Origin of the sequence: uncultured Phascolarctobacterium sp. (genome assembly GCF_902463975.1) — a bacterium.
Lineage (GTDB): Bacteria > Bacillota > Negativicutes > Acidaminococcales > Acidaminococcaceae > Phascolarctobacterium_A.
The window spans coordinates 1-57,671 of record NZ_CABQHJ010000008.1 but is presented as its reverse complement, the minus strand read 5'-3'; the positions used below and the strand labels follow the sequence as shown (position 1 = coordinate 57,671).

Sequence of the window (57,671 nt, the reverse complement as noted above, 5' to 3'; positions counted from 1 at the left end):
ACCGTGATACTTGCCGGCACGCAAATCCTGGTCCAGCGCCACGGACGCTTTGTAACCGCTGTTGACATAACCGCTGTCATAAATATTGCTGACGCCGTATTTACCGCGCACGTACATGATATTACCCATATGATCACGATGATGGTGTGTCACAAAAACTGTCTTGATTTTGCTGACGCCAGCCTTATCCAGCGCCTTAATCAGCGCCTGCCTGCCGCCGCTGTCGCCAACCTTATCCTTAACGTCATTGCCAACATCAATCATGATATTACGCTTGCCGTCCTGCAGTAAAATCGCATCTGCCTGCCCCACATCCAGCACGCTGATGCGCAGCTTTCCTTGTGCTATGCCGCCATCCTGCTTCTGCTGCATGGTCTGCGGCAGATTATTCCGGACTGCTGCCCGCACACTTTCAGCGTTCGGCTGATACAAGCCGCTGTACGCTGCCAGCGCCACGATAAAGGCTACAATAATCTGAAAAACAAGCTTTAATTTACGCATGAATATCTTACTTCCCTCTTCTTTACCCAATTAATCAGCTTTTTGCTAATACATTTATTATATCACGCATACAAAAAGGCGTACATACTTTTAAATCGCATGTACGCCTAATTCTTAATCTGTTAGTTTAAAACGCCTGAAATTTTTCTTATTTCTTCGGTGTAATCGCCAACACGCGCGCCGGCAAGCCGGTCGCTCCTTCAATACGCGGCCAGGCCGCAACCAGCAATGCACCAGCAGGTGCCACGCGGTCCAGGTTCTGCAGCACTTCAATCTGCAGCTTGCCCTTGCCCAGCACATAGCGCTCGCACGCCAAATCGCCTGCTTTGGCAGCCTCTACCGAAGCATCTGTATCCAGTGTTTCGTGACCATTGGCTGCAGCATTGCGCTCTTCATAAATATATTGCAGCGCCGGCAAAGACCAGCCGGGGAAGTTTTCGCTGCCGTCGTCAGCAATACCGCTCAGCTTATCCATATCCGGCCAATTTTTATACCAGTCTGTGCGCAATGCCACAAAAGCGCCGTCGGGAATCGGTCCATATTCCGCCTCATAAGCCTTGATATCCTCCACCGTTACGGCGTAATGCACATCCTCCGCAACCTTGGCGGTGATATCAATCACGCACAAGGGAAACAGCATCTGCTGCGCGCCAAACGCTTCGGATAAAGGCATATCCTTGACAAAGTGACCGGGAAAGTCAATGTGTGTGCCGTATTGCCCGGGAAATTTAAAGGTCTGAATCAAACATTCCAGCATCGGGTTGCCCCAATCGAAAACCGTCTTGCTAACCTCTACGGAGCCTGCGGGAATCCCGCTCCACACCGGGCTGTCATTGTTCATGGAGTGGGAAAGCTCCACCCATTCATAAGCATCTGATTTCATTTCTGCTAACATGTTCCATAATTTGTACATAAGAAAACCCCCTCAATAAAAAATATTGGTCTTCACTATTATCATAGTACATTAATAGGAATTTGTAAAGCAGATATTTTAACAACGGAATTTTTGTACAAATGCAAAAGACCCGCCACCGCTAAACAGCGGCAGCGAGTCCTTTTATACGTAATAATTATATCTTAATTAATCTCTCAGCTTAGCCTTATATGCTTCGGCAACCTCAGCAATTACCTTCTTCATAGAAGCATCAACCTCAGCGTCGGTTAGGGTGCGGTCAGCAGCCTGATAGGTCAGGTTGAAGGCCATGGATTTGCAGCCTGCGGCAACCTGCTTGCCGGTGTAGATATCGAATACACGCACACCCTGCAGCAGCTCGCCTGCATGCGCACGGATAACCTGCTCCAGCTCGGCGTTGGTTACCTCTGCCGGAACAACAACGGCAATATCGCGGCTCATGCTCGGGAACTTGGGCAGATGCTTGTATTGCGGTACAGCGGTTGCGCTTGCTACCAAAGGCTCTACGGCCATTTCCAGCACGTAGGTAACCTGATCCAGCTCAAAGTTTTCCTGAACTACCGGGTGCACCTCGCCGAAGGAACCGATAACCTCGCCGTTGACAACGATGTCACAGCTCTTGCCCGGATGCAGATACGGCTGTTGGCTGCGAGTCATGGTGTAATCGCTCACCTGCATTGCTTCCAGCAGTCCTTCAACGATGCCCTTCATATCATAGAAGTCAACGCTGCCTTTATCATCGCACCAGTTGAGAGCCTTGCGGCTGCCACTCAGTACTGCGGTCAGCAGCTGGCGCTCCTCGGGATCCTCGGTCAGCGGCAGTGCCTTCGGCAGGAAGATACGGCCGATTTCAAACAGTGCAACACTGTTGTTGTGGTTGCGCAGGTTGAAGGAGGCAGTCTGCAGTGCGCTCGGAATCATGGTGGTGCGCATTACGGAGAAAGCGTCGGTAATCGGGTTCAGCAGCTCGATGCAGCTACGGCGTGCATCATCTGCTGCCAGCAGCATTTTATCATAAGCGTTAGCCTTGATGAAGCTGTAGGTCATCATTTCGCTCAGGCCAGCGCCTACCATGTAATCCTGTACATCGTCCTTAACATCGTCCAGCACAGACTGGCTGCCTTGAGTGATGGTCAGCTCCGGCTGATGGCTTTCGATGAAGTCATAGCCATGCATACGGGCAATTTCTTCGCTGATATCAGCATCGCAGTCGATATCGCGGCGCCAGGTAGGAGCGGTAATCAGCAGCTCGCCGTCCTTTGCTTCTACGCCGAAGCCCAATTTGGTAAGGATAGCAACCATTTCTTCCTCAGCAATATTTACGCCGATGCGGCCGTTAATCTTTGCTGCGGTAGTGGTAATTACTGCCGGTTTTAGCTCCTCAGGATAAGCCTCTACGATACCACTGAAGGTTTCGCAGGCACCCATTTCTTCCAACAAATGAGCAGCGCGGTTCAGTGCGTCATGGTCGCGGATGGTGTCTACACCGCGCTCAAAACGACCGCTGGCTTCACTGCGCAGGCCCAGCGCACGGGAGGTGCGGCGGATGGAAGGACCATGGAAGGAAGCAGCCTCCAGAATAACGTTCTTGGTTTCGTCGGTAACCTCGGTCAACAGACCGCCCATAACACCGCCAAGACCGGCAGCCTTTTCGGCATCACCGATGGTAATCATAGCGGAAGTCAGCTCACGCTCCTTGCCGTCGAGGGTAACAAGCTTTTCGCCCTCTTCTGCACGGCGCACAATCAGAGTGTGGCCTGCAACCTTGTCGGCATCATAAGCATGCATCGGCTGGCCCAGCTCCAGCATAACATAGTTGGTAACGTCAACTACGTTGCTGATGGGGCGCACGCCGCAGGCACGCAAACGGCGCTGCATCCATTCAGGAGAAGGCATGATTTTGATATCCTTCAGCACGCGGGTAGCAAAGCGGGAGCACAGCTCCGGTGCGTCAATTTTTACGTTTACATAATCGCTGGCCTTACCTGCGGCAGCTTCCTTAACGTCCATAGCGGGCATTTTCAGCGGGCAGCCGGTGATAGCGCTGATTTCACGCGCCAAGCCGATAATGCTGAAGCAGTCTGCACGGTTGCTGGTCAGGTCGATATCGATAACGGTATCATCCAAACCTAAAACTGTTTTGATGTCTACGCCAATCGGAGTATTTTCCGGCAGAATGAAAATGCCGTTTCTTTGCTCCGGCAGCAGCAGCTTGGATTCAATACCTAGCTCATCGGCACTGCACAGCATGCCGAAGGAATCAAGGCCGCGCATTTTAGCTTTTTTCAGCTTCAGGCCTTGCGGGTTGCGCTCGCTCGGAGGCAGTACGCTGCCAACTACGGCAACAGGCACAATGTCATATTGATGTACGTTTTGCGCGCCGGTAAGAATCTGCACCGGCTCGCCGCCTTGGCCGTAATCCAGCATGCAAACCCACAGGTGGTCGCTGTCGGGGTGACGGTGAATTTCCATAACCTTACCGGTGATAACACCCTCCAGGCCTTCGCCTAATTTTTCTACAGTGTCAACCTCCAGGCCGACACGGGTAATTTTATCGCACAGCTCCGCAACGGAGATGTTAATATCTACATATTGTTTTAACCATTCTAAAGATGCAAGCATGATGGATCCTCCTTATTTGAACTGACTGATGAAGCGTTGGTCATTTTCGAAGAACAGGCGCAAATCGTCAATGCCGTATTTCAGCATAGCGATACGTTCAACGCCCAGACCAAAGGCAAAACCGGTCATTTTCTCAGGATCATAACCGCTCATGCGCAATACGTTGGGATGTACAACACCGGCGCCAAGGATTTCCAGCCAGCCGCTGTCCTTGCAGACATGGCAGCCGCCGCCCTTAGCATGGCAAATTGGGCAGGACACGTCCACTTCTACGGAAGGCTCGGTGAAGGGGAAGTAGGAAGGACGCAGGCGAACCTTAACATCCTCGCCGAACATTTGCTTACAGAACAGCTCCAGAGTACCCTTCAAATCTGCCAGGCTGATGTTTTTATCTACAACAAGGCCTTCTACCTGATGGAACATCGGGGAGTGGGTTGCATCGTAGTCGCAGCGGTAAACGGTACCGGGGCAAATCATGCGAATCGGAGTGTTAGGCTCCTTGCTTTCCAGGGTACGTGCCTGCACGCCGGAGGTTTGGGTGCGCAGCAGATAGTTTTCGGTGATATAGAAGGAATCCTGCATATCCAGTGCCGGATGATCTGGCGGCAAATTCAGTGCGGTGAAGTTGTGGTATACGTCCTCGATTTCCGGACCGTCGCAAACGTCAAAGCCCATACGCATAAAGATTTTCTTAATCTCACGCATGGTCAGGGTTACGGGATGCAGATGACCTGCTTTCGGCTTGCGGCCCGGCAGAGTAATATCAACCTGCTCGTTAGCGAGCTTGTCAGCCAACGCCTTTTTCTCCAGCACCTCGGTTGCTTCGTTGATTTTGCCTTCCAGCTCAGCCTTGATTTCATTAACAATCTGGCCGATTTTCGGACGCTCTTCGGCAGGCAGCTTGCCCATGCCGCGCAGGATTTCGGTCATCGGGCCTTTTTTGCCCAGATATTTGACGCGCAGGTCCTTAAGCGCATCAAGAGAAGTTACGGCATCAAGCTCTTCTAAAGCCTGTGCTTTTAATGCTTCTAATTTTTCTTTCATTGATTTCATCCTTTCTTCATTGGACAGTTCTAAAAGTACCGGATACCGAGAAAAGCAACGCAGGCGCAGATAATACGCTGTGAAGCTGTTTCTGCAGTAGATGGTCTTTATAGACTGTCACCAAAAAATAAGAAAACGCCCCTGCAAAACTGATAAGTTTACAGGGGCGAAAAATATTCGCGGTACCACCCAAATTTGTTCCTTCATTTGCAAGCTTTAACGCAGCCTTACGCCCACCCTACACAGCCATGCAGCCTTCAGACAGGACACTCCCAAGGGAACTTCGGCATAATTTTGTGTGCGAAGCTTACAGCCGACGACTTCGCTCTCTTAAACACAGCCTTAAGCCTACTTGCTTGTTCATCGTGTTATCAGGGGTCGATTCAATTTGATGTTTATTATAGCACTTTTTGAGCAAAAGATAAAGAGGGGAAAAATGATTTATTATTTTCTTCTTTCATCCAGCCTGTTTGCTTTTCGTCCAAAACCATCATCTATTTGGATGAAACCAGCAAATATAATAACAACCGCCCCCTGAAATCAGCTTTTCAGAGGGCGGTTCAGATATAACCCTATTTAACTCTAAAATAGCAAGTGCTTTTCCCCTTGCCTTCTTTTTGCAATTCACCAGAAAGCACCAGCTTACGCAGAGCAGCTTCAATAGAGCTGTCGCTAAGCGTAGAACAAAGCTCACGAATATCCTGCTTATTAAAGCGTCCGATTTTATTTTCACTTGCTCTACGTACCATTTCCAGTGCAGAAAGCTTAGGCTCAATGATAGTCATACGTTCTTCAAAGTCTTTATAAGCAGCAAGAATCGTCCCCAGAATATATTTTACAAATGGTATAGCATCTTCCTTACCCTCATGCCAGCCTATTTGTGCAGCAGCCAACGCTTCATAATACAAATCCTTATTCTGCGCAACTTTAGCTTCCAAAGAAATATATTTTCCAACATAAAAACCACTTCTATACAAAAGTAAGGTTGTCAGCAAGCGGCTCATTCTTCCATTGCCATCATTAAAGGGATGAATGCATAAAAAATCATGAATAAAAATAGGTATAGCGATAAGAGGCTCTAGCTCCAAATTGCCTATAACCATATTATATTCTTCACATATGCGCTCAAGCGCTTCCGGTGTTTCGTAAGGAGCAAGCGGTGTAAATAAAATCTTAGTACTACCATCCGGGTAAGTAGCACTGATATAATTTTGCACGCTTTTTGTTCTTCCTGCAAGCGGGTTATTCATATGTCCATACAAAATTTTATGAAGCTGCAAAATATAGTTTTTGGAGATGGGGATAACATCGAAATTCTCATGTATTATATTTAATACATCACGATAGCCGGCAATTTCCTGCTCATCACGATTTCTCGGTGTTGTTTTCTCGTTTACAAGCTCACGTATTCTAGTTCTAGTCGTAACAATGCCCTCAATCGCATTAGACGCTTCCGTACTTTGAATTTTTGCTATTTCTACCAGCTTATTAAGCTCTTCCGGCCGTTGCTTTACAAAAAGCTCCTGTTTACCTGCCTCTTTATAAATTGCAGCTATCAAGCTCAAAATTTCTGAATCCCATTTTTGTTCTCTAATTATTGAGTAGTTAAAGCTTCTCATTCCCTTACTCCTCCTTCCATTCCCTTAAATTATACCATAAAATAAGGGAATCACCAATAGGATAAGGGAAAACCCGCCCCTATTCATCCAACTCCTTAACCTTTCGTCCAAAATTGGTATATAATTGGACGAAAGTAACAAATATTAAACAAAACCGCCCCCTGAAATCAGCTTTTCAGAGGGCGATTAATTTTTTCAGTATAAATTATTTTACGCAGGAGCAAGAGCTTTCTTAGCAGCAGTCCTAAGCTTACATCATCTTCAAAAACTTGTCATACATAGCCAAAAATCCCTGCATAAAGCTCTTGGCCTTCACCAGATCCTCTGCATCCGGATGGCTTGCAGCCGCAGCCCAACGAGCCTCGCTCTCGGGGCTGGGGCTATGCGGACTGCCTGCCGGCATCTTGCGCATCATGGCAATCAGCGCCGGGTCAATCGCACCGCGAATAGATAAAGTACCCAGTACCTTGCAGTCCTTGTTCATTAATACGCCTGCATTTACCAGTGAGCTTACAGCGTGGTCGCTCGCCGGGTCTGCGCCCAAGGTTTGGAACAGCACTACCTTTTTACCGTGCAAATTCTCCAAATATTTTTTCATCTTCGCATTCGGTGCTCCCTTATCAACCCAGTAGCCTGCTACAACAACAGCGAAGTCATCCGCAGCCGGAGCAGCGTCAACCTGCGCCAGCACGCAGCGTTCGCCTGCAGCCTCGGCCAAAGCCTTGGCAACCTTTTCCGTATTACCGGTTTTGCTGTCATAAACGATTAAAATGTCCTGCATCGTAGTACACTCCTTTTTATTTCATATTCTTCATAATACCCATCATCTTCTGGCCTGCCTGCTCCATCAGTCCCGGTTTGCCGTAAAGCGCGCATTCCGCAGCTGTCAGCAGCACTCTGTCCATCTGACGATAGTAATATTTGCCCTTCGCCGTAAAATAATACTTGCCGTCCACAACGTAAAGCAAACCTAAAAGCTCCCACTGCTCCAGCAGCGGCGCAAACAAGCTTTCCCAATCCGCATCGCTGTAGCGCTGCAGCAAAGCAAAATCAAGCCTGCCGGAATCACACTGTCCTGAAAGCTTTTCCAGCAGCAGATAGTTTTCGTTATGCTTGCCCATGCCCATGACAGCGTACTGTCCGGACATAGCCTTTTTTACATAGTCGCTTCGGTCCATAGTCTTCATATAATTGTACATTCCCATGTGACCGCCGCAGGCCGCACCGCAGGTAATGATGTTCGCACCGCTCTTCACCAGCGTATTGTAGCCGCTGCGTTCATCCTCGCGCATTGCCCAATGGCAGCAGCTCAGCGCCCTGGCCCCCTGCTCTGCGAGCAGCGCATCAGCCGCAACGAACATTTCCGCCAGCATTCTGTCGTTATATTCATACTTGATATTCCCCTTGGCAATCGCCTGACCTAAGGGAGATTTAGGCATAATCTGCAGCTTGTACAAATCCATGCCGCTCACGCCGCAGGCCAGCGCCGTTCTGATATCGTCCAGCAGCATTGCCTGCGTCTGGCCGTTCAAGCCATAAATCAGATCGATAATAACCTTGACGCCTTTGGCTGCCACCTCTTCGAGCTTGGCCGTTACCTCTTCCTTCGCATTAAGCCTGCCTAAGGAGCGGCGCAAATGCGTATCAAAGGCCTGTACGCCGAAGCTGAAGCGGTTAATGCCGCCGGCAATGCAGGCATCCAGCTTCTCCGCTGACAAATCATAGATACTGCTTTCAAAGGTTATCTCGCAATCGTCCGCCAGCTTTGCTACGCTGTGAATCTTGTTCAACAGCGCACTTATCTGCGCCGGATTGAGCACCGAAGGCGTGCCGCCGCCAAAGAAAACCGCTTCCGTTCTTTGCTTGGCAAAAACACCCTGCTGCTGCAGAAAATCAAGCTCTGCCAAAAGCGCCTGCACATATTCTTCCACCTGCTCTGCCTCAAAGGGATTGCGGTAAAAGCTGCAGTAGGAGCAGCGCAGATTGCAGAACGGAATATGCAGATACAGCGCCGTCGGCTGCTGCGGCTGCAAAGCAAACTCCTGCAGCATCGTCCCCGCCATCATCCCCGGCAGTGGTTTGGTCTTGCGCGGAACATAGGTCAGATCTTTGAAGCTTGCTTCAACAGCAGTTGCCCCCGATTGGCCGGCAAGAGCCTTATAATCATCGCGCTCATAAAACGCCTGAATATTTTTTGCATAATCAATCATCAGCCTACTCCTTTACTGCATCAGGATACATTTTTGCTGCCATGTAGCGTACTGCCTTAGGATATTCCAAGCCAGGATTGAGCAGGAACAAATCGTCCGGCAGGAAAAATACCTGCTTATTTTTTACCGCATCGATGGAATTCCACGCCGGGTTGCTCATAATCTCCAGCTTAGGATTGCCATCACTATCTCTGGGCGCACCCATAGAGGTGATAAAAATTACCTGCGGATTTTTCTCCAGCAAATCCTCTAAGCTGTAGGGAGCCTTGTCAGGCTGAGTTCCCATCGGTCCGCTGACAGGCTTGGTTTCGCCCTGTACTACGTTGCGTAATTTAAGCATTTTGGCACAGCAGCCGGCAATACTGGTTTCCTTTTCCATGGTGATGCCCATGCTGGTGGTGTGCAGAATCGCTACGCTACGCTCGCTTTTAGGCAGCTTGCTTACTGTAGCATTGATATCCTTATCGAGATTTGCCACAACCTTCTGCGCCTTATCATCCTTACGCATTATTTTGCCAATGGTGAGCATGCTGTGCTTAACATCCTCATAGGATTTCAGATTCAGCACAACAACTGGAATATTGTTGGATTCCAATGTATGCAGATAACGCTCGTGCATGCCCTTGTAAGCAATTACCAGATCAGGCTTCAGCTCCACGATTTTTTCTACATTGATATTAAAGATAAAGCCTACCTCGGCAGCATCCTTGGCAAAAGCGGGCACCTTGCCTACCTGTGTTTTGGCACGGCCGACAACCTTGCCATCTACTGCCTGCACCAGCTCCAGGAAGGACGGGGACAGAACAACGATTCTTTCCGGAACCTTCTTGATAGTAACAATACGCTGGTTATCATCGGTAATTTTTACTGCGCTGCCCGAACCGGAACTGCCGGTTAGCGGAGAGCAACCACTTATACATAAGCATACCACAAGAACCGTTAAAATGAAACTGAAAATTTTTCGCATAATACTTCCTCGTTAGGCAAACAAAGCAGGCCATCGGGCCTGCTTTATTTGTTCTTTTACTTTACCGCTATGTTTAGAATTTATATTCCATACCAACTCTGTACAAGCGACCGAGATTGCCGTCAGAATACGGACCAAAGTTCTGGTGATTGCTGATGTTGTCAATGCCCAGATAAATCTTGGTATCCTTGTTGAGATGTCTGGAAGCCATGATGTTAGCAATAGTGAAGTCCTTGGTTTCGTAAACAAAGTTGCCCATGGTGCTCTTATCGCCATTATTGAAGTAGTAGCCGATGTTAGATACAAGGTCAAAGCTCAGGTCCCAAGCATAAATATTTTCCGGCTGATAGGAAACCCCGAAGGTTACCTGATGCTTAGCTCTGTCCTTCAGACGAGTTCCCGCGGTTTTGTCTTTAGCATCCAGGAAGGTGTAGCCGGCATTCAGATAAATATTCTTGCCCAGTCTGTGAGAACCGTACAGCTCTACGCCCTGCAGAGTTGCTTCCGGAATATTTTCATAAGCCATAATCATATCGCCTTTAACGCCGGGATACAAATCTGGATCATCATCGGTCAGCTTACCGGTCCAATAGGTGCTGATCAAATCTTTAACTTCATTTCTAAATACTCCCAGATGGACGGTAGATCTGTCGCCCCAGTCCTTTTCAACAGATAATTCATAGCTTAAGGATTTTTCCGGTTTCAGATCAGGGTTACCAACATAGAATTGGCCTTTACCACCCGGATTTGCGGCATACATTTCCCAGAAAATGTACAAGTCGTTTACAGTCGGAGTTTTATAGCCCTGACCTACTACAGCCTTAATACGAACATCATCGGCAGCATTATAGGTTGCAGCCAGGTTACTGGTCAGCTTGTTGCTGAACTGATCACTGTGGTCAAAACGTACGGAAGGAATAATCAGCCATTTATCATCAGGTCTGAATTCATCCTGAACATATGCTGCCAGATAGTTGATATCAGCCTTGTCAAAAGCTGCATGAGCATCTGCACCGTTCAAAGAGGTACTCGGTTTCTTTAAGCGGGTGCCTTCGCTCTGATCCTTACGATATTCGAAACCGGCAGTCAGCTTGTTCTTATCGCTCAGGTTGAAGGTATCCTTGCCTTCAATAACGCTCAGAGTACGTTTAACAGTATCAACCTTCGGATCCTGCAACTTCCAACCTTGAGGGCGTCCCATCATCGTCATGCGGGTATTGTTCTGGTTCTTATAGTGCTTATCGAATACTGATTTATAAGCTCTGAACATCCAGTCCTGCTTATCATCGGAGCCCTTATAAGTAATAGCATAGTCAGTACGCTTATTATCGTTATAAATTGTCTGTACCTTGTCCTGCCATACCTTACCGGGCACCATAACAGTTGTGCTGGTAGTAGATTTTTGATTGTTCTCTTTAATCTTGCTGAAGTCTATACTTAATTCATTGCCATTATCGAACTTGTAGCCTACATTCAAAGAAAGCGGTTGCTGCTTGCCATAAAAGTTCATGGAATCTCCGCTGCCTTTAGGATCTAAATAAGGTCTGTTTTTATTCAGACCAGCGTTGATTTTATAGGAATAGCGGCCTTCAGCGCCTTGCAGATACAGGTTTCCTTTATAGCCTGCGCCCTTGCCGTCCTCATACCAGCCATATTCATAATTAATGTCAGCAGTTGTCTTATCCGGAGTTTTGGTAATAACGTTAATTACACCACCCATAGCATCACTGCCATACAGTGCGCCTGCAGGTCCGCGGATGATTTCTACTCTTTCAACATCCTCCATACGGATACGGTCTACGTCCCAGGCATTGGCAGAGTTGTAAGCAGCCTCGCCGCCTAAACGCTTGCCGTCAACCATAATCAATACGTGACGGGATTCACTGCCGCGGATGCTGACATTGCTGCGTCCCTGGAAATCGTTGAATACATTAACGCCTAAAGCGCCCTTTAAAGCATCATGCAAGGTTTTAGCCTGTGTCTGCTCCAGCTTTTTGCTGTCAACAATCTCTACGGTAGAAGGGGTTTCCTTAACGGTCATCGCCGTTCTGGTTGCGGTAACAACCATAGTGTCTAAAGAAAATTCTTGTAAGTTCTCTTCAGCAGCAAGTGCTGTCCCCCCCCACAGTACACCGCCAGTTAACAGGGTTGTCAGGACTAACTTAGATAGTTCTTTTTTCTGCATACTCATACCACTCCTTAAAATATATACCAATCACAGCTATAACAGATTAAAATTCGGCAAAGTCCGCCATAGCTAAAACCAGTCACTTTAATATATGTCTATTCAGACATATAAATTATTTGTGTTATTATCCGTTTTCGGAATCGATGCTGTTTACAAGTATATCATTCAAAAACTATCTAGTCAAGAAAAGTTTGAAAAATATTAAGATTTACTTCTATAGAAAAATTCATAAAACATATGCTGAAATACTACGTTTGAGAAAAGTGGATATTTACAGCAAGCTTTTTTGTTGCAAGCAACAAAAAAGACTCCCAATTTCTTGGAAGTCTCAAATTGCAGTTGGTGGCGGCGCACGGATTCGAACCGCGGACACTGCGGGTATGAACCGCATGCTCTAGCCAACTGAGCTACGCCGCCATTTGGAGCTGATGACCAGGATTGAACTGGTGACCTTATCCTTACCAAGGATACGCTCTGCCGACTGAGCTACATCAGCAATATTTAGTTGGTTGCGGGGGGCGGACTTGAACCACCGACCTTCGGGTTATGAGCCCGACGAGCTACCAACTGCTCCACCCCGCGATGAAAGTTGGTGGATGGGGTTGGATTCGAACCAACGAAGCGAAACGCGGCAGATTTACAGTCTGCTCCCTTTAACCACTCGGGAACCCATCCATAGGCAACATAGATATTATATTACAGCGAGATGTTTTTGTCAAGCAAAAACTAAAAAATTATTTGAGCTTTTGACGCAATGCCTCAAACATCACAATGCCGGCCGCCATCGCCACGTTCAGCGATTCCGCACGTCCCTGCATCGGAATAAAGACGCGCTTGTCTGCTGCCGCCAGCAAAGCAGGACTCACGCCGTTGGCCTCGTTACCCATAACAAAAGCCAGGCGTCCCTGTAAATCCGCCTTGTACAAATTATCCGCGCCGTCCAGGCAGGTAACCAGCAGCTCATATCCTGCCTTACGTGCTGCCTGCACCAACAGCTCCTCGCCAAGGCCACTCAGCACCGGCAGGTGGAACAGCGAGCCCATGGAAGCACGCACTGTTTTCGGCGCATAAATATCAGCGCAGCCCTGCAAAAGCAGCAAGCCACCTACACCGGCCGCATCCGCAGTACGCAGCATGGTGCCGATATTTCCCGGGTCGGTAACCCTGTCCAGAACCAGCAGCATTTTGCCGGATGCCAGAAAATCCTCCAAACGCCTACTTCGCATTTCACATACGGCAATAATGCCCTGCGGTGTTTCGGTATCAGCAATTTTTTTCAGTACCTTATCGCTCACGCAGACAAGCTTTATCTGCTTAGCCGCAGCCTCCTCCAGTACAGCGCGGGTACGGTCATCCTCAATCGCAGTATAAAAAATGCTCTGCACGGCGCCGTAACGCACTGCCTCTTCCACAGTACGCAGGCCCTCCGCCAGAAACAGTCCCTGCTGCTGACGATATTTCTTCTGCTTCAGCTCCGCTGCAGCCTTCACCATTGGGTTTTGCAATCCGGTAAGTTCCATCACGTTTCTCCTCTATATGCAACTAAATTACTTTTGCTACTATTATACTAATATATTCCAGCCAGCGTCAATCAGCCATTGATAATAATGAAAAAGGCTGTAAAAAGAACGACGCTGGTTATAATCGTCAATGAATTGAACAGGCTGGCCAGCTGTACATTTGCTCCCAACTTCTCTACAAAAATCGGGCCGATAATCGTGCAGGGTGCCATAAACGCCAGCGCAATCACATAATTTATCTCCTGCTTGAAAGGCGCCAGATAAATAAAAGCAGCGGCGCACAAGAGCGCTATTGCATAACGCACGCTGAACAGCTCCTTGACGTAGCCCATTGCCTGCTTATCCAGCTTGAGTTCAAACATCATACCAATCATCAGCATACTCAAAAACGGGTTGCCTGTGCCCACAATCTCTGTAAACGTATACACGCTCTTAGGAAAGTGGAAGCCTGCCAGCGACAGCACCAACATACTGATATAAACAACAAACGGCACCGAATGCAGGAGCTTTTGCACAATATTCTTCATGCTGAATTTGTCCTTACGTCCGTCCGCATAGCCGATGCAGGATGCCGTCAGCGCGTAGGTCATACCAGTGCACATAATCGAATTGCCCACATCGAACATACACAGACCGACTACGGCAAAGGGTGTTAAAAAGGCCTGCGCAAACGGCAGCGTAAAGCAGCCTATATTATAACCCGCAAGGCTGAAGATATAGAAAATCTTGGTAGCCGGAGTATCACCGCGCGTCAGCATCAGAGATACAAAAAGCATCATCAGATTGCCGAATAAGCCTAAAAAGACGGCAGCGATTAGCGAATAATCCATCTCAAAATGTGCAAAGCTGTTGATTACGGCACAGGGCAACGTAATATTCAAAACAATTTTGCTTACGACCTGATAATCGGTCGGTGAAAAAAAGCCGCGGCGTTTGCAGATATAGCCTATAAGTATGATGAACACAAAGGCCAGGGCTTTACTTAAAACTACTAACATAAAACTAAACCCCTCACAAATTACAAAAAAACCTGCTCCCGTGCGCACACAGGAGCAGGCTCAGACCAGCGCCTACGCACCAGTCAGTATTTACTTTTCTCTTACAGAGCAGCTTTAGCAGCTTCTACCAGCTTAGCGAAAGCAGCAGAGTCATAGATAGCCATGTCAGCCATAACTTTGCGGTTCATTTCGATGCCAGCTTTGGTCAGGCCGCAGATGAAACGGCTGTAGCTCAGGCCGTTAGCACGGGTAGCAGCGTTGATACGAGCAATCCACAGACGACGGAACTCGCGTTTTTTAGCGCGACGGTCACGACGAGCATAGGACAGAGCTTTCATTACCAGCTCGTTAGCTTTTTTGAATTGTTTGCTGCGGGAACCATAGTAACCTTTAGCCAGTTTCAGAATGTGTTTATGACGACGATGAGCGGTTACGCCCACTTTAACTCTTGCCATTGTTAGTATCCTCCTTTAAATCTCTTAATTATGCGTACGGGAGCATTTTTGCTACATGCTCTTTGTCAGTCTTGTGCACCAGAGCAGCTTTGCGCAGGTTTCTCTTACGTGCAGGAGATTTATGTTCGAGAATGTGGCTCTTGAAGTTTTTAAAATGTTTGAATTCACCAGAAGCGGTTTTTTTGAAGCGCTTTGCAGCAGCTCTACGGGTTTTCATTTTCGGCATTGTGATTTCCTCCTCTATTATTTAGCAGGTTTTGGCGCAACAATCATAATCATGTTTTTGCCTTCTAATTTTGGAACTCTTTCTACGACGGCAATTTCTTTCAACTGCTGTGCCATACGATTCAGCAGCACCTCGCCAAGCTCAGGATGAGACAGTTCGCGGCCACGGAACATGATGGTAACTTTTACCTTATCGCCATCTTCCAGGAAACGTACTGCATTCTTATACTTAACATTGAAGTCGTGGTCCTCAATACCGGGACGCAGCTTAACTTCTTTAATGTCGAAGGTCTTTTGCTTTTTACGAGCTTCTTTTTCGCGTTTTTGCTGCTCGTAACGATACTTGCCATAATCCATAATCCGGCACACAGGCGGTTTTGCTGTCGGAGCAATTTCGACTAAGTCCAGATGATTTTCTAATGCAAGCTTCAGAGCGTCACGGCTGGACATAATGCCAAGCTGTTCGCCCCCATTGGCAATAACACGCACTTCACGCGCACGAATTTCTTCGTTAATACGCAAGCTTTCCTTACTTATAACAATTCACCTCCATGAACATCAGATAAGCAATTACTGCTTATAAAATCTGTAACATATCAGATATAAGCAAAACAAAAAAGCGGGCAGAACAAATTCCACCCGCATGAATATCATATCCAACCCTGTCGAGCGTTTGCCGCAAGGTGAGAAGCGAGTGGCTTCTGCTTTGTTACTAGAACATGATAACACATAGCCTGATAAGTGTCAAGCTTTTTACAGTTTTTATTTAAAAAGATTTTTGATTTTATTGAAGAAGCTCTTTTCCTCGGGGCTGATATTATCCTTGCTGATTTCACCGAAGCTGCGCAGTGCTTCCTTCTGCTTTTCGTTCAGCTTAGTCGGCACAACTACCTTAATGCGAACCAGCTGATCACCGCGCTGACCGCCGCGCAGGCTGGGAATCCCCTTCTCCTTCAGGCGCAGTACCTTACCGGGCTGAGTGCCTTCGGGAACCTTCACGGTTACCTGACCATCCAGCGTAGGAACCTTGATCTCAGCGCCCAGGGTTGCCTGTACGATATTGACAGGTACCTCGCACAGAACAGTAGTGCCATCACGTTCAAAGAACTTGTGTGGCTTCACGTACAGATATACGTAAAGATCACCGCTCTGACCGCCCTTAGCACCGGCCTCGCCCTCGCCGCTTACGCGCAGGCGGGAGCCGTTATCTACACCTGCAGGGATTTTTACCTTCAGGCGTTTATTCTTCTTCACAGTACCCTTGCCGCGACATTCCTTACAGGGGTTGGAAATGATCTTGCCCTCGCCGTGGCACTTGGAGCACGGACGCTCATTTACCATCTGACCGAACATGGTATTCTGGGTGAAGCGTACATAGCCGGAGCCGTGACATTCAGGGCAGGTTTCAACCTTGGAGCCGGGCTCTGCACCATCACCGTGGCAATGGTCGCAGGTTTCGTCGCGATACAGATTGATTTCCTTCTCTACGCCGAAAGCTGCTTCTTCAAAGGTAATTTCCATATCAAAGCGCAAATCCGCACCGCGCTGCGGGCCCGCTTCGCGGCCGCCGCGACTGCGTCCCTGGCCGCCGAAGAACATATCGAAAATATCATCCATGCCTCCGCCGCCAAAGCCACCGAAGCCGCCGCCGAACGGATTACCGCCGGCACCGCCGGCAGTCTGCGCCTGTTCGAAGGCATCAGGGCCAAGCTGGTCATACTGCTGGCGCTTCTGCTCATCGGAAAGGACGCTGTAAGCCTCATTGGCTTCCTTGAATTTGTTCATGGCTTCTTCGTTGCCCTTATTACGGTCAGGATGATATTTCAGGGCCAGTTTACGGAATGCTTTTTTTATTTCGTCCTGGGAAGCGGTTTTGCTTACTCCCAGTACCTCATAATAATCTCTCTTAGCCAAAACAGGCGCCTCCTAAAACTTTTCTACCGAATATTATTTAAGCATATAATGCCCAGATGCATGATGGCGGTTGCCACAGCAGCTGGGCACTAATATTATATTACTTTTTTACGTCTGTATCAACAACGCAGATGGTGCCTTATCGACAGCCTTATTTCTTATCGTCGTCAACAACTTCCGCGTCAACTACGTCATCATCGGCTTTTTTAGCACCCTGAGCACCTGCAGCGCCTTGAGCGCCTGCAGCACCCTCTTGTGCCTGAGTTTCTTTGTAAAGCTCAGCGCTCAGCTCGTACAACGGTTTGGTCAGAGCTTCGGTATCAGCTTTAATCTTGTCGAGATCGTCGCCCTTCATGGTTTCTTTCAGGGTGTCAACAGCAGCTTTAACCTTAGCAATCAATTCGTCCTTGCCTTTGCCTTCCATGTCCTTCATGGTCTTTTCAGCCTGATAGCACATGTTGTCGGCCTGGTTGCGGACTTCTACGCCTTCCTTACGTTTCTTATCAGCTTCAGCGTTAGCTTCTGCTTCTTTAACCATTCTGTCTACTTCGTCCTTATCAAGGGTGCCGGAGGAGGTAATGGTAATCTTTTGTTCTTTACCGGTGCCAAGGTCTTTAGCGCTTACGTTAACGATACCGTTAGCATCGATGTCGAAGGAAACTTCAATTTTAGGAATTCCACGCGGTGCAGCCGGGATGCCGGACAGCTCGAAGCGGCCCAGAGTTTTGTTGTCTGCAGCCATTTCACGTTCACCTTGCAGAACATGGATATCAACGGAAGGCTGGTTATCAGCAGCGGTAGAGAATACCTGTTTCTTAGAGGTCGGGATGGTAGTGTTACGGTCGATAATCTTGGTGAATACACCGCCGAGGGTTTCAATACCCAGGGACAACGGAGTTACATCCAGCAGCAGTACGTTGCCAGTGCCTTCTTCACCGGAGAGAACGCCAGCCTGGATAGCAGCACCTACTGCAACGCATTCATCCGGGTTAACTCCTTTGTAAGGCTCTTTGCCCATGAATGCTTTGATAGCAGCCTGTACAGCCGGGATACGGGAAGAACCGCCAACCAGGATTACCTTGCTGATATCGTTTGCGGAAAGACCTGCATCGCTCATAGCCTGACGAACAGGGCCCATGGTGCGTTCAACAAGATCAGCAGTCATTGCTTCGAATTTAGCACGAGTCAGGTCCATATCCAGATGTTTCGGGCCGTCAGCACCTGCAGTGATGAACGGCAGGTTGATGTTGGTGCTCATAACGCCGGACAATTCGATTTTAGCTTTTTCAGCAGCTTCACGCAGACGCTGCATAGCCATACGGTCGGTAGAAAGGTCAATGCCTTCAGCTTTCTTGAATTCGTCAACCATCCAGTCCATGATTTTCTTATCGAAGTCATCGCCGCCCAGATGAGTATCACCATTGGTTGCTTTTACTTCGAATACGCCGTCACCAACATCCAGAATGGATACATCGAAGGTGCCGCCGCCGAGGTCGTATACCATGATGGTATGGTCGTCGGTTTTATCAATGCCGTATGCCAGAGAAGCAGCGGTAGGCTCGTTGACGATACGCAGAACATCGAGGCCTGCAATCTTACCAGCGTCTTTAGTAGCCTGACGTTGGCTGTCATTGAAGTATGCAGGAACAGTGATAACTGCCTGGGATACCTTTTCGCCCAGATAAGCTTCTGCATCCGCTTTCAGTTTTTGCAGAATCATTGCGGAAATTTCTTCCGGGGAATATTTTTTGTCGTCGATAGTTACTCTGTAAGAGCCTTCGCCCATGTGACGTTTGATGGAGCTGATGGTTCTGTCAGGGTTGGAAACTGCCTGACGTTTTGCCAGCTGACCAACAAGACGCTCGCCGTTTTTAGCAAAGCCTACAACAGACGGGGTTAAGCGGCTGCCTTCCTGGTTAGTGATGACGGTAGGTTCGCCGCCTTCCATAACTGCAACAACACTATTAGTAGTACCTAAGTCAATACCAATTACTTTAGCCATGATTTTTATCCTCCTGATTACTATCCTTCGGTGATGCGGCAAATGCCACATTTTTACCGAATCGATGTGATATATTTTTTAATTTATTGTGAAGAGCACGCCAGCTTTATTCGTTGGTGTTTACTCTTACCTTACTGTGACGGATAACCTTGTCCCCCAGCTTATAGCCTTTTTCGAAAACCATATCTACGATTTCATCATCCAGCTCCGGATTATGACCGCGCATTACGGCTTCGTGGATGTTCGGGTCAAATTTAGCATTTTGAGCTTCAATTTCTTCTACCTTCAGATCCTTGAAGGCATCTTCAAACTGACGGCGGATTTTTTTCATACCATCGACAACTGCATCCACATTATCGCCCTTTTCGACGCTTGCTTCAGCACGCTCAAAATTATCTAAAACCTTTAAGAACTTGCCAACCACATTTGCTGTTACAAAGGTGGAAAGCTGTTCCTTTTCTATATTGGTGCGACGGCGGAAGTTTTCAAAATCAGCCTGCAATCTCAGTAAACGATTTTGCAACTCTTCGATTTTAGCATCCTTCGGGTCAACCTCAGGCTCAGCGGCTTCCTCCGCATTTTTTACATCTTCAGCTTTTTCAGCTTCTGCAGCTTCCGCAGTTTCCTGTTCGGCAGCCTTCGCTTCCGCAGCCTCCTGCTCAGCCTGTTTTTCTTTCATTTCATTATCCTGCAAGGCTCTTCCTCCTTAGTTTTATTTCTTGTCGGGCTTTTGCTCGAACATCGTTTTCAAATACTTATGCAGGTAATCCATAACGGTAATTACCTTGCCGTATTCCATACGCGTCGGGCCAAGAACTGCCATCGTACCGACTATCTGACCGTTAAGACGGTAGGTTGCCTGTACCATGCTGCAATCCTGAATGCCGGTGAATTTGTTTTCACTGCCAATCGTGATCTTCAGTCCGCTGTCCTCGCCTGCCTTCAGCAAATCGCGCACCACGCGCTCCTCCTCCAGGATACCCAGAAGATTCTTCACACGCTCCACATCGCGGAATTCCGGCTGGTTCAGCAGCTGCTTGGTGCCACCCAGGAAAACCTTTTGCTGCTGGTATTTCTGACGCATCTGGCGGATGGACTGTACCAGCGATGTGAACAGCAGCTTATCATCTGCTATATTGGTATGCACCGCCTGCAGCAGGTCCTCGGTAATGTTCGCCAACGCTCTGCCCTCCAGCAGTCTGCTGACGCGTCCTGCCATGTAGTCCAGCTCCTCCGGCCGCATTCCCAAAGGAATTTCTACCACGCAATTGGCCACATTGCCGTCATCTGTTACAATGCACAGGATGGCATGGTGCTCATCCAGAGGTAAAAACTTCATATAACGGAAGCACGCACCGGCATCACGGTTAGCCAGCACCATTGAAACATTCTTCGTCATCCGGGAAAGGATTTTCGCCGTTGACTGGAAGATTTCATCAATGCTTCTGCGTCTTTCGCTGAACCAGCCGTTAATCAGCGCTCTGTCATTATCTGTCAGAGTGCCGGGTTCAACGAGTGAGTCAACATAAAGACGATAAGCCTGAGCCGACGGTACACGTCCGGCCGAGGTGTGCGGCTGCTCCAGATAACCCAGAAGCTCCAGATCACTCATCTCGTTACGGATGGTCGCAGGACTGAGGCCCAAATCATATTTGCGGGCAATCGTCCTTGAACCTACAGGCTCAGCAGTTGAAATATAATCCTCAATTATGAGCTGGAGAATTTTTTTCTTTCTTTCGTTTAACATATTCCCACCTCATTTTGATTGTTAGCACTCTATCATTAGGAGTGCTAACATCTTGATACTAGGATAGCACTAGCCTACTTTATTGTCAACACCTTTTTTATTTATTTTTAAGTTATCACAAAAACTTCAAATATTTGATTGCCGACCTCCATACCACGCTCCGTCAGGCGCAGTCTTTGCGTACCTACATCATATGCAATAAGCTTTTGTTCAAAGAGCGGTGCCAGCTCGGAGGCAAAGCGCTGCAGCACATCAACGCCAAAGCGCTCGCGGGCCTCCGCCAGGCTCGCGCCTTCGCTGCGGCGCAGTCCCATGAACATAAACTCCTCCAACAGCTCTGCACAAGATAATTCTTCTATATTATATAAAGCGCTCGTGCGCAAATCGCCACTGCTAAAGCTCTTAAGCTGCTCAATATATTCTCTGACCGTACTCAGCCCGGTGCGCCTTCTTTGGCCGTCAAAGCCACAGGCGGCAGCGCCAAAGGCCATGTAAGGATGATACTGCCAGTAAACCGTATTGTGCCGCGAATACTGGCCGTTTTTGGCGTAGTTTGATATTTCGTAGCGTTCAAAACCACGCTCGCGCAAAAAAAACTGCACCAACTCGTACATATCCGCCGCCGTGTCCTCGTCAGGCAAAGTTATTCTGCCCTTGTCCACTAGGCTTGCCAACGGCGTGCCCTCCTCCACTATCAGGCCATAAACAGAAATATGCTCTATGCCCGTATCGGTTAGACGCTCCAGCGTATCCTGCAGGCTGGTAAGCGTCTGCGACGGCAGTCCGTAAATCAAATCCGCGCTGACGCGCGCAAAGCCAGCTTTGCGTGCCAGCGTCAGCGCTTCCAGCGCCTGCTGCGCGTTGTGAATGCGTCCTATCGCCCGCAGCTCGTTGTCCTGCAGCGACTGTACGCCGAAGCTGATGCGGTCAAAGCCAAGCTGACGCAGCGTCTGCAGCTTGGCTAAATCTGCCGTACCGGGGTTTACCTCAATCGTTGCCTCGCAGGGCTGCTGCCAAAAGCCGTACTGCTTCAAAGCGTTAACCAGCTTCGCGATACATTCCGTCGGCAGCACGCTCGGCGTGCCGCCGCCAAAATAAATGCTGGCGTTCGCCGCCATATCTGCCGCCTCATCCGCACGCAGAGCAATTTCTTTGCACACAGCGTCGGTATATTCACGCTTCGCCTGCTCGTCAAAGCCGGCATAAGAAGCAAAATCGCAGTACAGGCATTTCTGTACGCAAAACGGTATATGCAGATAAAGTGCCTGATATTGCTGCCATGGCTGCACTTGTTTATTTTCCATCATTGTTATTTCCTTTCACTATCTGTATCTCTATCTGTAAAAAACGCCGCCACAGAAATTACTGCAGCGACGCACTAAAGCAAATTTATTTTCCCTTTTTATAGAACCATTTTTTATACGCAAAAAAGACAGCGCCCACAACCAAAATCAAAATCGTTAATCTTTGGCTGTGCTCCTGAAAGTTAACTACATCATGGCCGATGACAACCTCCAATGCCGTAGAAGGAAATTTGCCGATAAGGTTAGCAATAATGTAATCACGCGCACTCATGCTGCTCACAGCACCCACCGCCGTCAAAATGCCTGACGGAAAATACGGCAGCGCCCTGGCGAAGGCCATCCACTCCAGACCGTGCTTGCTGCTTGCTTCATCAATGGATTTCAGCGAGTTGCTTTTTTCAATCAGCTTCTGCGCCGTATCACGGAAGAAGAAGCGCATCAGATAAAAGCTGATAACCACACCGGTTGTTTCCGCCAGCCAGGAAATAGTAATACCCAGGGGCAGGCCGAAAATCAGACCATTGGCTGTAGAAAGAAAAATCGACGGGAAAACGCTGCCGGCATTAATCAGCACGTCCAGCACAAAACTGATTAAAATCGCCCATGGGCCAAAGGAGCGCAGATATTCCACCAGACCGTTGACATTACCGCTGATTGCCAGCGTAAAGGTTTTATTAAAGAAATCATCGGCAAAAAAGTGAATACCCAAAAACAAGGCCACCAGCAAAACTGCCGCCGTCACCTTAGCACAAACATCAGGATTTTTTAACCAGTCTTTTTTCATGTATTTATAACCTCTTTAAGAATTAAAAATCATATTAAAGCGTTCGCCAAACTGCATTTCCACCAGGCGGCGGATTTCCGCCCAGTCCTCCGGCGTACGCAGCTGCGCCTGCGCCAGTTGGCGAACCTGCGCAATTACGTCAACATCTCGCATTATATCAGCAATTCGCAAATCTGGCAAGCCATGCTGCTTCAGACCGAAGAGCTGACCGGCACCGCGCTGCTCCATATCCTTTTCCGCCAGATAAAAGCCGTCCTCACTCTCATGCAGTACGTTCAGACGCGCCAGTGCCTCCGGCGAATCGGCGGCCGTCAGCAGCACGCAGTAGGACTGCTCGCTGCCGCGTCCTACACGTCCGCGCAGCTGGTGCAGCTGCGCCAGACCGAAGCGCTCGGCGTTTTCAATCACCATCAGCGTAGCATTGGGCACGTTCACGCCAACCTCGATAACCGTAGTGCTCACCAGTACCTTCAGCTCGCCTGCCGCAAAGCGGCTCATAATCGCATCCTTCTCCGCTCCCTTCAGCCTGCCATGCAGCAGAGCGCAGGGAATGTCCTGCAGAAAATCGCGCTGCAGCTCCTCGTATACTCTTTCAGCACTATGCACAGCAAGGACATCGGATTCCTCAATCAGTGGGCAGACAACGTAGGCCTGCCTTCCTGCCTGCACCTGACGCACCAGACCGGCATAAACCTCGCGACGACGCTCGTCCGTATAGCACAGCGTCCGCACCGGCTTGCGCTGCGGCGGACGTCCCTTCATTACGGAAATATCCAAATCGCCGTAAACAGTGAGCGCCAAGGTACGCGGAATTGGCGTTGCCGTCATTACCAGTACATCGGGAGCATTCTCCGATTTATTGGACAGGCGTGCACGCTGCTCTACGCCGAAGCGGTGCTGCTCGTCCGTCACCGTCAGTGACAGGTTGGCAAAGCGCACGTCCTCCTCCAGAAGCGCGTGCGTACCCACAACTACATCAACAAGGCCCAGCTCCAGATTCAGCAGCAGCTCACGCCTTGCCTTAGCACGCATACCGCCTGTCAGCAAAGCAATACGCACACCGTAAGGCTGCAGATATTGCTCCAGCGTTTCAAAATGCTGCGCTGCCAAAATTTCCGTCGGCACCATAATACAGCCCTGATAACCGTTTTCCACCGCCTTAGCCAATGCCAGCGCGCTGATAACCGTCTTACCGCTGCCTACATCGCCTTGCAGAATGCGGTGCATAGGCTTCTTATCCTGCATATCCAGCGAAATCTCACGCCATGCCTGCTGCTGTGCCGCCGTCAGCTCAAAGGGCAGTCCCTGCATTACGTCTTTAACAAGCGCACCGTCTGCAGCGTGCTTAATACCCTCTCTGTTGTCATGGCTCTGCTGACGATAATACAGCAAGCCGCACTGCAGCAAAAACAGCTCCTCAAAAACAAAGCGCTGCTTGGCTCGTCGCAATGCTTCCCAGCTTTCCGGAAAGTGAATATTTTTCAGCGCCGAATAGCGGTCGGGCAAATTGCACTGGCTCACAACCTTCGCTGGCAGGCTTTCCGGCAAATCCTTTGCTGCCAGGCGCAGCGCCTCGCTTACCCAGGTACGCAGATTCTTCTGCGTCAGGTTACCGCTCAAAGCATACACCGGTACAATACCCGGCGTTTTGCCCTCGTCCTGCTCCAAAGTCTGCACATCCACCTCACTGACGGACTTCGTAGTGCGCCCCTGCCTTACGCGGCCCGTAATCTGCAGCACCGTATCCGGCTTCAGCTTCTGCGCCTTGTAGCGCTGCCCGCCGAAAAAGTACAGCGTGGCATAGCCTGTTTCATCACGCACCGTCACCGACGTATAGCTGCGGCGGCTGGCACCATAGCCGTTTTTCACCTGATAAACCGTAGCTTTGAAAATCTGCTTGCTGTTGTCAACCTCAAGCTCTTTAATCGTTTTGAGCTTGGCATAATCAAGGTAAGCACCCTGGCGCGGGTAAAATTCCAGCAAATCACCCACGCTGAAAATATTAAGAGCAGCCAGCTCAGCTGCCTTTTTTACACCTACACCTTTTAGTGTTGTTACAGGTTCTTTCCACCACATTTATAAAAATACCCTCTTTATCTTAAAATTTCCTTGCTTTTCTGCGCTCTTTATGGTATGATACTCATGTTAAATTTGAATGTGCCTTATGTCTTATCACGTTTAAGGAGGTGGGAAACAATGGCATCTATCTGCGAAATCTGCGGTAAAGGAAAACTCGCTGGCAACAACGTCAGCCACTCCAATAGACACACCAAACGTGCTTGGAACCCGAATATTCAACAAGTAAGAGCAGTTGTTGAAGGTTCTGTTAAACGCTTGAACGTTTGCACCCGTTGCCTGCGTTCCGGTAAAGTTAACCGCGCAATCTAATCCGTTCGGATTTAAAAAGAAGCCAAATACCAATCGGTATTTGGTTTCTTTTTTTGCGCTTATTTTACTTTGCAGCCACACTCGGGGCAGAACTTAACCAAAGAGCTGATTTTTGCGGAGCAGTTCGGGCACAAAATAAAGGCACGGTATTCTGTGAGCTTCTTTTCGAACAGCTCATAGAACTGGTTAACCTCTTTGTCCTCACGCTTCCAGTTATAAATCTGCAGACGCTCCTTGGTAGAGTCCATAATAACCTGTACGGTTTCCTCGTCCAAAGACTGCATAGCCAGCTGCATAATTTTTTTCTTGTTATGGAAGTGCAGCTGATGCGCAGCATCGTCCTGCTCATCAATAGTTACACCCATCTCATTGACGCACAGCAAGGCAATATTCCAGGCTACGTCAATATCAACTTCATAAAGACGGTTATCAAAGCAACCGCCGGCACCATCTATTCTCATAGCTACCTCCTGCCAGATGTTTTTTCTTAATTATAGCACAAGCGCATATTTGCTGTAAAACAAATCGCTCATGCCATAGCATTATTTATTCAGTTCCTCCGCCATTTCCCTTACAGTCTTATGCAGCAGCGGATGCTCCAGCTCCGGCGCAATATCCAAAAGCGGCAGCAGGACAAAATCCCTGTTCTGCATATCGGGATGCGGCAAGATAAGCTCCTTCGTCTGCATCACGACATTTTCGTAAAGCAGCAAATCCAGATCAATATTACGCTCACCCCAATGACGCAGGCGCACACGCCCCATCGCCAGCTCCGTTGCCAAAAGCGTACGCAAAAGCGCCACAGGCTCCAGATTAGTGCGCACCCTGCACACAGCATTCAAAAACTGCGGCTGGTCCGTCACACCATAAGGCTCCGTAGCAAAATAGCCGGAAACCTGCAGTACCTCCACGCCTTGCTGCATCAGCAGCATCAGCGCGCGCTGTAAATTCTTTTTCTTATCGCCCAGGTTACTGCCCAAGGCAACATATGCAATAGCCATTTAAGACTCCTGTTCTTTTGATGTGTTTATGATAGACGCAGCAAAATAAACGATACTGTCGCAGCAATTATTCTGTCACGGCGAAAGCATAAAAATTTTAGGCAATGAGTGCCTGGAACAACAGAAATTGCAATACTGTTTGAGCGCTAAGCTGACTTCTACAGAAAAATGCTTCGCCTAGCGCGAGTTTATTGCAATTTCGTCTTTGTTCCGCACGAAATTGCCGTTAAAAAATTTTTCGCTGCAGCGTGACAAATAATTGCTAAAACATTTCTTCCTGTAACACAATAAGCGATACTATCGCAGTAATTATTCCGTCGCAGCGTGACAGATAATTGCTAAGCAAACCTATTCCGCGCTGCCGCGCAAAATAGCCTCCAGCGTGCGAATTGCCCGCACATTCTCCTCAACATCATGCACGCGCACCATCTGTGCCCCCGCGTAAATTGCCTGCAGACTCGTCGCAATCGTTCCCTCCAAACGCTGCTCCGCCGGAACACCGCCCAGCACAGCACCAAGCGTACTCTTGCGTGAAGCCGCCAGCAGCACCGGATAACCAAAGCTCGTCAAAGCCTTCAGGTCACGCATCAACAGCAAATTCTGCTCCACATTCTTCGCAAAGCCGATACCCGGATCCAGAATAATCTTATCCGCACTCACACCGCGCTCACGCAAAAGCTGTGCTCTCTGCGCCAGATAAACGGCAACCTCCTGCACAACATCCTTGTACTCGCAGTTCTGCTGCATATTCTTCGGCGTACCGCGCATATGCATAAGAATAATCGGCGCTTTAGTTGCCACAACCACATCAGCCATGCGCGGGTCAGCCTCCATTGCGCTGATATCGTTAATCATATCAGCACCGGCAGCAATAGCTGCCTCCGCCGTATCCGCACGATAGGTATCGATAGAAATAACAGCATCGGGATAAGCCTTGCGCAAAGCAGCAATCGCAGGAACTACGCGGCGGCGCTCCTCCTCCCCGTCAACGCTGTCGCTGCCCGGACGGGTAGACTCACCGCCGATATCCAGCACACCGGCACCCGCAGCAAGCATTCTGCCGGCACGCTCCACCAGCTCCTCCATAGCAGGAACACGGCTGCCCTCATAAAAAGAATCCGGCGTAACGTTCAAAATGCCCATCACGCACATCTTCTCATAGGTCAGCACGCGGCCGTCAGCCAGAGTAGTGCGCAGCTTTTGCGGCGTCAGCGCCATCTCCAGATCAATAGCAGCCTGAGGAATACCAAAATAAGGCATCTGCGCCATTTTCTTCAGCAGTACCTTATAATGCTTCAGCGTACCCAAAAGCAAAATATCAACATACTTTGCAGCGCAGGTAACAGCACCGACAGGCGTTACGGCGTCGCCGCCCACTGCCAGCATCTCCTGCTTGATAATATTCGCTGCCGGAGTACGCACACCCAGCAGCTTGAATGGAATAATCTCCGCCTTATGAGCAAAAATAGGCAGACTGTCGGCATGAGCGCCGATGCTTGCCAGCGCTGCCTCCAAGCCTTCACGGTTAACCTTTAATAACATTCATTCTCACCTTTTTCCACAACAGCAAAAGCGTTATGATTATGGATGCTTTCCATGCTCTCCACCTCTGCGCGATACCAGGTAATACGCTTATCTGCCTCCAGACGCAAAGCAACCTCACGCACAGCATCCTCTACAAAACGCGGATTTTCATAAGCATGCTCCGTAACATATTTTTCATCGGGGCGCTTCAAAAGACCGTAAAGCGGCGTGCTTGCGGAAGCCTCGGCATATTCCACCAGCTCCTCCAGCCACACCATCTCCTGCGCCTCAACCTCCAGCTTCGCCCAGGCGCGCTGATTATGCGCACCGTACTCACTGATTTCCTTGGAGCAGGGGCACAGCGTCTGCACTGGTACAACAGCAGTAATACGCCAACGCAGCTTCTCGCCCTTCTCGGCCTTATACACGCAATCAATATCCAACGGCGCTTCCATGCCGCTCACAGGAGCCTTCTTCGTCACAAAATACGGGAACTTCAGCTCGATAAAAGCTCTTTCCGCCTGCAAATGCTGCTTCAGCTGGTCTAAAATAGCCTCCACATCAGCGAGTCCCACAGGGCCTAGAGTACGCAAACATTCCACAAAACGGCTCATGTGCGTACCGCGCATATCATGCGGCAAATCAACCGCCAGTGTTACCTCCGCTACGCTGTGCTGCGTACCGCGTGCTTTATCGCGCAGCTCAATCGGCCAACGCAGGCCCTTTATTCCCACATGCTTCAAAGGAATATTGCGTAAATCCTTTTCGCTTTGTACATCCTTCACGTCATTCACCTCTGTACACGCAGCCACTGGTGCGAGTTTCCCAAACTTCTACTTCATATAAATGATAACGGTCGCTCTTCAGCAGCTCAACCAGCTTATTCCAAACCCAGACACTGATATTTTCTGCAGAAGGCACGAGCAGAATATCATTCAGGCAGGCGTGGTCCAGATGCGACAGCACCTCGTCCTTCACCAGATTCTTCAGCTTAATAAAATCAATAACCATACCCTCGTGGTCGGGAGTGCCCTCCACCTTTACCACCAGCTTATAGGTATGACCGTGCAAATGCTCGCACTTGCCGTTATAGGCAGGCAGATAATGCGCAGCGTCAAAATCAAATTCCTTGATAATTATCATTTATATTCTCCTCCATAAAGGGTTAAATCAGCAAAACCGTTCTGGCGCAGAGCCTCATAAGCCACAATCGCCACGGAATTGGACAAGTTCAAAGAGCGTGCATCCTCAATCATCGGAATACGGATGCAGCTTTCGGGATATTCGTGCAGCAAGGTTTCCGGCAGACCGGCAGTTTCCTTGCCGAAAATCAGCAGACTGTCCTGAGCATACTGCACATCGGCATAAGAGCTGTGTGCCTTCGTCGTCAGGAAATACTTGGGGTTATCCTTGTATTTTTCCAGCACCTCATAAACGCTGTCATAATAATGGATATCAACAAGATGCCAATAATCCAGACCTGCACGCTTCAAATATTTATCCTCCACGGAAAAACCAAGCGGACGGACCAAATGCAGGTGACAGCCGGTTGCTGCGCACAGACGTGCAATATTACCGGTATTGCCGGGAATTTCCGGTTCAACTAAAACTATATGCATTTTACTGAATGCCTCCTCATCTGACTGCAGCGCAGTCGTTAATTTATTTTTTCTCCTGCAGTATTTCGGAAACTCTCTGCTTCATACTGCGTTTCTTTTTATTCTTTTCCTTAACCGGTTGAGCCGGTGCAGGCTTAATCTCCGGCTCAGCAGGCTGCTGTGCCAGGATTTTCTGATAGGTAGCCATAATCTTTTCGCAATACAGCGAGCCCATCGCCCAAGTGCCGTTCAAACCGTACCAGGTGTTGACAACACCACGCTCCAGGCGGATATTATGCGCCAAATCATAGCGCGGATCAACAATATCCGTTGATGGGCGCTTCGTCTGCGTATAAGCCAGCAGATGCTGGATATGCGCACGCACTCCCATTTGCGGCGTAGCAAAGGACGCACCGCGCACACCACCGCCGATAGTACCCAACCCGCAAAAATTGTTCTGATGGTGCAGCACGTCACCGCCATAACGGTAAGCGCCTGTTTCCACCAACGATTGCGCCAGGGCAAGGTCTGGGCGCACGTTTTCACGCTTAGCCTCCTGCCAGTACAGCTCAACCAGCTCCTCCACCGGGCAGGCCAGTTTCACAGCCGGGTTAGCCGCCAAAATATAGGCAACAGCCTGCGCCTTACTGGCAATCGCCTCACCATAAATAGCGATATTACGGTAATCATCCGGCAGCTGAGTACCGGAAAAATAAAACTTGCCGTCCTTCTCCTGCAGCAGCGACGGACGCGGAGCGGCAGGAACATTTATCGTACCGGCAGGCGGTTTAGCCACCGGTTTGGTAGATACAACGATTTTATCCTTTTCCTGAGTTATTTGGACAGCGCGTTGCTTTTTGTTCAGCAGCTTCTTATCCTTTTTATCAGCGATAATGGTCTGCTTAGAGGCAGGCGCTTCATCAGCGACCTCGCGCACAGTTGCCGCACACACGCCGGCATACAGCGACAGGCCCAGCAGAACACACGCAAAAGTAATTTTTTTATATTTCATAGCGCATTACTCCTATATATATCACGCTATCAATTTTACCGCACCTGAGGCAAAATTGTAAAGTTTTTCCCACCCCTGCAGTGAGGAATTCACAAAAAAGTAGATTTAAGCTATAATATTTATAAGATAACAGTCAAGCGCTATCTTATTTAATATGAAGTAGCAATCAGCTTGTCAAATTAAGGAGGGAAAATTATGTCCGCAAAATTCCATTTCATCAACCACGCCTGCTTTATGCTGGAAAAAAACAATTCCGCTATCATCTTCGACCCGTATCTGGACGATAATCCGGAAGGACTCACCGCCAAAGACATTAAGGTTGATTATATTTTCGTCAGCCACGGTCACTTCGACCATTTGGGCAGTGCCTTTGAAATCGCCAAAAATTGTGACGCTACCATCATCTCCACTGCCGAAATCTGCGGTCTGGCGCAGGATGCCGGCTGCAAAGCACACGCTATGCATCTTGGCGGCACCTTTAAATTTCCCTTCGGCAAGGTACGCCTGACGCTGGCCTTCCATGGCAGCGGCATTCCCGGTGGTCACGCCTGCGGTATCGTCATCGATTTCTACGGCACCAAGCTGTACTTCGCCGGTGACACCGCACTCTTCAGCGATATGCAGCTACTGCCCAAGCTCGACGCTTTTGACTATGCAGTGCTTCCTATAGGCGGCAACTTCACTATGGACCCCAATGATGCGCTTATCGCCTGCAAGCTGCTGCAGGCAAAATACGTTATCCCCGTACATTACAACACCTGGCCGCCCATCGCTCAGGACGTGGAAGCCTTCAAGGCTGCCGTTGAGGACGAAACCGACAGCAAGGTGCTTATTGTAAAACCGGGCAATACCATTGATATCGACTAAAATTTAAAACTTCAAAAACTTACGCCACGAAGCGTTCTTATTCACGTCGCAGTTGCCGCAATTGTTGCACTGCGACGTTGTTTTTTCACCAAAATATTCCAGCAGTACCTTGCGCAGGCACATGGATGTATTGCAGTAGTTGGTCATTTTGCCGAGCAGCTGCAGTTCATGCTCCTTCCAGGTCAAATCAGGCTGGTCATGGCCGATGAGATAGGTGTTGACCGCAATATCCGCCTTATCGTAAAGCAGCAGACATTCCGCCGGCAGGCCGTCGCGCCCTGCGCGTCCTGCCTCCTGGTAATAGCTTTCAATATCCTTGGGCATATTATAATGCACCACAAAGCGCACATCAGGCTTATCAATACCCATACCAAAAGCATTAGTTGCTACAATCAGCGGCACGCTGCCGCCGACGAAGGCATTCTGATTCTCACGCCGCTCCTCCGGCGTCAGGCCCGCGTGATAGCGCAAGGCACTGAAGCCTTGGCGCCGCAAAAGCTGCGTCACGCTTTCCACCTTATTGCGGGTAGCACAATAGACTACGCCGCAATCCTTTTTATGCTTGCGCACAAACTCCAACAACGAGCGGTCCTTATCCTGCGTGCGTTGCACAGCAAAATGCAGATTAGGTCTGTCAAAACCCGTCACCACAATTTTTGCCTCCGGAATGCCCAGGCGCTTGATGATATCGCGGCGCACATCCGGTGTCGCCGTAGCCGTAAAGGCTGCCACCAACGGCTTGGTCGGCAAGGTCTGAATAAAATCAGGGATATTATAATACTCCTTGCGGAAGCTGTGTCCCCACTGCGATACGCAGTGCGCCTCGTCCACCGCCACCATCGTAATATAGGCCTGGCGGGCGAAATCAATAAATTGCTGGTTGACTAATCGCTCCGGTGCCACATATAAAAACTTGCACTGCTTGTTGAGGGCGGCATGCAGCACCCTGCCGTATTCGTTACTGCTCATGCTACTGTCAAGATAAGCGGCAGGAATACCGCGGGCCGTCAGCGCCTCCGCCTGATCCTTCATAAGCGATATCAGCGGCGAGATTACCAGCGTCACACCCTTCAGCAACAGTGAAGGCAGCTGAAAGCAGATGCTCTTGCCTGCACCCGTAGGCAGCACTGCTAAAACAGGCTGTCCATGTAATATTTCACTTATAATTTCTTCCTGCCCTGTGCGGAAGCTGCTGTAGCCATAAAAATGCAGCAGCGCCCGGTGCAGAAAGTCACTGTCTATAATACGTGCCATAAAGCTCCCTTGCTTCGAATAATTTATATTGTAAAAAGTATAGCATATAAGCACTTTTATGTAAAATAACTTTCGTTTTTCCTATGATCAGCTAATAAAAAACAGGTACAGCCTAAGCTGTACCTGAATTTGTTACTTCAAGCGTCTAATTAGTGTTTACGTGCGTTGAAGCATTCGCGGCAGTAAACCGGACGATCGCTGGGTTTGAACGGTACCATGGTCTCTTTACCGCATTCAGCGCAAACTGCGGGGAACATTTCGCGTTGCGGACGGTCATTTTGTACGCCCATGCGTTGTTTGCGTGCTTGACGGCAAGCCGGGCAGCGGCGCGGTTCGTTAGTAAAGCCTTTTTCTTCGTAGAACTCTTGCTCGGAAGCAGTGAATACGAATTCGTTGCCGCACTCGCAGCAGGTTAAAGTCTTGTCTTCTTTCATTGTTTAATCACTCCTAATCATAGATAGAACATACCCCAAAGAACGCATTAAGATGTTTACCTTGGCTTCCCCATGTCATCTATGATAGAAGAAGTTAGGAACTTAAACGGACCACTGAGATACACCACTTACAGTATATAGTAAGCGCCTGTAAAAGTCAATCTTAGTTTATCAAAAATGCGTAAATTCTTTAATAAGAAACTTTTCATTTCTTAATACATGCCAAAATCCGCTTGTTAATGGCGCTCACCAGAAAAGCTTACGTGTAAAATAATGCTGTAGCACCGGTAAATTTAAAACAAAAATTATGACAGCCTTTGCTGTTTTCACAGTCTGATAGCAAAACCGCGCCAGATATTACATCTGCGCGGTTTTGAATTATGACTTTTTATTTATGCAGCCAGTTTACGGAGCTTCCCTGCTCTCTGGCAAAGTGAGCGTCATTGATGGTTTCGGCAATGATATTACCCTGCCAGTCATTCAGCGTGCTGACAGAAACATTATGCACACTCAGCTTCCACAGATTGTTCAGCGGTATGCCTAGAAGCAGGCACAGCTGCACGCGGATAATACCACCATGCGATACAATCGCGATATTCTTCTCGTGGCCTTCACGCTCGAAGATATAATCAAAAGCCGCCTGACAGCGACGCGCTACATCATGAAAGCTTTCGCCCTGCGGCGGAATCCATTCGCCCGGACGCGTCAGGAAATCGTCCATCTCCTTAGGCCAGCGGCGGCTGATTTCCGCATACTCAAGTCCCTCCCATGCACCGAAGCTTACCTCCTGCAGCAAATCCAGCGGCTGGTAGGACATATTTTTACTCATAGCCAGCGGTGCTGCCGTCATGCAGGCACGCAGCATAGAGCTGCAGTAAATTTTATCAACCGGCAGATGCTGCATATACGCAGCCAGCTTCTCAGACTGCTCCAGACCTTTGCCGTTCAGCGGCATGTTGATGCGACCCTGAAAGCGGTGTCCCTTATTGCTGTCCGTTTCACCGTGACGGATTAAATATATTCTACCCATTAAGCCTTCGCTCCTTTTTTAGATTGCTCTGCCAGGGAAAACTCCTTCATCTCTGCATGCACGCCTGCTTCCTCAAAGGTTTCCATTTCCTTGTAGGCCTTGATGCCGGCATTGAACAGCGTAAAGCAGACAGCAGCGCCCTCACCGGCACCGTCAGGAATGTTCAGGCGCAGCGGTGCCGTAAGTCCCAGCTCCTGCAGGCATTCTTCTGCACCCGGCTCTGTGGAAACGTGACCGGCAAAGCAGTAGTCTAAAACTGCCGGTGCCATTTCTGCCGCCTTTTTGGCAGCCTTGCAGACAGCAACGCCGTCCAGCATTACCGGCACCTTCATCGCTGCAGCCTGCAGCAGAGCGCCAGTCATTGCAGTGCGCACCATCTCATTATCAGGATTGGAAAGACAGCCGAACCCTAAAAGTCCCAATCCCTTCTCATGCACCAGCTCCTGCACCAGGGCAGCGCCCTCTTCCAGAGCGTCAGCCTCCTCCTCCGAGGTTACGAGCAGAGCCACAGCCTTCGCACCGGTTTCTGCAGCCAGCACATTCACCGGCCATTTGGCGTGCATAATTTTTTCGGCCTGAGCAGCCTCTTCGATACCGCACCATACCAGTAAATCGCGTTTAGGATAATCTAAATCCTCTTTTTCATAAATGCCCTTGATACCGCAATAGCGCGAGGTCATTTCTTCCAGCTTGGCCAGACTGCCAACCGGCTTGATCAGATTATCAAAGCGTGTCTGCGCCAGCTTCATACAGCCCCTGTCGGCAGGCACAATCTTTTGAATTATTTCTTCTATATGCATAGCATTTTTCCTTTCTATCTCTTCTAGTACTCAGCAAAATATTGCCGGTAATATATCAAATCATATAGGTTGCGAGCATCAGGTAAACAACCACGCCGCATTCCGTCAAAAAGCCGTAGGTATCACCGGTAAGACCGCCCAGCTGACCGCTGAGGAAATGCGCAATGCCCTGGCAGATTACGAAGGACGCTATCGCTGTATACAGATATGGCAGACCGCAGGCTGCGACAAGCGCCAGGCAAAGTGCAAAGGCGATATAGGTGTACATCGGCTTGGCATAGGCCTTAAACATATGACCGATACCGGTTTTGCGTGCATACTTATAGTTGACGATGTAGGTAACCATAAAGGTGCGCGTTGCTACAAAAACGGCAACCATAGCAAACGACAGCTTTACAGGCGGCAATGTAGTATAGGCAGCCACCTTCAGCAGCACGAGGCAGACGAGCGCGATAACGGCATTGGAGCCTACGTGGCTGTCCTTCATGATTTCCAGCATACGCTCACGGTCACGGGCGCTGAAAACACCGTCGGAGGTATCCATAAAGCCGTCATACATCAGTGCGCCGATAATAATCAGCTCTGCAAGCACCAGCATCACTGCACGCATTAAATCAGGGGTATGCAGATAATACAGTCCGTAATTTACCGCACCCATATAAACGCCCATTACCAGGCCAACCAAAGGGAAGTACGGCACGCTGCGGCTGAAATCGTCATCATGCCAATCCGTGCGGTTAGAAAAGCGGATTCTGGTCAAAAATTCCAGACAAGTTACAAAATCACGCATTACATCACCTGCTTAAATGATTATACACATCCATCGCTGCCTGCAGCACAACAATAGCCAGGGAAGCACCGGTGCCCTCGCCCAGGCGCATACCGGCATCCACAATCGGCGAAAGCTGCAGCAGCTCCAGCATTTTCTTATGAGAAATATCGCTGCTCAGATGCGAGCAGAGCATATAATCGCGACACTGCGGATAGAGGCCGTAGGCCAAAAGTGCTGCAGCAGTAGCATTAACACCGTCAACCATTGTCGGTACACGGCGGCGGGCTGCGCCGATAATCACACCGGCCAGACCTGCGTGGTCATAACCGCCAACCTTGCAGAGAATATCCATTGCATCGCCCTGCTTCGGCATATTTTTTGCCAGGCCGTCGATAACAACCTGACGTTTAATCTTCATGCGTTCGTCATTGATACCGCTGCCGCGACCGACAGTCAGCTGCGGGTCCAGGCCCAGAAACGCGCTGGCAATAGCAGAGGTAGAGGTTGTATTGCCGATACCCATTTCACCTGTATAAAGCATATTATAGCCTTGGTCGATGCACATATCAGCCATTTCGATGCCAACGGCAATAGCCTTTTCGGCCTGCTCACGCGTCATCGCCGGTCCCTGGGTAAAATCTTCCGTTCCCCAGGCTACCTTTTTCTGATATACCTTGGGCAAATCGCTCAAATCAAAGGCAGTACCCACATCGCAGACGAAAACATCAGCGTGCGCATGACGAGCCAGTACGGTGGCACCGGCAGTACCGCGCATATAACCGTTAATCATCTGGCGCGTAACCTCCTGTGGATAAGCGCTGACGCCATATTTCGCAATACCGTGGTCACCGCACATCAGAACCATCGCCGTCTTTAATTTATCCGGTAAATCCTTGCCAATCATGCCTGCAAGGCCTACAACCATATCCTCCAGCTTGCCCAGATTAGCTGCCGGCTTGTCTATCTTAGCGTAGCCTGCCCGCACTTCCTGCATACGTTCTTCATCCAGGGCAGGTATTATGATTTTCTCCATATCAGTCATTATTCTCCTTCATCCTCAAATTTAAAAGCCAATTTTTTTACGTCTACAGCCTGACCAGATACACAAAAATAAACGTGGTCAGCCTCATTAGCCACGCGCTGGTTAACCCAGCCGGCAAGATCACGGTATTCACGCGCCATCTGATTATCAGGCACAATGCCGCTGCCCACCTCATTCGTAACAAAGACAACGATTTTGCCGCAATTACGTGCTGCTGCCAGCACCTTGTCAATTTCATCAAATACTACCTGACAACGCTCCAGGAACTCACCCTCCGGCGCTTCCTTGCCATAGAGCAGGTTGCACATATAAACAGTCAGGCAGTCAAACAGAACCGCTCCTGTTTCCGCTGACAGCGCTTCAAGCGTACGCTCGGCATGATAAGGCGCTTCGTGATTAATCCAACGCGCATCACGACGCTCACGGTGCAGACGCACACGCTCCGCCATTTCCTCATCCAAAATTTCTGCCGTGGCAACGTAATCGCATTTGGGAGAATAATGCAATACATAGCGTTCAGCGAATTCGCTCTTGCCGCTGCGTGCTCCACCGGTAACCATAATAATTTTTCCAGGCATATTTTAACCTCCCTTCGTTTTAATATGCTGCAAGCTCTCTGCATTATGTCTAAATGAAAAAAGCTCCCTTGCGGGAGATTCACCAAATGCAGCTGCAGCCAAAAATTTATATTTACGCATACCAAAGCCAGCCTATCTCCCGTAGGCTCCAAGCTTCGTAACAGGCAGGTCTCCTGGCTTAGCTTCATCGCCCTCAGCGCCTTCCCAACTTGCGTCAGTGACATAATTGCCTGGGCTCCACTTACAGTAGCGGGACTGCTCCGGATTCTCACCGGCATTCCCTTTTCAGCGTCGGCCGTCGCCGTCGCACCTGTCAAAAAAATTCCAATTATATATATTCGACAGCAATCACTATAATCCTGCCAAAGCATAAAAAAAGAGCTGCCTAAGCAGCTCTTTTTTGAATTTCGTTATTTTGCGTAATCAACAGCACGGGTTTCGCGGATGATAACAACCTTAATCTGGCCAGGATATTCCATTTCAGCTTCAATCTTCTTGGAGATATCGCGTGCCAGGAGCACAGCGGAAGCATCATCAATAACATCCGGTTTAACCATAATGCGGATTTCGCGACCAGCCTGTACAGCATAGCACTTTTCAACGCCCTCAAAGGACTCAGAAATTTCTTCCAATCGAGTTAAGCGCTTCAGGTAGCTTTCCAGAGTTTCGCGTCTTGCACCCGGGCGGGCAGCAGATACTGCGTCAGCGGCAGATACCAGAACAGCTTCAACACTCTTAGGCTCGCAGTCACCATGATGCGCCAGGATAGCATTGACAATCAGGTCGGACTCACGGAACTTCTTGGCAATTTCGCCACCGATTTCAACGTGAGAGCCTTCCATCTCATGGTCAATAGCCTTGCCGATATCATGCAGCAGGCCGGCACGTTTTGCCAGAACAACGTCAACGCCGAGCTCAGAAGCCATTACACCTGCCAGGTTAGCAACCTCAACAGAGTGGTTCAACACATTCTGACCATAGCTTGTACGATATTTCAGGCGACCCAGCAGCTTAATCAGTTCGGGATGCAGGCCATGCACGCCAACTGCAAAGGTAGCCTGTTCGCCGGCTTCCTTAATCTTCTGCTCAACCTCTTTTTGTGCCTTTTCAACCATTTCCTCAATGCGGGACGGATGAATACGACCATCATTAATCAATTTTTCCAGAGCGATACGGGCAACCTCGCGGCGTACCGGATCAAAGCCGGAAATGATAACAGCCTCCGGAGTATCATCGATAATCAGATCAATGCCGGTCAATGTTTCCAGGGTGCGGATGTTACGGCCTTCACGACCGATAATACGGCCCTTCATTTCATCGTTCGGCAGACCTACTACAGAAACAGTAGTTTCAGCTACATGGTCTGCAGCACAACGCTGAATTGCTAAGGAAATAATTTCTCTTGCCTTGCGGTCCGCTTCATCCTTTGCCTGTTGCTCCAGATCCTTAACCATCATAGCAGATTCATGCTTAACCTCATCCTCGAGGGATTGCAGCAGCTCCTGCTTTGCCTCATCACTGGTCAGTCCGGAAATACGCTCCAGTTCAACCTGACGTTTTTCCAGCATTGCATCAGCCTTCTCCTGAGCAGCGTTCAGGCGCTGTTCCTTAGAAGCCAGCTTTTCTTCTTTGCGTTCGAAGGATTCGATTTTACGGTCCAGATTTTCTTCTTTTTGCAACAGACGACGCTCCTGACGCTGCAGGTCATTACGTCTGTCTTTATTTTCACGCTCCATTTCGGAACGCAGACGATGGATTTCTTCTTTAGCCTCCATCATGATTTCTTTGCGTTTTGCTTCGCCGGTCTGCTCCGCATCCTGTACAATACGGATAGCCTGCTCTTCTGCAGTGGCAATTTTAGTTTCAGCAACATTTTTGCGAACCAGATAACCTACTGCACCGCCAGCCAGACCAACGACAACAGCTGTACCGATAATTTCTAAAATCGTCCTCACCTCCTAAATTTAGATTTTTCCAAGATTTTTTTGCATAGTAACAGCAGGCGCCTGCTTGCGTCTGCTATAGATGTCCTTATTCCGTTGAATCTATAATAAATCACTGTATTATCTATTCTGAAATAGGGCAAAAAATAAGGCAACCGCTTTACGCGTCGCCTCGTGAAAATCGTTGATATTAACACGATTGGATAACTACATTATAGTGTATATTTAACAAAATTGTCAAGTTTAACCGCTATATATTGTCTGAAAAATGCAATTTACCCAATATAATGTGCACATATCTTGATGAAAAGCCACGGGCCGCCATAAAGCGTCCCGCAGCCGCATATATTTTCTTGTTGTCAGTTTCTGCTGTTAGCTTGCGCTGATTGCGCTGCACGAAAAGCTGCGCTGCATTCTCCGCCTGCTGCTCTTCAATGTCAGGCGTAAAGCGTTCCATGATTTCCGCAGCCACATCCGGGCATATGCCGCGCTTGGTCAGCTCCAGCTGCAGATGCTGTCTGCCGTAATAGCGTTTGGCCAGCCAGGCCTCGTACACCCTTTGGGCGTAACGCTCCTCGTTCAGCAGACCGTAATCCTCCAGCTTGGCCGCTGCCTCCAGCGCCTGCGCCTTAGTTGCACCCTTGCGCTGCAAGCGCTCCACCATATCCTTATGACTGTAATCACGGTAAGACAATAAATCCAGCGCGCAGTCATAAGCCTGCTGCGCGCTGGTAAAGCCTTCTTCCTTTTTTTTATTCCTTAAAGATCGACTCCACATCCTGCAACGGCTCCTCAGCTGCTTCCTTATTATCGCTCTTGGCAATCGTCACTGCGCGGATTTTAGCTTCAATTTCGTTGGCAATTTCCGGATTTTCGCGCAAATAGTCTTTAACCTTTTCCTTGCCCTGACCTAAACGGATATCGCCATAGGAATACCAGGCACCGCTCTTGTTGATAATATCAAGATCTGCACCAAGATCAACAAGGCAGCCCTCATGGGAAATACCCTTGCCATACATGATATCGAACTCAGCCTGTCTGAACGGAGGTGCTACCTTATTTTTGACAACCTTGACACGGGTACGGCTGCCGATAACATCGTTGCCGTTTTTCAGCGTATCAATACGACGTACATCCATACGGACAGTAGAGTAGAATTTCAGTGCGCGGCCACCGGTGGTTGTTTCCGGATTACCGAACATAACGCCGACCTTTTCACGAATCTGGTTAATGAAAATTGTTGCACATTTGGATTTGGAAATCAAGCCGGTCAGCTTACGCAGAGCCTGGCTCATCAGACGTGCCTGCAGACCAACGTGTGAATCACCCATTTCGCCTTCGATTTCTGCACGCGGAACCAAAGCTGCAACGGAGTCGATAACGATAATATCAATAGCGCCGCTGCGTACCAGTGCGTCAGCAATTTCCAAAGCCTGTTCGCCGTTATCCGGCTGAGAAATCAGCAGATCGTCAATATCTACACCCAGATGACGGGCATATTCCGGATCAAGCGCATGCTCCGCATCAATAAAAGCTGCATAGCCGCCCATTTTCTGAGCTTCAGCAATCATATGCAATGCAACGGTAGTTTTACCGGAAGATTCAGGACCGTAAATCTCAATAACACGTCCACGCGGAATACCACCGACACCAAGAGCAATATCTAAGGATAAAGCACCTGTAGGAATAACCTCAATATTCATCTTGGCACTTGCTTCGCCCAGCATCATAATGCTGCCCTTGCCAAAATCCTTTTCAATCTGGTGCATCGCCATGTCTAAAGCTTTCTTTTTATCTGCGTCCATTTGCTTGCCTCCTAATATATAAATTTAAAATTCATCAATTCACTGCCTTTATTATACAAACAAAAGTTTCGTTTGTCAAGAAAAGTTTTGTTATTTAATATTCTGTTTAGCAGCTTCCAGCTGTGCCTGCTTTTCCTTTTCTTCCAGCAGGTGCTTGATTTCATCCTGAGTATATTCATAGGTGCTGTTGCAGAATTCGCAGTGAGCTTCTGTTGTTTTATCCTGCGCCAGCTCCTCCAGGGATTTTACATCAAGGCTGCCCAAAGCCGCCAGAATGCGCTCACGGCTGCAGCGGCATTTGAAGCTCAGGGGAATGGTTTCTTTAATATCAACGTCCAGACCGCGGCCGAGAATTTCAATCATCTTTTGCGGAGTATAACCGATTTCCAGCAGCTGGGTTACATACGGAGTCAGGTTAACGTTGTTTTCCAGCTTTTCCAGAACCTCGTCGGTGCAGCCTGGCATAGCCTGAATAAAGAAGCCACCGGAGGCTGTTACGTTGCCGTCCTTGTCAACCAGTACGCCCAGAGCAACGCTTGTCGGTGTCTGTTCGGATACATAGAGGTATTTGGTCAGGTCGCTGGCGATTTCGCCGTCCTGCAGCTCGCAGTAGCCGGTGAAGGGCTCTGCATTCTGCAGATAACGCGTTACGATAATATTACCCTCGCCGATGCCGCCGCCGACATCCAGCTTGCCATTTTTCAGGGGCAAAAATGCATCGGGGTTTTCTACATAACCGCGCACTGTGCTGCCTTCGGCATCTGCTACTACCTCGCCCAAAGGGCCGTCGCCCTTCAGACGCAGGCTGATGCGCTCGTTATCCTTCATTGTTGCGGCCAGCAGCAGCGCGCCGTTCATCGCACGTCCCAGAGCAGCGCTTGCCAGATGGGAGCAGCCGTGCTTTTTAGCTGCTTCCTGTACCAGATTAGTGGTGCATAATGCATAAATACGTACACCGTCGGCCGTAGCCTTTGTCAAAACATCTTCCATAATATCTGCCTCACAATCCTGCCTTACGGCAAAAATTTTACTTGCTTAATAAAACAAGCCCACTAAACTACTGCTAGCGGGCTTGCAAATTTCATGCATGGGGAACAGCCTGTTATCAGCTCTTCCACAATGTCAATTATAAATCATAATAGTCAAAAAGGCAAGCGGTGAAAATGTTACATTTCTTTGAAGAGATTTACCATTTCCATTGCGGTCATTGCGCAGTCTACGCCCTTGTTGCCGGCCTTGGTGCCTGCACGTTCTACAGCCTGCTGGATGTTTTCGGTGGTGAGTACGCCGAAGGCTACGGGTACGCCAGTTTGCATGCTTACCTGAGCGATGCCTTTGGAGGCTTCGGCGCATACATAGTCAAAGTGCGGGGTTGCGCCGCGGATTACGGCACCTAAGCAGATTACTGCGTCATATTTGCCGCTTTCTGCGAGTTTTTTTGCTGCCATGGGGATTTCGAAGGCGCCCGGTACCCAGGCTACGGTGAGGTCTTCGTCAGCTGCTTCGTGGCGGATGAGGCAGTCTACGCAGCCGCTGAGGAGTTTGCTGGTGATGAATTCGTTGAAGCGGGCTACGACGATGGCGATTTTCATATTTTTGGCGGTGAGTTTTCCTTCTAAGGTTTTCATGGTTTGTTCCTCCTGAGTTTTGTGAATTTATATTTTGCTTTGTGTTTTATTTTTCTGTTTTTAGTTATGCGTGCTGTTATGATACTTTTTGTCCTGGTCGACAAAAAGTATCCAAAAAACGCCCTTTACGGCTGCTCCGCCGGATTCCGGCGACTGGATTCGCAGAATTTTTCACGTCGCTGATTTTCATGTGACGTGCTTCCTATTGGTTGCGTCAACACTCCAGCGAAAAATTCCTGTGCCTGTCCGTTGCTGGCGATGTTCGCTATACATCGATGTGCTTGCGAGCCCGTCGTCCGTTCCGGTCTGCGCAGCGCCTAGAGTGGTGTGCTGTTTGTTAATGCGAAGTTTTGGCGTTCTAAAACTTTATGCGTAGTTTTGCGTGCTTCCGTTTCGCTTGCACTCTATGATACTTTTTGTCCTGGTCGACAAAGAGTATCCAAAAAACGCCCTTGCATGCTGCTTCGCCGGATTCCGTTCTGCGCAGCGCCTAGTATTGCGTTCTGATTGTTTTAGCCTAGTTTTGGCGTTCTAAATACTTAATGCTAAGTTTAGTCTTCCGGCGACTTGGCTTGCGGTATTGATACTTTTTGTCCTGGTCGACAAAAAGTATCCAAAAAACGCCCTTATATGCTGCTCCGCCGGATTCCGGCGACTAGATTCGCAGAATTTTTCACGTCGCTGATTTTTGTGTGACGTGCTTCCTATTGGTTACTTCAACGCTCCAGCGAAAAATTCCTGTGCCTGTCCGTTGCGAGCGCAATTCGCTATACATCGATGTGCTTGCGAGCCCGTCGTCCGTTCCGGTCTGCGCAGCGCCTAGTGTGGCGTGCTTATTGCTCAGCCGAAGTTTACGTTTCAGATTGCGCAGCGCCGAGTGTGACGTGCTTATTGTTTATAAGCACGTTATAGATGCGTAATTAATATATCGTGAAGCGAATAAAAATTTTAGCAAATTTTTTCTGAGCGCAATGATATGTTAATTGCAACGCTTGCATGCCTATATATTTCTTAGTGTTTGCCGCAGCTGCAGCCTTCGTGCAGCTTGTGGCCCATTTTCTCTTCTTTAACGTCGAGATAATGTTCGTTGTATTTGTTAGGCTCCATGATGATGGGCACGCGGTCGGTGATGGTGATGCCATAGCCGGAAAGGCCGATGCGTTTTGCGGGGTTGTTGGTAATCAGGCGGATGCTGGTGAGACCGAGGTCAGCCAGAATTTGTGCGCCCATGCCATAGTCGCGCAGGTCGGGAGCAAAGCCCAGACGCACGTTAGCCTCAACGGTATCAAGTCCCTGGTCCTGCAGTGCATAAGCACGGATTTTATTGGCCAGGCCAATACCACGGCCCTCCTGACGCATGTAAACAACAGCGCCGCAGCCTTCCTTTTCAATCATCTTCAATGCGGTTGCCAGCTGGTCGCCGCAGTCGCAGCGCAGGCTGCCGAAGGCATCACCGGTCAGGCACTCGCTGTGTACGCGCACCAGCACGTCCTTTTTGCCGGCAACATCACCCTTGACAATAGCAACATGGCAAAGGTTATCCAAATCATTTTCATATGCAATAATGCGGAAATTGCCGTATTTAGTCGGCAATGCAGCCTCAGCAGCACGATGTACCATTTTTTCGTGTGCCTTGCGATAAGCAACAAGCTCAGCAACAGTAATAAAAACAAGCTTATGCTTTTTGGCGAACTCGATTAAATCGGGAGTGCGCGCCATATGGCCGTCATCGTTCATAATCTCGCAACAGATGCCTACGGGCTGCAGGCCTGCCAGCTTGCACAAATCAACAGTGGTTTCGGTGTGACCGGTACGCACCAGTACACCGCCCTTGCGTGCGCGCAGCGGGAAAACGTGTCCCGGACGGCGGAAGTCGCTCGGCTGTGCGCCCGGTTCGGCACATTTTTTCATGGTATAAGCGCGCTCGTAAGCAGAAATACCGGTGGTAGTATCAACATGGTCAATAGAAACAGAGAAGGCTGTTTCGTGATTGTCAGTGTTGTGCGTTACCATAGCGCCGAACTGCAGCTTATCCATAACCTCGCTGTCTGCCGGCATGCAGATAAGTCCGCGTGCTTCCTTCGCCATAAAGTTAATAGCCTCGGGAGTGCACAGCTCGGCTGCCATAATCAGGTCGCCTTCGTTTTCGCGGTCCTCGTCATCAGTTACCAGTACCATCTGACCTGCTTTAATCGCAGCGATGGCTTCATCAATTGTATTATACTTAAACTTTTCCATTCTCTACCTCTTTGTTGCTGCTCAGATAAACCCATTTTCCAGCAGCATATTTTTATTTAAAGCAGGCTCCTGAGTCTGCTTGGGGTTAAATTTTAACATTTGCTCTACATATTTTCCGATAATATCCGTTTCCAGATTTACGCTGTCGCCCACATCCTTAAAGCCAAGCGTTGTTTCCTTGGCGGTATGCGGAATCAGCGATACGGAAAAGCTGCTTTCCGTAACCTGCGTCACCGTCAGGCTGATACCATCAATCGCAATGCTGCCCTTTTTGATGATATATTTCAAAAGCTCCGGCGGGGTATTGATAGTCACCACCATCGCAATGCCCTCAGGCCTGCGGCTGGCAATTACACCAAGGCCTTCCACGTGTCCGCTGACGATGTGACCGTCAAGACCGTCGCACAGGCGCAGCGTGCGCTCCAGATTTACTCTGTCGCCGGCATGCAGGCTGCCGATATTAGTCAGGCGCACTGTTTCCGGCATCACGTCGGCGGTAAAAGCGGAATCATCCATGCTTACTACCGTCAGGCAGGCGCCGTTGACGGCAACGCTGTCACCGATTTTCAAATTCTGCAGTACCTTCGCCGCCGCTACTGTCAGGTGATATGATTCACCCTGCTGCGCCAGCTTTTGCACTGTTCCCAGTTCAGCTACCAATCCTGTAAACATTATTCTGCCTCCCTCAGCAGCTCCTGCTTATCCAGCTCCGGCACCAGACCTGTTATCAGTACATCACTGCCCATTTTTTCAACCTCGACCTCATCAAGCTGCCAGCCGGTTTCCACCAGACTGCTGCCTGCACCGCCGACCGGGGGCAGAGCGGCAGCGCCGCCAATCAGCTTGGGCGCTACAAAGGCGCACACTCTGTCAGCAAGGCCTGCATCAAAGAAGGCACCGTGAATCGCACTGCCTCCTTCTACCAGCAGGCTGGTAATACCGCGCTCAGCCAAGGCCTGTACAACCTGTGCCACAGGCAGCACGCCGTCAGCCAACGGCAGACGTATCACCTCTACGTTAGGCAGAGCAGCCAGCGCTTCCGCCTTAACGATATCGGAATCCAAACCAGTAAAGATAATCGTATCCGCCAGCGGATTCAGAACTGCTGCCATCAGCGAAATCTTCAGGCTGCTGTCGAGCACCACGCGCACCGGATTTTTGCCGCGCACCAGACGGGTAGTCAGCTCCGGGTCATCCTCCAGTACGGTGCCAATACCGACAAGTACAGTGTCATGCTGCTTACGCAGGCGGTGTGCGAAGGTGCGTGCCTCCTCGCCGGTAATCCATTTGCTGTCACCCGTTGCCGTGGCAATCTTGCCATCCAGCGTCATAGCGTATTTTAAAGTAATAAACGGACGCTTTTTGGTAATCCAGGTAAAGAAGCGTTCATTCAGGCGCTGTGCTTCTTTTTCGCATACGCCGGTAACAACCTCTATACCCTGCAGGCGCAGATATTCCAAACCCTGACCTGCAACCTTGGGGTTAGGATCAAGGCAGGCCACCACAACCTTGCTGATGCCCGCACGTGCCAAGGCTACGCAACAGGGACCGGTGCGTCCGTAATGTGCGCAGGGCTCCAGCGTTACATAGGCCGTTGCACCCTGAGCCATCTGCTTAGCCTCCGCTAAGGCATTGACCTCGGCATGCGGTTCGCCGGCCTTATGGTGATAGCCCTCACCCACAATATTGCCGTCATCATCTACAATCACACAGCCAACCATCGGGTTGGGACTGGTGTTGCCCTCTGCCTGCAGCGCCAGCTCCAGGGCCCGCTGCATATATGCTTCATCTGTCATTCTTGCCAAAATATCACCTTCCAGTAATATAAAAAACCGCATAAAGACCTAAGGAGCCCTTATGCGGTAAAAAATACAGTTTTGCCACCTTTTATCATCCAGACTATACTGTCGGTACCGGAATCACACCGGTTCATGCGCTGTTGCGCTAGCGGACTTTACCGCCGATCGGGAATTGCACCCTGCCCCAAAGGTTACATTATGAAGTTATTTTTATTATAGCGTCAAATTTTCTTCCAGTCAAGAAAACTATACGTGAACACTATGATTTACTTCGCTGCCTCTTTAATAATTTCGTAGGTCCAGCGTGCAGTGTTGTACAGGTCCTCTTCCTTCAGATATTCCGCGGTAGTATGTACATTGCTCATGCCAGTGGCCAATAGGCCGCAGGGCAGGCCGTAGCCGCAAAGATAGTTGCCGTCGCTGCAGCCGCCGGTTGTCTTCAGCTCTACCGGGAAGCCCAGTGTTTCCGCAGCGCGTGCTGCCAGCTTAATGCATTCGTGGTCCTTGTTCAGCTCAACAGCAGGACAGCCTTCCACTACGTCGAATTCAACCTGACCGCCGCCAGCTTCAACAGCCTCTTTAATCAGAGCGATGGTGGAATCCTTCAGTGCTTCCAGACGCGGTACGTTCAGAGAGCGCATATCAATGACGAATTTAGCCTCTGGGCAGACGATGTTGGTGCCAACGCCTGCGTTGAACATGCCGATGTTAAAGGTAGTTTCGCTGTCCAGACGACCGTAAGCAGGCAGCTTGGACAGAGCATCTGCTGCCAGCATAATCGCATTGACGCCTTCTTCCGGAGCAATGCCTGCATGGGCAGCCTTGCCCTTGACGATTACGTAAATATCGTACAGCTTCGGTGCAGCGTAGGTAATTTCACCCGGTGCACCGCCAATATCCATGCAATAGCCATAATCAGCCTTAATCCAGCTTTGGTCCATGTTTACTACGCCCAGACAGCCGATTTCCTCGCTGACAGTAAAGCACAGCTGCACGTCGCCATGAGCAACGCCGTCCTCCTTCAGTGCGCGCACCGCCTCCAGCATGGCAGCAACGCCAACCTTGTCGTCACCGCCCAGAGTTGTGGTACCGTCGCTGTACAGAACGCCATCCTTACGGACAACCTTGGTGCCGGTTGTCGGTGCTACGGAATCCATGTGCGCTTCGAACAGCAGCTTCGGAGCATTCGGCACGGTTCCCTTTACATAGGCCCACACATTGCCGCAGGTACCGCCAGTTTTTTCGTGCGCCTTATCCATCTCCGGCTCCAGGCCAAGCTCGCGCAGCTTCGCCATAATCAGCTCTGCTTCCTGCTTTTCATCCTTACTGGGGCAGGGAACGCTTACCAGCTCTATAAATTCATCAATCAATCTTGTTTTGTTTATCATTATGGTCACCTCGTAGTAGTTTAAGATATAAGCATATTATATACCTTAATGAAAGCCGAGCGCAAGTTTAACTGCCGGCAATATTACAGCTGCAGATAGCGGCAGGCCAGATACAAAGCGCCCGCAACCAAACCACCGCAGGCACGGATGCGCAGCTTTTTCACATCCACGCGCTCCGGGTCGCTCTTCTGCAGACGGCCGATGCCGCCCAGCAGCAGCCATGCGGAAAACAGCAGCATGGCCGCCGCCAGATAATCCCAGCTTTCCAATTTAGCAAAAATCTCCATTATATCACCTATTCTTTATTCTTTTGCGGACACAGATATGCATAGTGACAGTAAGCACAGCTTTCGTTACAGCTGCAGGCGAAATCATCCTCCTCGCCCTTACCGCTGATTTCCTCGCACAGCTCTACTGCCTCCTGCAGATATGATTTATCCAACGGCAGCTGCCAGACGCTCATGTTCTGCAGAAAGTGCAGCTCGGTGCGCACAACTCTTTTGCCGGGGTACAGCTTTTCCGCAGCATCCTTATACAGCGCCAGCTGATAAGCATAGCCCAGCTTCACCTCGTCAGGCTCCGGCGGCGTACCTGTTTTATAGTCCACTATAATCATATTATCATCTTTGTCAAAGGCCAGCAAATCGATTACGCCCTCAGCCGCCAGCTCCTGCTGCAGAGGCTGTACAAATTCTAATTCACGCTTCTGCTTTTTGGGCAATGCTTTATACAAATCGCTGACAATATAAGCATCAAACATACTCTTGGCCTGTGTTGCCGCAGCGCCTGGAGCAAATTCATCCAACGCAATGGCAAAAACAGCCTCCGCATTATAGCCATTATACAGCTCCAGCGCTTTGTGCACAATACTGCCGGTTACACTTGCCGGCAGCTCGTGCGCCTGCTCGTCAGCAACTGTCTGCTCCAGCTCAGGTACTGCCAGAACCTGCTGGTAGTAATATTGACGCTGACAATGCAGGTACGTCTGCAGCGCACTTGCGGTAAAGCAGGTACGGCCGCAGGCTGCGTAGGCAGGCAGTGGTGCCAAGGACAACGGCTCCAGCACCAGCTGCTCTTGCTCGCTCTGCTGCGCAACAGCCGGGCTTAAAGCAGCGGCACACAAAAGGCGTACCCATGGACAGCTGCTTTCCTGCTTTTCCCAGTCAGCCTCGTATACTGCCTGAAGCTGCTGCCACCAGCCCTTGGCGGCAGGCAGCCCGATAACAGCCTCCGGCAGCTTTTCTTCCGCCACCGTACCAACCATTAACAGCTGCTTTTGCGCACGCGTCATCGCAACGTACAGCAAGCGTCTGGCTTCTTCTTCTTCCAGCTCACTGTCGCGCGCCTTCGCCAGCTCGTACACGCCGCTGTTTTGCAGCTGCATTTCCTTATCGGGTACCTTGATGCCCAAAAGTCCCTGCTCGCCTTCCTTGCCTGGCAAATATTTGATAGACGCAGTATCGCCTTTTACTGATTTATCTAACTGCGGTAAAATAACCAGATCGAATTCCAGTCCCTTGGAATTATGTATCGTCATAATCTGCAGTGCATCATCGGCCTGTACGGTAGCGGCAGGCTCCTTGCTGCTGCTTGCGCGCAAATCCTTAACGTTTTGCAGCCATTCCGCCAACGAAGCCTGCTTCGTCTGGCAATACTGCTGTGCCAGGCGGCGCAGCTTTTTGATATTGGCCAGCTTGCTCGGGCCGTTTTCCTGCTGCGACAGAACAAATTCCGGCTTCAGCTCGTCCCAAAGCTGTGCGAACAGCTCCGGCAGTGCCATCAGCGCTGCTGCCTGACGCAGGCTGCGTAAGCGTTCGGCAGCATGCATAGCCAGCGCCTGCTGCTCCGGCGGCAGGTTCAGCTGCAGCTCACCGCTGCCGACAGCCTGCAGTACATCCCACAGCGGTTTATCATTTTCTGTCTGCCAAAAGAGCTGCGTCAGCGTTGCATCATCCAAACCGAAATAGTTGGAGCGCAAAGCACCTGCCAGCTCCAGGCTTGCGTAACGGTTGTGCAGTGCAGCCAGCAGATTCAGTATATCCAGAACCTCCTGCTGCTCATAAAAGCCCTTGCCCTTGACTACTACGCAATTTATACCGTAGCCTTGCAGCGTCTGGCGCAAAATTTTGCAATGCGTCATTGCGCGCAGCAAAATAGCCTTGCTTGCTCCCGGCCTGAGCTGCGGCTCTACTTTAGGCAGCTCCTGCTGCAGATAGGCAGCGATTGCCTCTGCCTCCTTCTGCCATTTATCCTCTTTAGCGCCCAGGTCATCATCCTTGGATTTATACGGCACCTGCAGCAGGCAAACCTTAGCGCCGCCGGTGTTAGCACCCTCGTGATGCTCCAGGCAGATTTCCTCCTTCGGCAAATCCATCAGCTGACAAAAGGCGGTATTACAGCTTTCGACAATGCTCTGCGTGCTGCGGAAGTTGGTTTTCATGCCAAGGTTTTTGCCAGCATTCTGCGCAATATCCTCTTTTACCCTATTAAAGACGCTGACATCCGCATGACGGAAACGATAAATAGACTGCTTCACATCACCGACGATAAACAAGTTGTTCTTATTGTCCAGCTTATTGCCGCAGAGCAGATAAATCAGCTGACGCTGGCGTTCGTTGGTGTCCTGGAACTCGTCTACCATAATATATTTATAGCGCTCCTGATACTTTTGCCGCAGCGCCTCATTCTTCTGCAAATGCTCAATGGCCAGCAAATCCAGATCATCATTAAACAGGACATTATTTTCCTGCTTGCGTGCGCTCAGGCAGGCATAAAACTCCTGCAGCACGGCGAGCCAATCCTGCACTAAATCGCAGCCCTTGGCGTTCAAAAGTACATTGTTCAGCTCCTGACGCAGATTTTTTAAATTAGTCAGCTCCGCTGCCAACGCCTTGCTGCTAACCTTAACAACGCCAGACGCATCCAGCAGGGAGCAGTCCGGCTCCGGCGCCAGCAGCTGCTTTTGCATTTCGTCCAACAATCCTGCAGCCTCCGTCAAGGTCTGGCGTCCCTTGGTCTTTGCCCCCAAAGCCTCGCGCGCTTCGATTACCTCGCGCACAGCAGCAAACAGCTTCTGCTGCAGGGCCGGTAGTTCTTCCTTCGCCTTAAGATAAGGCTCTGCCAGATTATCTTCACGCACCAGCTCCGAGAGCTTGTCCCCCAGCGCCGTAACCTGATTAACAAAGCTGTTGACGCCGTAGGTTTGCACCAGCCTGCGCAGGGCAGCGTTTTCCTTGATATTTTTGCGTAAATATTGCTGCAGCGTTTCTTTAAAAAAGTCCTGCGCTTCAAAATCCTCTAAAATCGTAAATTCCGGATCAAGCTGCGTTTCTACCGGGTTATCTCTCAAAATACGACTGCACAGGCTGTGAATCGTGCTTATCGGCGCACTCTCCACCTTCTGCAGATGCTCCTGCCAGCGCAGTCTTTCCAAATCCGTCTGCGCCTGCTCCACACATTCGCTTACAGCCTGGCGTACACGCCCCTTGATTTCGTCGGCAGCCTTGCGCGTAAAGGTTATCGCCACAATATTCGTGGGATTAACGCTCAAATCCGCGCGCAAAATTTGCACAAAGCGCTTCATCAGTACATAGGTTTTGCCGCTGCCGGCACCGGCGAGCAGCGAAACATTGCTTTTAATCGTATTTATCGCCAAAGCCTGCTCCGGTGTAGGGTTCTTACTCATCGCTCTCGCCTCCCTGTCCGCCGTCGCCGCTCACCAGCTGCACACGGCAAATATCGTGTAACGGGCAATATACATCGCAGCGCCTGCAGCCTGCCAATGCATAATCGCCTGCATAAATTCTTTCTATATAATCCTTCAGCAGCTGCTCCTTTTCCTGCTTAAAGCTATCCCAGGTCAGCTCTGCGGCGTTCTTCGGCTTTTTATACGGCAAGTCGCTGTTGCCCACGCTTTCCAGCAAAAAGGCACTTTTGCGCTTGCCCTCCTTCAGCGAATAATAGCAGCCGCCGCTGACTGCAAGCTGCTCCTTGGAAAGCGCCGCCACCGCCAGCAGATACACCGGCAGCTGCAGGTCGAGCCCCTGCTCCATAGCACTGCCTGTGGGAGGAGTGCCGCTTTTATAGTCCGTGATAAAGGCATGCTCGCCGTCACTGTCGATTCTGTCAACTCTGCCGATGAGTGATACATCACTGCCGTCACTGAGCGTCAGGTACAAGGGCTTGCCGTTTTTGGAGCTGAAATCCCATTCCACAGCCTGCGGCGTAAAGCCGCCCCAACGCTGCTGGTCGGCATATTCAAAGCGCAGCCAGCGCACGAGCATACGCCACAGGCGCTGCTTTTCTACCTGCCAGATATCCTCATTGACGGAAGCAATAGCACTGCTGTTATCATTACGTGCAGCGGTGCAGACATCCTCAAAGACAGCCTCCAGCTCCTCCGTCAGGTCTTCTATGGTTTCGTCAATAATTTTGCTGCCAAGATAAGGCTCGACAAAGCTTTTCAGCGTCTGGTGCAGGATATCACCGGCATCACGCGGCTGCAGCAAATCATCTGCCGCCTCCGCTGCCTGCGCCAGCCACACCTTCTCTGCCAAAAAGCGGAAGGGACAGGCAGCGTAAGCCTCCAGCCTGCTCGCACTGAAGCGGCTGCCGATTTGCTTACGCAGCAGCTTCGTCGTCAGGGAATTTTGCAAATCGCCGTTATATTCCGGCTGCTGTGCCTTACGCAGAATATCCGCTTTGGCTGCCAGCTGCTGCTCCGCAGAGGGAGCCTTTTGCCCGCTGAGCTCTGCTATTTTCGGCAAATCCGCAGCAGCAAAGCGCTTGTCGCTGTACGCCTCCTCCGCCGAAGCAACGCCGAAATCAGGCAGCGTCTGCGATTTCACATAGTCCTTGTCCAGACGCTTTTCCTCACTTCCCGGCTGCAAAAACAGCTTCCAGATTTCCTCCAGATAGCTGCTGGCCAGGCTTTCGCCCACATCCTCATGCCAGGTGATGATAAGCTCCTTTTGCGCCGCACACACAGCCTGAGCAAAGAAATAGGCATCCTCATCAAAGGAGGAGCCAACCGTGGGCAAATCGTAGCCTGCGTCCGCCAGCTGCTTACGCTCCGTATCGTTATAAATCCAGTTTTCGTTTTTAGCCTGCGGGAATTCGCCCTCGCGCAGGCCCATAATATACACGCTGTCGAAGCTCAGGCCCTGTACGTTGCCAACCTCCGTAAAGAGTACGCCGTCCCTGCGGCCGAAGTGCAGAGTAAGCTGCACCTGTCCCAAAGCCTCCTGCAGCAGGCTGTTCCATTGGCTCAGCGTCAGCTTACAATCACTGTTTTTCGCCACCTCGTAATCACGCACAAGCTGCTGCACAGCCTTCAGCACAGCATCCTTACTGCGCAGGCAGGCCAGCATAAAGTCAATAGCTACTCCCTGCTTATGCAAGCTGCCCAAACGTTCCTCCAATGGCAGCGATTGCACAAGCTGCGTCAGCTGCCCGGCATATTCGCTGATGGCAGCCTCCGCCTTAGTGCTTTCTATAAAAGCATCCAGCTGCTGCCACAGCTCCGTTGCATCCCCCAGCAGCTCGTGTGCCTTCTGCATAGCCTCCTGACGTGTTTTGAAATACGTTTGCGTGCGCAGGCTGCTTGCCGTTTCCACATCCACATCAAAGAACAGACGCAAAAGCTCGCAGCTCAGCAGCTCCAGATAGGCCGCTGCCGCCTCACGTCCCCTGCCTGCGGCAGTAAGCAGCAGGCGCAGCATAACAGCCAACGGCTGCGACACCAGCGCAGTTGTCTGCGGCAGGCTCACCGGCACACCGTATTCATCCGCCAGCTGGCGCAAGCCGCTGTATAAGGAAAAGTCGCGCACGGCAACAACAATGCGATTGGCAGCACACTTTTCATGCGCCAGCTGCTGCTTGATTCGCTTCAGCACCCAGCGCATCTCCTGCTCATCGGAGGCAAAGCAGTAGCTTTCCACACCCTCTGCAGGCACCGGCGCGGGCGCATGCCCCAAGTGACGCAGCTGCCGCATAGCAACGCCTGCCGGAGCTTGTCCCAATTCCTCTGCCGCAAGGCTTTCAACCATCGCGCCAAGAATTTTCAGCGCATTGACGGTGTTCGTGCTCGCGCGCATAAACTTGGTAATGGATTCATACTTCGCCTTTTCGTCGGAGCTTACCCTGCGTCCTTCGTAGCTCATGCTGATTACCAGATTATCCACATGCTTCGCCAAAGCCTGCAGAAAGTTTATCTGCACCTGGTCGAGGCTGAAGAAATCGCAGATATAGATATGCTTCCAAGGGATTTTGCAATCCTGCTTCTGCAGCATTTCCATAGCCAGACGATACTTGCCCTCCAGGTCATACCAGTTATTATTTTCCAGATATTGACGATAAAGCAGATAAAAATTGCAGACACCCAAATCCTTGCCCTTCAGCTCATCCTCCTCAAAGGATTTTTGGATTTGGCCGTAGATATCGTCCTTAGTGGCACCGCAGCGCGAAAGCTGGCTTACGAGCGAGGTCATGGCCTTCACAAAGCCGGTTTTATGCGCCAGCGAGCCGAAATATTCCAGCTGCTTGTGCGTAGTCATACCGGTAAGCTGCTTGTTTTCCATCATATAGTCGATGATATCCTGCACAATCAGCTCCTGGCTGCGGCGGCTCAATTCCTTGTAATCGGTACCGCCGTTGATATTCATCAGCTTGCTGGCCAAGGTGTCCATGCCCATGGTTTCAACATTAGGGTAATTGCGGCGCACCTCGTCCATCAGCAGGCGGTTCGGCAGCACCAGTACGCCCTCGCCCAGCGGCTGCTGCGAAAGCTTCTCTGCCAGCTGCGAGCGCAGGCTGCAGCCGAGAGGTACATAAATCAACTTTGCCATAACAATCTCCTTCTTTTTCTTCTTTAATCCTTCAAGTAATCTTGATAAAATCTCTATACCATTTATTATACCATAAGCGACTGTCAAAGATTGTCTATTTGAGGAACAAACTTTTAGGAAAAAAGGAACAGTAACCTCTTCTCTCCTCACTTGACTTTTCTCTCCGCTTCAATTAAACTTAAAGTATGTTCTTACAAAACTGCAGGTAACATTACGCTTCCAGCTACCTTACCTACGGACAAGAAAATAAGCAGTATATCCTGTAGCTCCACTTTAACTGCAGAAGCTTAAGCAAGGCCATTTATATTTATCTGGTACATTCTAAGAGTAGTACAAACTGACGATTTTCTAATCGCCAGGGTACTACTCTTTTTTGTTTTTGTGCTGCTTATGTATTTTTTATAACATCTGTGTTAAAATGAAAGGAGAGAAACCATGCAAGACCTGCTAACAAAATTTGCAAATCTGACTATTCAAAGTGACTTCATCTTCAAGAAGGTTATGTCGCGCAAACGCATCTGCAAGCATCTGCTGGAAGAGCTGCTGCAGATTGAGATTGCGGACATCAACTACATTGAGGCAGAAAAAACTATTGAGCCTGACTACACGAGCCACGGCATCCGCCTGGATATCATCGTAGCAGACGATAAGAATACGCATTATAATCTGGAGATGCAGGTAAAGAACAATAAGAATCCCAATACGAACACTCACGTTCTGCCCAAACGCTCGCGCTATTATCAGGCGCTGCTTGATTTTGATTTACTGCAGGCGGGCCAGCCTTATGATTTGTTGCCGCCGACATTTATCATCTTCATCTGCATTTTTGATTTCTTTGAAAAAGGCAATTACGTTTATACCTTTAAGAAGCGTTGCCTGGAAAATTTGGAGTTGGAGCTTCCTGATGAAGCAACCACGATGCTTTTAAACACCAAAGGTTCGCATGGCGAAATCTCTAAGGATCTTAAAAGCTTTTATGATTATGTAAACAATCACATTGTAACTACTGATTTCACCAAGCAGATTGATGATGAAATCAGCTATCTGAAACTCGATACGAAAGTGAGGCGAGAATATATGCTTATGGAAGCTCGTTTGTTAGACGAACGGCGTGAGGGTATTGCTGAAGGTAAGGACATCGGCTTTGCTGAAGGCAAAGACGTAGGCCTTGCTGAAGGCGAAGCTATAGGCATGGCCAAGGGCGAAGCTATGGGTATTGCCAATGCCAACATTGCTACCGCTAAACGTCTTTTAAGCATGGGACTTACTGTACAGGATATTGCCAAAGCTACTTCTCTCCCAATTGAGCAGATTGATGCTTTAAAAGCTGACTAAACTCGATATGTACACATAACAATCGAGTAGGAGACTGCTCATTATTTGAGCAGTCGACCTCTCACACCACCGTGCGTACCGTTCGGTACACGGCGGTTCAAATACCATAATGCTTGAGTCTTTTAAGCTCGTAATTGCTCGCTAGCTCATAATAGCCCGCTTTTACGAGCTTTTCTCTTGTTATTGACCTATCAAGTATTGCACTTCCTGCTACTCGCCAATAACCTAGTCTTGTGTTTCCCCACATATATGCGTATTCCTCTTGTATTCCTAACTTCTTTAGGTTTCTAACCCTTGTTTTAGGTTTCTTCCATTGTTTCCATATATATTGACGGAGTCTCCTTCGCAACCATTCGTCCCATTCCTGCATTCTACGTTTTATACTTGCTATGCAGTAATAGTTCAGCCAACCGCTTACGTATATTTTTATCTTGTTCATCACTACGCGTACATTTCTTCCTTGGTTTCTGGCTGTCAGCTCTTTTAATTTTGCTTTGGCTTTCTTCAAGGATTGTTTGTGTACTCTTATCATTACACCTGCTTTGTTCTTGCCTAGTGTAAATCCTAAGAACTTGAACTTTTGTGAGTATACATTTACTACTTTGCTCTTTTCCATGTTCAACTTTAGCTTGAGCTTATCTTCAAGATATTTTCTGCTGGATTCCAGCAATCTTTCCGCTGCTCTTTTGCTCCTTGCTTCGACAATAATGTCATCTGCATATCTTACAATATTTACTCCTCGTCTTGACATTTCCTGGTCAAACTCATTCAGGTAAATATTGGCCAATAGTGGCGACAATGGCCCGCCTTGCGGCGAACCTTCTTCTGTCTTTACTATTATTCCGTTGTCCATGACTCCGCTTTTGAGGAATTCCTTGATTAGCTCTATCAGCCTCTTATCTTTTATTCTCCTGCGAAGTATGTTGAGCAGTAAGTCATGGTTCAGCGTGTCGAAATACTTGGATAAGTCTACTTCTACTACGTAGTGGAAGCCCTTTTCGGCATATTCTTTCACGCTTTCCATGGCCTGTTGTGCGCCTCTTCCTACTCGGTAGCCGTAGCTTCCTTTGTGAAAAGTTGCTTCATACATCGGTTGCAGAACTTGCGCTATTGCCTGCTGTACCATTCTATCTATAACAGTTGGTATACCAAGCTTTCGCACTCCTCCGTCTGCTTTGGGAATTTCCTTACGCCTTACTGGATTCGGTTTATATCTTCCGAACCATATGTCAGACACAAGTTCTCGACCATGTTCGGTGCACCAAGGTTCCAGTTCATCGACAGTCATTCCATCAATTCCCGCAGCTCCCTTGTTGCCCTTAACTCTTTTCATTGCTTCGAGTAAATTTCTGCCCCGAAGAATTTCTCGCAGTAAAT

51 protein-coding genes, 4 tRNA genes, 2 riboswitches and 2 other annotated features (1 of these 59 running past the window's edge) are annotated in these 57,671 nt (G+C 49.5%); of the genes, 3 read left to right on the top strand and 52 right to left on the bottom strand.

The annotated features are described in order from the left end of the window. From RDW05_RS03720 to recG, 25 genes are all read right to left on the bottom strand, one after another. Positions 1-501 carry the 5' portion of an MBL fold metallo-hydrolase gene (locus RDW05_RS03720; protein WP_307977882.1) on the bottom strand. 462 nt of this gene lie to the left of the window's left edge, so 501 of the gene's 963 nt are visible here — the first part of the coding sequence; the start codon lies at positions 499-501; its stop codon lies off the left edge, out of view. Between the two features lie 148 nt (positions 502-649). Then, positions 650-1,414 carry a cyclase family protein gene (locus RDW05_RS03715; protein ID WP_374111007.1) on the bottom strand — a complete coding sequence of 255 codons (765 nt, stop codon included), beginning with the start codon at positions 1,412-1,414 and terminating at the stop codon, positions 650-652. A 168-nt stretch (positions 1,415-1,582) separates the two neighbouring features. Next, a complete protein-coding gene (gene pheT / locus RDW05_RS03710) occupies positions 1,583-4,036 on the bottom strand; it encodes a phenylalanine--tRNA ligase subunit beta (protein ID WP_307977880.1) in 2,454 nt (817 codons plus the stop codon). Between the two features lie 12 nt (positions 4,037-4,048). Further along, a complete protein-coding gene (gene pheS / locus RDW05_RS03705; protein WP_307977879.1) occupies positions 4,049-5,080 on the bottom strand; it encodes a phenylalanine--tRNA ligase subunit alpha in 1,032 nt (343 codons plus the stop codon). 159 nt (positions 5,081-5,239) lie between these two features. Continuing rightward, positions 5,240-5,453, bottom strand: a binding site (T-box leader). A gap of 199 nt (positions 5,454-5,652) precedes the next feature. Then, a complete protein-coding gene (locus RDW05_RS03700) occupies positions 5,653-6,699 on the bottom strand; it encodes a Fic family protein (RefSeq protein WP_307977878.1) in 1,047 nt (348 codons plus the stop codon). A gap of 250 nt (positions 6,700-6,949) precedes the next feature. Next, on the bottom strand, positions 6,950-7,480 hold the full coding sequence (locus tag RDW05_RS03695; protein WP_307977877.1) for a flavodoxin family protein: 531 nt from the start codon (positions 7,478-7,480) through the stop codon (positions 6,950-6,952). 16 nt (positions 7,481-7,496) lie between these two features. After that, a complete protein-coding gene (locus RDW05_RS03690) occupies positions 7,497-8,909 on the bottom strand; it encodes a radical SAM protein (RefSeq protein ID WP_307977876.1) in 1,413 nt (470 codons plus the stop codon). A gap of 4 nt (positions 8,910-8,913) precedes the next feature. Further along, a complete protein-coding gene (locus tag RDW05_RS03685) occupies positions 8,914-9,876 on the bottom strand; it encodes an ABC transporter substrate-binding protein (protein WP_307977875.1) in 963 nt (320 codons plus the stop codon). 73 nt (positions 9,877-9,949) lie between these two features. Continuing rightward, the gene (locus RDW05_RS03680; RefSeq protein WP_307977874.1) at positions 9,950-12,061 is read right to left on the bottom strand and encodes a TonB-dependent receptor domain-containing protein; all 2,112 of its coding nucleotides are present in this window, start codon (positions 12,059-12,061) and stop codon (positions 9,950-9,952) included. Positions 12,062-12,404: 343 nt separating this feature from the next. Beyond that, a tRNA-Met gene (locus RDW05_RS03675) sits at positions 12,405-12,481 on the bottom strand. Positions 12,482-12,484: 3 nt separating this feature from the next. Next, positions 12,485-12,560, bottom strand: a tRNA-Thr gene (locus tag RDW05_RS03670). A gap of 10 nt (positions 12,561-12,570) precedes the next feature. Next, positions 12,571-12,646, bottom strand: a tRNA-Met gene (locus RDW05_RS03665). Positions 12,647-12,654: 8 nt separating this feature from the next. Next, positions 12,655-12,739 (bottom strand) — tRNA-Tyr (locus RDW05_RS03660). A gap of 59 nt (positions 12,740-12,798) precedes the next feature. Further along, entirely contained in the window at positions 12,799-13,584 is a 786-nt protein-coding gene (locus RDW05_RS03655; protein WP_307977873.1) for an RNA methyltransferase, read from the bottom strand. Positions 13,585-13,655: 71 nt separating this feature from the next. Continuing rightward, the gene (locus RDW05_RS03650) at positions 13,656-14,582 is read right to left on the bottom strand and encodes an AEC family transporter (protein ID WP_307977872.1); all 927 of its coding nucleotides are present in this window, start codon (positions 14,580-14,582) and stop codon (positions 13,656-13,658) included. A 101-nt stretch (positions 14,583-14,683) separates the two neighbouring features. Further along, complete coding sequence (gene rplT / locus RDW05_RS03645; protein ID WP_210684724.1) at positions 14,684-15,037, bottom strand: 50S ribosomal protein L20; 354 nt, start codon at positions 15,035-15,037, stop codon at positions 14,684-14,686. A gap of 28 nt (positions 15,038-15,065) precedes the next feature. Continuing rightward, positions 15,066-15,263 (bottom strand): 50S ribosomal protein L35, encoded by a 198-nt coding sequence (gene rpmI, locus RDW05_RS03640; RefSeq protein ID WP_009145115.1) that lies wholly within the window; start codon positions 15,261-15,263, stop codon positions 15,066-15,068. A gap of 17 nt (positions 15,264-15,280) precedes the next feature. Then, the gene (gene infC, locus RDW05_RS03635) at positions 15,281-15,784 is read right to left on the bottom strand and encodes a translation initiation factor IF-3 (protein WP_009145116.1); all 504 of its coding nucleotides are present in this window, start codon (positions 15,782-15,784) and stop codon (positions 15,281-15,283) included. Between the two features lie 83 nt (positions 15,785-15,867). Next, positions 15,868-15,975 (bottom strand) — a sequence feature (ribosomal protein L20 leader region). A 49-nt stretch (positions 15,976-16,024) separates the two neighbouring features. Beyond that, positions 16,025-17,176, bottom strand: coding sequence for a molecular chaperone DnaJ (gene dnaJ / locus RDW05_RS03630; RefSeq protein ID WP_293812650.1), 1,152 nt, complete (start codon positions 17,174-17,176; stop codon positions 16,025-16,027). A gap of 151 nt (positions 17,177-17,327) precedes the next feature. After that, the gene (gene dnaK / locus RDW05_RS03625) at positions 17,328-19,178 is read right to left on the bottom strand and encodes a molecular chaperone DnaK (protein ID WP_307977871.1); all 1,851 of its coding nucleotides are present in this window, start codon (positions 19,176-19,178) and stop codon (positions 17,328-17,330) included. A 106-nt stretch (positions 19,179-19,284) separates the two neighbouring features. After that, positions 19,285-19,872, bottom strand: coding sequence for a nucleotide exchange factor GrpE (gene grpE / locus RDW05_RS03620; RefSeq protein WP_307977870.1), 588 nt, complete (start codon positions 19,870-19,872; stop codon positions 19,285-19,287). Between the two features lie 18 nt (positions 19,873-19,890). Then, positions 19,891-20,925 (bottom strand): heat-inducible transcriptional repressor HrcA, encoded by a 1,035-nt coding sequence (gene hrcA / locus RDW05_RS03615; RefSeq protein WP_304226720.1) that lies wholly within the window; start codon positions 20,923-20,925, stop codon positions 19,891-19,893. A 107-nt stretch (positions 20,926-21,032) separates the two neighbouring features. After that, the gene (gene hemW / locus RDW05_RS03610; protein WP_307977869.1) at positions 21,033-22,232 is read right to left on the bottom strand and encodes a radical SAM family heme chaperone HemW; all 1,200 of its coding nucleotides are present in this window, start codon (positions 22,230-22,232) and stop codon (positions 21,033-21,035) included. 82 nt (positions 22,233-22,314) lie between these two features. Continuing rightward, positions 22,315-23,013 (bottom strand): TVP38/TMEM64 family protein, encoded by a 699-nt coding sequence (locus RDW05_RS03605; RefSeq protein ID WP_293809863.1) that lies wholly within the window; start codon positions 23,011-23,013, stop codon positions 22,315-22,317. A 15-nt stretch (positions 23,014-23,028) separates the two neighbouring features. After that, positions 23,029-25,089 carry an ATP-dependent DNA helicase RecG gene (recG, locus tag RDW05_RS03600; protein WP_307977868.1) on the bottom strand — a complete coding sequence of 687 codons (2,061 nt, stop codon included), beginning with the start codon at positions 25,087-25,089 and terminating at the stop codon, positions 23,029-23,031. Positions 25,090-25,209: 120 nt separating this feature from the next. Here recG and rpmB point away from each other — a divergent pair, with 120 nt between their 5' ends. Next, the gene (rpmB, locus tag RDW05_RS03595) at positions 25,210-25,401 is read left to right on the top strand and encodes a 50S ribosomal protein L28 (RefSeq protein ID WP_021719311.1); all 192 of its coding nucleotides are present in this window, start codon (positions 25,210-25,212) and stop codon (positions 25,399-25,401) included. Between the two features lie 59 nt (positions 25,402-25,460). On the opposite strand, the gene RDW05_RS03590 is transcribed toward rpmB, so the two are convergent. The 7 genes from RDW05_RS03590 to RDW05_RS03560 form a co-directional block, all read right to left on the bottom strand. Further along, positions 25,461-25,862: a zinc ribbon domain-containing protein gene (locus tag RDW05_RS03590; RefSeq protein ID WP_009145124.1), complete on the bottom strand. Its 402-nt coding sequence runs from the start codon at positions 25,860-25,862 to the stop codon at positions 25,461-25,463. An 81-nt stretch (positions 25,863-25,943) separates the two neighbouring features. Beyond that, entirely contained in the window at positions 25,944-26,402 is a 459-nt protein-coding gene (gene folK / locus RDW05_RS03585) for a 2-amino-4-hydroxy-6-hydroxymethyldihydropteridine diphosphokinase (protein ID WP_307977867.1), read from the bottom strand. Positions 26,403-26,750: 348 nt separating this feature from the next. Then, on the bottom strand, positions 26,751-27,944 hold the full coding sequence (gene folP, locus RDW05_RS03580) for a dihydropteroate synthase (protein WP_307977866.1): 1,194 nt from the start codon (positions 27,942-27,944) through the stop codon (positions 26,751-26,753). Beyond that, the gene (folE2, locus tag RDW05_RS03575; RefSeq protein ID WP_293721824.1) at positions 27,935-28,711 is read right to left on the bottom strand and encodes a GTP cyclohydrolase FolE2; all 777 of its coding nucleotides are present in this window, start codon (positions 28,709-28,711) and stop codon (positions 27,935-27,937) included. The genes folP and folE2 overlap by 10 nt, the downstream gene beginning before the upstream one ends. 1 nt (position 28,712) lies before the next feature. After that, on the bottom strand, positions 28,713-29,069 hold the full coding sequence (queD, locus tag RDW05_RS03570) for a 6-carboxytetrahydropterin synthase QueD (protein ID WP_307977865.1): 357 nt from the start codon (positions 29,067-29,069) through the stop codon (positions 28,713-28,715). Continuing rightward, on the bottom strand, positions 29,066-29,545 hold the full coding sequence (gene trmL / locus RDW05_RS03565; RefSeq protein ID WP_040564986.1) for a tRNA (uridine(34)/cytosine(34)/5-carboxymethylaminomethyluridine(34)-2'-O)-methyltransferase TrmL: 480 nt from the start codon (positions 29,543-29,545) through the stop codon (positions 29,066-29,068). The genes queD and trmL overlap by 4 nt, the downstream gene beginning before the upstream one ends. A gap of 43 nt (positions 29,546-29,588) precedes the next feature. After that, on the bottom strand, positions 29,589-30,536 hold the full coding sequence (locus RDW05_RS03560; RefSeq protein WP_307977864.1) for a glucosaminidase domain-containing protein: 948 nt from the start codon (positions 30,534-30,536) through the stop codon (positions 29,589-29,591). A 195-nt stretch (positions 30,537-30,731) separates the two neighbouring features. On the opposite strand from RDW05_RS03560, the gene RDW05_RS03555 reads away from it, so the two are divergent. Next, complete coding sequence (locus RDW05_RS03555; RefSeq protein ID WP_307977863.1) at positions 30,732-31,403, top strand: metal-dependent hydrolase; 672 nt, start codon at positions 30,732-30,734, stop codon at positions 31,401-31,403. A 3-nt stretch (positions 31,404-31,406) separates the two neighbouring features. Here RDW05_RS03555 and RDW05_RS03550 read toward each other — a convergent pair whose 3' ends face one another. The 19 genes from RDW05_RS03550 to RDW05_RS03460 all read right to left on the bottom strand — a co-directional run bounded on the left by RDW05_RS03550 (position 31,407) and on the right by RDW05_RS03460 (position 54,959). Then, on the bottom strand, positions 31,407-32,657 hold the full coding sequence (locus RDW05_RS03550) for a RecQ family ATP-dependent DNA helicase (protein ID WP_307977862.1): 1,251 nt from the start codon (positions 32,655-32,657) through the stop codon (positions 31,407-31,409). Positions 32,658-32,806: 149 nt separating this feature from the next. Further along, on the bottom strand, positions 32,807-33,091 hold the full coding sequence (locus RDW05_RS03545) for a zinc-ribbon domain containing protein (RefSeq protein WP_021719303.1): 285 nt from the start codon (positions 33,089-33,091) through the stop codon (positions 32,807-32,809). 388 nt (positions 33,092-33,479) lie between these two features. Next, positions 33,480-34,121: a histidine phosphatase family protein gene (locus tag RDW05_RS03540; RefSeq protein ID WP_307977861.1), complete on the bottom strand. Its 642-nt coding sequence runs from the start codon at positions 34,119-34,121 to the stop codon at positions 33,480-33,482. Further along, positions 34,121-34,921 carry a nicotinate-nucleotide--dimethylbenzimidazole phosphoribosyltransferase gene (locus RDW05_RS03535; protein ID WP_307977860.1) on the bottom strand — a complete coding sequence of 267 codons (801 nt, stop codon included), beginning with the start codon at positions 34,919-34,921 and terminating at the stop codon, positions 34,121-34,123. The genes RDW05_RS03540 and RDW05_RS03535 overlap by 1 nt, the downstream gene beginning before the upstream one ends. A 55-nt stretch (positions 34,922-34,976) precedes the next feature. Next, complete coding sequence (gene cobS, locus RDW05_RS03530; protein WP_307977859.1) at positions 34,977-35,711, bottom strand: adenosylcobinamide-GDP ribazoletransferase; 735 nt, start codon at positions 35,709-35,711, stop codon at positions 34,977-34,979. A 4-nt stretch (positions 35,712-35,715) separates the two neighbouring features. After that, the gene (cobT, locus tag RDW05_RS03525; protein WP_307977858.1) at positions 35,716-36,726 is read right to left on the bottom strand and encodes a nicotinate-nucleotide--dimethylbenzimidazole phosphoribosyltransferase; all 1,011 of its coding nucleotides are present in this window, start codon (positions 36,724-36,726) and stop codon (positions 35,716-35,718) included. A gap of 8 nt (positions 36,727-36,734) precedes the next feature. Beyond that, positions 36,735-37,313 carry a bifunctional adenosylcobinamide kinase/adenosylcobinamide-phosphate guanylyltransferase gene (cobU, locus tag RDW05_RS03520; RefSeq protein ID WP_307977857.1) on the bottom strand — a complete coding sequence of 193 codons (579 nt, stop codon included), beginning with the start codon at positions 37,311-37,313 and terminating at the stop codon, positions 36,735-36,737. Positions 37,314-37,458: 145 nt separating this feature from the next. After that, positions 37,459-37,642, bottom strand: a riboswitch (cobalamin riboswitch). Between the two features lie 81 nt (positions 37,643-37,723). Further along, positions 37,724-39,259: a ribonuclease Y gene (gene rny / locus RDW05_RS03515; protein ID WP_374111008.1), complete on the bottom strand. Its 1,536-nt coding sequence runs from the start codon at positions 39,257-39,259 to the stop codon at positions 37,724-37,726. A gap of 247 nt (positions 39,260-39,506) precedes the next feature. Beyond that, positions 39,507-40,034, bottom strand: a complete 528-nt coding sequence (locus RDW05_RS03510) for a regulatory protein RecX (RefSeq protein WP_307977855.1) — start codon at positions 40,032-40,034, stop codon at positions 39,507-39,509. Next, complete coding sequence (recA, locus tag RDW05_RS03505) at positions 40,009-41,061, bottom strand: recombinase RecA (protein ID WP_307977854.1); 1,053 nt, start codon at positions 41,059-41,061, stop codon at positions 40,009-40,011. Before recA ends, RDW05_RS03510 begins: the two co-directional genes overlap by 26 nt. Positions 41,062-41,151: 90 nt before the next feature. Continuing rightward, positions 41,152-42,051, bottom strand: a complete 900-nt coding sequence (gene hslO / locus RDW05_RS03500; protein WP_303711281.1) for an Hsp33 family molecular chaperone HslO — start codon at positions 42,049-42,051, stop codon at positions 41,152-41,154. A 176-nt stretch (positions 42,052-42,227) separates the two neighbouring features. Further along, positions 42,228-42,689: a 6,7-dimethyl-8-ribityllumazine synthase gene (ribE, locus tag RDW05_RS03495; RefSeq protein WP_293390416.1), complete on the bottom strand. Its 462-nt coding sequence runs from the start codon at positions 42,687-42,689 to the stop codon at positions 42,228-42,230. A gap of 1,011 nt (positions 42,690-43,700) precedes the next feature. After that, positions 43,701-44,927, bottom strand: a complete 1,227-nt coding sequence (locus tag RDW05_RS03490; RefSeq protein WP_307977853.1) for a bifunctional 3,4-dihydroxy-2-butanone-4-phosphate synthase/GTP cyclohydrolase II — start codon at positions 44,925-44,927, stop codon at positions 43,701-43,703. 21 nt (positions 44,928-44,948) lie between these two features. Then, entirely contained in the window at positions 44,949-45,599 is a 651-nt protein-coding gene (locus RDW05_RS03485; RefSeq protein WP_293828482.1) for a riboflavin synthase, read from the bottom strand. Then, positions 45,599-46,723 (bottom strand): bifunctional diaminohydroxyphosphoribosylaminopyrimidine deaminase/5-amino-6-(5-phosphoribosylamino)uracil reductase RibD, encoded by a 1,125-nt coding sequence (gene ribD / locus RDW05_RS03480; RefSeq protein ID WP_307977894.1) that lies wholly within the window; start codon positions 46,721-46,723, stop codon positions 45,599-45,601. Before ribD ends, RDW05_RS03485 begins: the two co-directional genes overlap by 1 nt. 82 nt (positions 46,724-46,805) lie before the next feature. Next, positions 46,806-46,922, bottom strand: a riboswitch (FMN riboswitch). A gap of 70 nt (positions 46,923-46,992) precedes the next feature. Further along, complete coding sequence (locus tag RDW05_RS03475; protein WP_307977852.1) at positions 46,993-48,114, bottom strand: M20/M25/M40 family metallo-hydrolase; 1,122 nt, start codon at positions 48,112-48,114, stop codon at positions 46,993-46,995. 83 nt (positions 48,115-48,197) lie between these two features. Continuing rightward, complete coding sequence (locus RDW05_RS03470; protein ID WP_307977851.1) at positions 48,198-48,383, bottom strand: hypothetical protein; 186 nt, start codon at positions 48,381-48,383, stop codon at positions 48,198-48,200. Between the two features lie 26 nt (positions 48,384-48,409). Continuing rightward, on the bottom strand, positions 48,410-51,799 hold the full coding sequence (locus RDW05_RS03465; protein WP_307977850.1) for a UvrD-helicase domain-containing protein: 3,390 nt from the start codon (positions 51,797-51,799) through the stop codon (positions 48,410-48,412). Then, the gene (locus tag RDW05_RS03460) at positions 51,792-54,959 is read right to left on the bottom strand and encodes a PD-(D/E)XK nuclease family protein (protein ID WP_307977849.1); all 3,168 of its coding nucleotides are present in this window, start codon (positions 54,957-54,959) and stop codon (positions 51,792-51,794) included. Before RDW05_RS03460 ends, RDW05_RS03465 begins: the two co-directional genes overlap by 8 nt. A 435-nt stretch (positions 54,960-55,394) precedes the next feature. On the opposite strand from RDW05_RS03460, the gene RDW05_RS03455 reads away from it, so the two are divergent. Beyond that, complete coding sequence (locus tag RDW05_RS03455) at positions 55,395-56,294, top strand: Rpn family recombination-promoting nuclease/putative transposase (protein WP_307977848.1); 900 nt, start codon at positions 55,395-55,397, stop codon at positions 56,292-56,294. A gap of 97 nt (positions 56,295-56,391) precedes the next feature. On the opposite strand, the gene ltrA is transcribed toward RDW05_RS03455, so the two are convergent. Continuing rightward, positions 56,392-57,671, bottom strand: a 1,280-nt coding sequence (gene ltrA, locus RDW05_RS03450) for a group II intron reverse transcriptase/maturase (RefSeq protein WP_307977847.1), incomplete at its 5' end; no start/stop codon positions are given.

Bases quoted from the DNA above. Each gene is read 5' to 3' on its own strand.
- RDW05_RS03715 (WP_374111007.1), bottom strand. From the start codon at position 1,414: ATGTACAAATTATGGAACATGTTAGCAGAAATGAAATCAGATGCTTAT.
- pheT (WP_307977880.1), bottom strand. From the start codon at position 4,036: ATGCTTGCATCTTTAGAATGGTTAAAACAATATGTAGATATTAACATC.
- pheS (WP_307977879.1), bottom strand. From the start codon at position 5,080: ATGAAAGAAAAATTAGAAGCATTAAAAGCACAGGCTTTAGAAGAGCTT.
- RDW05_RS03700 (WP_307977878.1), bottom strand. From the start codon at position 6,699: ATGAGAAGCTTTAACTACTCAATAATTAGAGAACAAAAATGGGATTCA.
- RDW05_RS03695 (WP_307977877.1), bottom strand. From the start codon at position 7,480: ATGCAGGACATTTTAATCGTTTATGACAGCAAAACCGGTAATACGGAA.
- RDW05_RS03690 (WP_307977876.1), bottom strand. From the start codon at position 8,909: ATGATTGATTATGCAAAAAATATTCAGGCGTTTTATGAGCGCGATGAT.
- RDW05_RS03685 (WP_307977875.1), bottom strand. From the start codon at position 9,876: ATGCGAAAAATTTTCAGTTTCATTTTAACGGTTCTTGTGGTATGCTTA.
- RDW05_RS03680 (WP_307977874.1), bottom strand. From the start codon at position 12,061: ATGCAGAAAAAAGAACTATCTAAGTTAGTCCTGACAACCCTGTTAACT.
- RDW05_RS03655 (WP_307977873.1), bottom strand. From the start codon at position 13,584: ATGGAACTTACCGGATTGCAAAACCCAATGGTGAAGGCTGCAGCGGAG.
- RDW05_RS03650 (WP_307977872.1), bottom strand. From the start codon at position 14,582: ATGTTAGTAGTTTTAAGTAAAGCCCTGGCCTTTGTGTTCATCATACTT.
- rplT (WP_210684724.1), bottom strand. From the start codon at position 15,037: ATGGCAAGAGTTAAAGTGGGCGTAACCGCTCATCGTCGTCATAAACAC.
- rpmI (WP_009145115.1), bottom strand. From the start codon at position 15,263: ATGCCGAAAATGAAAACCCGTAGAGCTGCTGCAAAGCGCTTCAAAAAA.
- dnaK (WP_307977871.1), bottom strand. From the start codon at position 19,178: ATGGCTAAAGTAATTGGTATTGACTTAGGTACTACTAATAGTGTTGTT.
- hrcA (WP_304226720.1), bottom strand. From the start codon at position 20,925: ATGTTAAACGAAAGAAAGAAAAAAATTCTCCAGCTCATAATTGAGGAT.
- hemW (WP_307977869.1), bottom strand. From the start codon at position 22,232: ATGATGGAAAATAAACAAGTGCAGCCATGGCAGCAATATCAGGCACTT.
- RDW05_RS03605 (WP_293809863.1), bottom strand. From the start codon at position 23,013: ATGAAAAAAGACTGGTTAAAAAATCCTGATGTTTGTGCTAAGGTGACG.
- recG (WP_307977868.1), bottom strand. From the start codon at position 25,089: ATGTGGTGGAAAGAACCTGTAACAACACTAAAAGGTGTAGGTGTAAAA.
- rpmB (WP_021719311.1), top strand. From the start codon at position 25,210: ATGGCATCTATCTGCGAAATCTGCGGTAAAGGAAAACTCGCTGGCAAC.
- RDW05_RS03590 (WP_009145124.1), bottom strand. From the start codon at position 25,862: ATGAGAATAGATGGTGCCGGCGGTTGCTTTGATAACCGTCTTTATGAA.
- folK (WP_307977867.1), bottom strand. From the start codon at position 26,402: ATGGCTATTGCATATGTTGCCTTGGGCAGTAACCTGGGCGATAAGAAA.
- folP (WP_307977866.1), bottom strand. From the start codon at position 27,944: ATGTTATTAAAGGTTAACCGTGAAGGCTTGGAGGCAGCGCTGGCAAGC.
- queD (WP_307977865.1), bottom strand. From the start codon at position 29,069: ATGATAATTATCAAGGAATTTGATTTTGACGCTGCGCATTATCTGCCT.
- trmL (WP_040564986.1), bottom strand. From the start codon at position 29,545: ATGCATATAGTTTTAGTTGAACCGGAAATTCCCGGCAATACCGGTAAT.
- RDW05_RS03560 (WP_307977864.1), bottom strand. From the start codon at position 30,536: ATGAAATATAAAAAAATTACTTTTGCGTGTGTTCTGCTGGGCCTGTCG.
- RDW05_RS03555 (WP_307977863.1), top strand. From the start codon at position 30,732: ATGTCCGCAAAATTCCATTTCATCAACCACGCCTGCTTTATGCTGGAA.
- RDW05_RS03550 (WP_307977862.1), bottom strand. From the start codon at position 32,657: ATGGCACGTATTATAGACAGTGACTTTCTGCACCGGGCGCTGCTGCAT.
- RDW05_RS03545 (WP_021719303.1), bottom strand. From the start codon at position 33,091: ATGAAAGAAGACAAGACTTTAACCTGCTGCGAGTGCGGCAACGAATTC.
- RDW05_RS03540 (WP_307977861.1), bottom strand. From the start codon at position 34,121: ATGGGTAGAATATATTTAATCCGTCACGGTGAAACGGACAGCAATAAG.
- RDW05_RS03535 (WP_307977860.1), bottom strand. From the start codon at position 34,921: ATGCATATAGAAGAAATAATTCAAAAGATTGTGCCTGCCGACAGGGGC.
- cobS (WP_307977859.1), bottom strand. From the start codon at position 35,711: ATGCGTGATTTTGTAACTTGTCTGGAATTTTTGACCAGAATCCGCTTT.
- cobT (WP_307977858.1), bottom strand. From the start codon at position 36,726: ATGGAGAAAATCATAATACCTGCCCTGGATGAAGAACGTATGCAGGAA.
- cobU (WP_307977857.1), bottom strand. From the start codon at position 37,313: ATGCCTGGAAAAATTATTATGGTTACCGGTGGAGCACGCAGCGGCAAG.
- RDW05_RS03510 (WP_307977855.1), bottom strand. From the start codon at position 40,034: ATGTGGAGTCGATCTTTAAGGAATAAAAAAAAGGAAGAAGGCTTTACC.
- recA (WP_307977854.1), bottom strand. From the start codon at position 41,061: ATGGACGCAGATAAAAAGAAAGCTTTAGACATGGCGATGCACCAGATT.
- hslO (WP_303711281.1), bottom strand. From the start codon at position 42,051: ATGGAAGATGTTTTGACAAAGGCTACGGCCGACGGTGTACGTATTTAT.
- ribE (WP_293390416.1), bottom strand. From the start codon at position 42,689: ATGAAAACCTTAGAAGGAAAACTCACCGCCAAAAATATGAAAATCGCC.
- RDW05_RS03490 (WP_307977853.1), bottom strand. From the start codon at position 44,927: ATGGAAAAGTTTAAGTATAATACAATTGATGAAGCCATCGCTGCGATT.
- RDW05_RS03485 (WP_293828482.1), bottom strand. From the start codon at position 45,599: ATGTTTACAGGATTGGTAGCTGAACTGGGAACAGTGCAAAAGCTGGCG.
- ribD (WP_307977894.1), bottom strand. From the start codon at position 46,723: ATGACAGATGAAGCATATATGCAGCGGGCCCTGGAGCTGGCGCTGCAG.
- RDW05_RS03475 (WP_307977852.1), bottom strand. From the start codon at position 48,114: ATGATAAACAAAACAAGATTGATTGATGAATTTATAGAGCTGGTAAGC.
- RDW05_RS03465 (WP_307977850.1), bottom strand. From the start codon at position 51,799: ATGAGTAAGAACCCTACACCGGAGCAGGCTTTGGCGATAAATACGATT.
- RDW05_RS03460 (WP_307977849.1), bottom strand. From the start codon at position 54,959: ATGGCAAAGTTGATTTATGTACCTCTCGGCTGCAGCCTGCGCTCGCAG.
- RDW05_RS03455 (WP_307977848.1), top strand. From the start codon at position 55,395: ATGCAAGACCTGCTAACAAAATTTGCAAATCTGACTATTCAAAGTGAC.